Below are 57671 nucleotides of genomic sequence, written 5' to 3'. Positions count from 1 at the left end.
TATAAAAAACGGCAGTTTTTTCGTGATGAAATTGCCCAATTAGGCATTGGGCTTGAGACATATATTCATAATCCTATGGATAGTTTGTCAGGGGGACAACGGCAAGCCGTTTGTCTTGTGATGGCCACTTTAGCCCATGCAGATGTTTTATTGCTTGATGAACATACTTCAGCATTAGATCCTGGAATGGCTGATTTTGTCATGCGGTTGACCGAAAAAATTGTTGAAGAGAAAAAATTAACAACTATTATGGTAACACATTCTATGCGCCAGGCCCTTGATCATGGAGATCGTACATTGATGTTGCATGGGGGAAAAGTGATTTTGGATGTGCGTCAAGAGGAACGTAAGGGGTTGGATGTAAGCGATCTTATCGGTATGTTTCAAAAAGTTCGTGGTGAAGCTCTCGATGATGATGAACTTTTAATGGATTAATATTTTGGCTCAGAAAAAAGCGCATGAAGTCGATCATTTTCTAACGCGTTTTTCACGCTCTTTTCCTATTGTTCTCATTTATGGACCAGATCGAGGTCTTGTTTGTGAACGTGCGCAGCGTTTTGCTAAGCTTACAAAGATAGCTATAGAAGATCCATTTTCAACGATTCGTTTGGATGCAACTGAAATTGATAAAGACCCTCCCCGTTTGGAAAATGAAGCACGTACTTTATCACTTTTTGGAGGAGATCGTTTAATATGGATCTCTAACGGTGCTAATCAAAAAGGTTTTCTGACAGCTTTGAAGCGTTTAATTGACGAACCACCAGAGAAAAGTTTTATTCTCATTGAGGCAGGGGATTTGAAAAAAGGAACAGGATTGCGTAATGCCGTTGAAACGGCAGAAAAAGCAATGGCTTTGCCCTGTTTTGCAGATGATGTTCGCGCTCTTGATGGACTGATTGATGAGGTTTTGGGCCATTTTAAGAAGACCCTTTCTTTGGATGCACGTAAGTGGTTGCACGAAAGTTTGGGAGGTGATCGTCTTGTATCACGAAGTGAGTTAGAAAAGCTTTGTCTTTACGCTTCGAATATTCATATCACTCTCGAGGATGTCAAAGCTGTTGTGAGTGATGTCAGTGCTCTTTCTCTTGATGACGTGATTGATGCTCTTTTATTGGGTGATATAACAGGTTTTGAGACTCATTTTAGCAGACATGCAACAGTGCAGAGCACAGTTTTTCTTATTTTAAGTACGGCACAAAGGCATTTTCAACAATTGCAATTGTTACGTTATCAAGTTGAGGTTGAAGGAAAATCTCCTTCTATAGCGATTTCTCAAGCTCGCCCTCCCATTTTTTTTCAACGGAAAAAAATTGTTGAACAGGCTTTAAGATATTGGAAATTAGAACATATTTCCTATGCAATGGAAAGAATTCAAAGTGCTGTTTTAGAAAGTCGTAAAAATCCGCTTTTGAGCGAAGCGATCGTTCGTCAAATTTTACTGGGACTTACAATTACTGCGCGGCGTCAAAAAGCTGCTTAAAACATATAAGATATTGATTTATAATAATTTACTGTTTTATATATTGAATGAGAGTCTCGAAAGGTTTTCTCATTTCCATCCTACTTATATTGAAACAATCAAAACCATTTTTTTTTGCATATCACAAGTGGGTTGGCATGTGGGTAAAAACACGAGAAGAAAGGAATAAAAATGTTTCAATCGTCTTCACGCAAGGATTGTTGCAACATTGGGAGCCGGCAAAGAGTATAAGGGGAACCGACTTATACCTTCATAAGCGTGAAGAATGGTGGTGCTCAGAGGCTTTTACGCTATGCCATTCACGGGCGATAGCGTGAAATGGGCTTGAGTGTGCTTTAAGAGATGTTTCTATTAAAGCAAGCGCGTGAATTGACGGCACAGCATCCCTCTTATAATGCAGAGAAAAGAGTAAAAAGAACAATAATAGTTTCTGTAGAAATATCGAAAACAATCTATACATTACCTCACGCGTAATTCTTCATTTTTTGGAAAAATTTTGGCAAATGACCATAGAAGAAGCAAAATTTTGTTTTTTAGAGGTTTACTTTTTTAATTTTTCTTGCATGAAAACACATTTTTCATGAAACTACTCTCAACCAATTGATGCATCAACATATTTTATCTTTATAAGGAAAAAAATGGACCATTATACCCTTTTAATCATTGAAGATGATGATGATTTGCGCCCTATTTTGGTAGAACAATTACAAATGCATCAAGAATTTGAAGTACTGCCAACAAAAACAGCTGAAGCAGGAATAACAATAACCCAAGAGAAAAATATTGATCTCGTTATTTTAGGAATTGAATTGTCTGATTTTGATGGCTGCAAAGCTGTTAAAAAATTACGTGCCCAAGGCTTTCGTGCGCCCATTATTATGATCACAAATCATGATACAAATTGCGATACTCTTTTAGATCTTGAAACAGGCGCCAATGACTATGTAACAAAACCCTTTCGTTTTGCGGTGTTATTGGCACGAATCCGTGCCCAATTGCGTCAATATGAGCAAAATAATGATGCAGTTTTTTCCATTGGTCCCTATAGCTTTAAACCTAGACAAAGACTTCTTATTGATCAATGCAATAAAAAAATGCACCTCACAGAAAAAGAAGCGGCAATTCTTCAATACCTCTATTCCACCAATGATAAAATTGTCAGTCGTGAAACACTGTTAGAACAAATTTGGGGTTACAATAAAGATGTTGTCACTCATACCTTAGAAACCCACATCTATCGTTTGCGACAAAAAATTGAAAAAGACCCTTCTCATGCAAAAATTCTTATTACCGATCAAAATGGCTATCGCTTAAATCTTTAAATCTTCTCTAACATTGATTGCTTCAAAAGCAATTTTTCTTCTCTTCCCTTTCTCTGAAACACAACAACACGAAAAAAATACACTATGCTGATTTATAAAGATCATTCATGATTTATAACTTTAACGACAGTCTGAAATAGAGTAAAATTCCCTCTTTCCAATCCATCTGATTATGAATGAGTAAAATCAGTTACTTATAAAAAATAAGAATAATCGTGAGATGCGTCCTGAAAAAGGTATATAATGAACAGTTGCTTTCACGTACCCAGAAATAAAATTTGTTTTTTCAAACAAACGAACGATTTGTTGCCACCTATAAGATATTGTCCATAACCAAAAGCAGTACAAGCATTGTGTGCCCAAGAACAGGGCGATTTTTCTTACCCATCACAAAGAGGATTCGTGGAGGGATAACCATTTAGCAAAAGCGCACTTATGCCTCCCAAAAACTCTCTCAATATAAGATAATAACAATCGTGATATTAAGCGAACGGAGAAAATGGGAGTGCCGGTTCTCTATCAGTTTGCGTAATCTCTGAAACCGGTAAACAGCCTAATTTAGGGAGAATATGAAGTTTTAAAGACGAAAACCACTCACCATTTTTATCATCTCCTTTTAATTCAGCTTTACGAGTTTCAAAAGTATAGAGAGCAATATCTTTTAAATAATGGAGATTACATATTGCCTCACGCTTTTGTTTCTCACGTTCTTTAATGGGATTACGACCCTCATATAAAGCAGAATGCTATTGGGTTGCACAATCGCGAGCTTGCTTTAAAGAAACATTTCTTAAAGTATAGAAGTCTATTTCACGACGGCACCCATGGATGGTATAGCGTAAAAGCCATTGAGCATCACCATCTTTATGCTTGTGAAGGTGCAAGCCGGCACCATCATACTCTTTACCGGCCCCCAATGGTGCGACAGCCCTTGGTATTGAGACGATTGATGAGAGGCATTTTTCGCCTTTCTTGAGAGTTTTTTACCCACATACCAGCTCTGCTTATAACGCGCAAATAAATGATTATGATTGGTTCAATATAAGAGGATTTGAGATGAGAAAATCTTACAATATTCGTGGGGGGTATTCAGCGTGCAAAATGATAAATTATCATTATAAATCAATAAGTTATAGTTTATCTTATAAGCAAAGGTTATGCCCAATGGATCTTGAATCTCTTCACAGATGCGATTGTGAGAGGGAATTGGCAACAACGTGAGAAGAACTCTCATAGGCTTGTGGTGATAACGCAGGAATAAAAACCCGCCGCGATTGACGGCGCTTTACAAGCAGTCCTTGATAAACACGTTTTTGTGCCTGACACATCAAGAGACCTCCGAAATAAGGCAAAAGATAACGTGCAAAGGGCTCATAAAAAAATGAGAACAATCGTGAGGTACGTCCTAAAGAAGGCATATAATGGACAACTTCTTGCACTGGTCCAGAAATAAAATTTGTTTTTTCAAACAAACGAGCGATTTGTTGCCGACTATAGGGTTCACCATAACCAAAAGGTGTGGAAGCATTGCGTGCCCAAAAACCAGGGCGATGAGGAACAATAACAATCAGACTACCATTGGGAACTAAAACGCGCCATATTTCATTCAACGTTTCAAGTGAATTCTCTGTATATTCCAGAGCATGTACCAATAAAACACAATCCACCGAAGCATCAGGAAGCGGTAAATCTTCTTCAAAAACAAGTGCTGTAGCGACCTTATCAGCACAAGGCCAAGGTGAAACACCCTGAGCAGCCGGCATAAAGGCAAAACATTGCTGGGCGCGTGAACACAATACGGAAAGATAAGGAAGCGCATAGCCTAAACCCATCACCCGTTTATCAATAAGATCAGGCCACCATAAATTTAATTGCTCACACAACGTCCTTTGTACACGCAGTCCAAGGGCAGAATCGTAAAAATCTCTCAGTGTGATTATATCCAACTTAACATACCGTATAGAAAAACTTTAAACCTAACAGGCGCTTACATATACCCCACTTATATGGACTTTTGCCTTTTCTCCGCAATGGTAAAAATTTTAATATTTCATATTTTAAACCCAAATAATAACAACAGCACAGAATATTTCTCATAATCACTTCACGAAAAAGTGCTCTTATTATATTCTTTCTTCAAACTTTAGATTCTAAAAAGCTTCCAATACGCTTTTTCACATTGGTCCTTTGACATCCATGAGAAGGGGAATCATTAATTAAAATGAAGAAGCCTTTCAAGATAGCTTTTCTCTGCTTCTAGAATATGCTCTTTACTCAGACGTTTGCGAATTTCCTCTAAAATCTGCCGTGCACGCATTTGATCATTTTCTTGTGGTAGTCTTGCGCCTTCTTGCCCTTCTTGGTCTGTGTCTGTTTCTGAAGAAATTGAACGCCCTAATGGATCTTCACGACCACGAACAGCATTTTGACTTCCCCCAGTTTCTTTAAGCTTTTCACGCATTTTTTCCAAAACACTTTGTGCACCTTGCCGCAAAGCTTCTAAAGCATCTGATTGATTTTGCATAGACATTTGATTGTTACCATGATCAAGAGCATCTTCTGCGAAGTTCATTTTTTCTTCTGCTTTTTTGAATGCATCATTCGACGCAAACCCTTGTGTTGATAATTCTTTTTCTAACATTGATAATTCAGATTGCAATTCAGCTTGACGTTTTTTTAAAGATTGTCTTTGTTGTTCAGGAACAGTTTCTCCACGTTGTTGTTGCTTTTCTAATTGATGTGTTTCATTGAGGATTTCTTGCTGACGACGCATCAAATCTCCCAATTGATCCATTTTTTCTTTCATCCTTGCAGATTGGTTCTGATCTTGTCCTCCACTTTGATTGCCTTTTTGCACTTGCAAATGATCAAGCGTTTGTTCGACTTCTGCCAACAACTGTTCAGCTGCTAAAGAAGAGCCCATCTTGGCCATTTCCTCAATTAAATTCAGCTTTTTTTCTAATGAATCTTCTGAAAGAGTGGGAGGACTAAGATTGTTATTGTCAGACTTACTCTTATCTTGTGCATTTTCGGCTAAAGCGTGAATATAATTATCCATAGCTTGTCGTAAATCTGCCATCAGCCGTTCAATTTCTGCCGCTGGAGCACCATAACGAAGAGCATCACGCAAAGCCGCTTGCGCTTGTTTGAGATTTTTTTGCACAGAGTCGAGCTGATTTCCTTCAATTCCCGAAGCAATCTGCCATAAATACGCGATAACATCACGCAAATCATCTTCTGTTTCTGCCATAGAAAGCCTTGTCCACGCACTCTGTAGAACAAGAAAATGTGTGAGATTTTGCAATCCCTCTTTTGGACGCACCAGCAAAGCAGCAAGCATATCAAGAACACGCTCTTTTTTAGCAGCATCCAAAACCAACATACGACGCAATTCAATCACTGCACGCGCAACAGGACTCGAAAAAACACGCTGTGGGAGTGTCATCACAAAAGTTTTACTGCGCCCTTTCTGCCCCGCCCCATCTTCTGCTACCAAAGTAATTTTAACTTCTAAACCAGCCCAAGGATGCCCTGATACATCTTGCACTGTGCGCATTTTACCCTTTCCCCCACGGGGCAGGAGGAGTTTTATTTCAGGTGCCTTATAAAGAGAAGACGTCCTTTTATGCGGATTTAAAAAAGGTTCTATTTCAACAAAAGCTTTTGTCACGCCATAATCATCATTGACTTCATAGAGAAGTTCCAACGAACCCGTTAAAATTCGCCCTGGTTTTTCCACCCAACAAATTGTTGGAGGCTGATTTTTAATCACTTGCAAATCCCATTGTTGTTTTTTATGCCGCGATGACACCACGAGATTGATTGAACGCTCTAACCGTGTTTCAAAATGAACGATTGGATCATGCGAAGCACCCTTTTCATTTTTCTTCGTAAACGAAATTTCTCGTGCATTTTCTTTAGAACTTGCTTTTACTGTAACGCCAGCACCATTGACAACACGGACAACCAAACCACTCCCTTCAGGAACAGCAAACTGTGTCTTGTTATCTTTTGTCAAATAAAGAGGGGGAACATTGGTATAAGCAGGGGGTGTTATCCAAGCATCAATCCGCATTGATGTTTCATCGATCACAGGACGTAAATCGAATGCATCTGCCAAACGCCCTCCTAATGAACCAAAAGAAAAACTAAAAGCACACACACAAAGGAGAATACATATAGTCCTCAAAGCCAAAGGATCATAAACCCCACTTTTGAGGTCGATAAATCCGGTTTTTAAATGGTATAACTGTTTTGCCATGCGGCGTTGATGTTCACGCCAAACAAGTACAGTCAAATCTTCATCATTCTCAGAACATAAACGATCTGTTTGGGCGCTTAAAGGTTGATTTATGAGGTCGTTTATGCGTTCAAGATGCTGATCAACGTCCCGCATTGTAGGAAAGCGAAAACGAATAAGAAAAAATAAACTCCCCACAGCCAAAAACAACATAAGCCCAAGTAAGAGCACATGTGGCCAATAACCTAGAATGGCAAAAATACCCAACCAACTAAGCGAACAAAAGAGACTAAGAACGAGAAAAAACGGCAACAACCGCACCCATATTCGTTCAAAGAAGAGGATAAACCACATAAAAATGCGCACACACAAAAGCTTTATTCTTGCAAAACTTTTGATGTTTTCATTTCTCATAGACAAGTATTGTCCCCTTTTGCAGCGGTGAATTGAGATCTTGATCTCTTCTTCGTCTTAAAAGGCGAAGATTCCCATCCCCCATTCATTCGTAACCAGATTATTTCCTCTCAAATAGGCTTTACTCTCTGACCATTTATGTGACTCATTTCATAGGATAACCCAGCAAATCTTACCCTGAATACCCCATTCAACTTTATAGTTTTACACTTAGCTGATGCAAAAGAAAACTAAAATCCATGAGAAACGACATTACAGAGAAATTCTCCATAAAACAATTTCCAGACAATCAATTTTTTCATTAAAGTTTAGTAAAAATAAGACCAATAATCCTTAACAAGCTTCAATCCAATCTGGAATATGATCACAACCTATCAATTGGGCATAATCAAGACGTGGACGAATAATTGCATACCGCATATCCTGGACAAGAACTTCTGGCACCAAAAGTCGACTATTATAGGTACTTGCCATCACCGCACCATAAGCACCCGCTCCAGTAATCGCTAAAACATCACCCGCTGCGAAAGCCGGTATAGAGCGATTTAATGCTAAATAATCACCAGTTTCACAAACAGGACCAACAATATCTGCATTGATCAACGGAGCATCCCTTGGTGCTTTTTGCACTGGTATAACATTCTGCCATGCATCATAAAGTGTTGGGCGCATAAAATCATTCATAGCCGCATCAACAATAACAAAATTCCGTCCTTCGCCCTTTTTTAAATACACAACAGATGTCACCAAGAGACCGGCATTACCAACGATACTGCGCCCCGGCTCTAGGATAATATTGATTCCTAAAGGTGCGATATGTTTCTTTACCAGTTGTGCATAATCAACAGGAGTTGGTACTGACTGCTGCTCGCAACCATAAGAAATACCAAGCCCCCCACCAATATCAACATGGGTTATTGCATAACCCTCATTCCATAATTGACGTACAAAATCTGCGGCAATTATAAATGCATCTTCAAAGGGCTTTAAGTCACAAATTTGGCTACCAATATGAAGATCAACACCACAAACATGAAGACCAGGCAATTGTGCAGCCCTTTTATAGGCATCCCATGCCAACGATAGAGGAATACCAAACTTATTCTCAGATTTTCCTGTTGTAATTTTCTTATGAGTCTTAGCATCCACATCTGGATTAATACGCAAAGAAATACGTGCTTTCTTTGCAAGGGCTACAGCCCGTGCCGATAATTGTTCAAGTTCTGGCTCTGATTCAACGTTAAAACAATAAATATCCTGCGCAAGAGCAAAATCTATCTCTTCAACTTTTTTACCAACACCAGAATAGACAATGCGATGAGCAGGAATACCAACAGCAAGCACACGCCGTAATTCTCCCTCTGAGACGACATCAGCTCCCGCTCCATTATTCGCCAAGAGTTGTAAAACCGCTTGATTAGAATTTGCTTTAACCGCATAAGCAATCAAACTTGGCATATCCCGAAATGCATCCTGATAGTCTCTAAAATGTGTCATGAGTGCATTTGCTGAATAACAATAAAAAGGTGTTCCAACCTCCTGTGCAAGTTGCAAAAGCGAAACACCTTCAGCATGCAGCACATCGTGCTGATAAGAAAAAAAATGCATAAAAACCTCTATTGTATCAATCGGTCGAGAATAAAAGGCTCATTTGCTTTGTTTTGCGGAACGGATGCTCCTTGCGAAGAATCCACCACTTCTGAAGGAGGCAACTCTAACGCCCCTTTACGCCCACATCCAACAATAACAACACTCCCCAACAGAACAATTGTTAAATTCTTCAAAACGGTTTTCATACGCCTTTTTCTCTCCCTCTCGTTATTTTTTGGATTTACAAACCAACCATTCAGGCAGTTACAAGGCGTTTTTTCCAATAAGAAATCTGATCAAGCACTTCTGAAGGCGCGGTACCACCAAAACTTTTACGGCTTTTCACTGATTTTTCAACTGTTAAAACCTCAAAAAGCGTTGCATGAATCTCTGGACAAATCGTTTGGAGTTCACTCAACGATAACTCATTCAAATCACATTGTTTTTTTTCCGCCAAAGCTACAGCACACCCGGTAATATGGTGTGCTTCACGAAAAGGAAGCCCTAACTCACGCACCAGCCAATCAGCAAAATCAGTTGCGGTAGCATAACCAGCACCAGCAGCTTGTTTCATAGCTTCTTTATTGACTTGCAAATCACCAACAATCCCTATCATTGCTAGCAATGATAATTCTAAGCTCAAAGCTCCATCAAACACATATTCCTTGTCTTCTTGCATATCTTTTGAATAAGCAAGCGGCAACCCTTTCATCACTGTTAAGAGCCCCATCAATGCACCATTCAACCGCCCACTTTTAGCACGCACAAGTTCCGCAGCATCGGGATTTCTCTTTTGTGGCATAATAGACGAACCCGTTGAAAAAGCATCCGATAAACGAATAAAATGAAATTGTGCACTGGACCACAGAACTATTTCTTCCGCTAAGCGGGAAAGATGCATTGCACAAAGCGCACCAACGCTTAAAAATTCCAGTGCAAAATCACGATCCGAAACACTATCAATCGAATTGCGCGTTGGTTCTCGAAAGCCCAATGTTTCTGCTGTCATAAAACGATCAATTGGAAAGCTTGTTCCCGCCAAAGCCGCAGCTCCTAAAGGCGATTCATTCATTCGTTCAACTGCATCACGCATTCGTGACAAATCTCGACCAAACATTTCAACATACGCCATCATATAATGACCAAATGTTACAGGCTGCGCTGATTGTAAATGCGTAAAACCTGGCATAAAGGTTTCAACATGTTGTTCTGCTCGAACAAGCAATTGCTCTATCAATCTTTTTAAAGCTTGCATGATTCTCTGTGAGGCATCACGCACCCACAAACGAAAATCAACAGCCACTTGATCATTGCGGGAACGCGCCGTATGCAAACGTCCTGCCACAGAGCCAATCAATTCTCCCAATCGCGCTTCAATATTCATATGAATATCTTCCAGCTTTCGTGAAAAAAGAAATTTTCCTTCCTCGATTTCTTGACGAATAAGTTTTAAACCATGAACAATTTTTTCATAATCCGCTTGTGAAATAATCTTTGTTTGCGCTAACATTGCAGCATGAGCAAGTGAACCTTCAATATCTTGCCGATAAAGTTTTTGATCAAAATCAATAGAGGCATTAATTTCTTCCATAATTGCAGCCGGTCCTGCTATAAAACGGCCACCCCACATCTGGTTCGTTAATTTTTCATCTGCCATATTCTAAAACACCCATAAAAAGGATAAAGATCATGATTCCTCAAAATTTTACCAACCAAAACAAAAAGAATAAAAAGAGGCTTTTCATCACATCCTTTTTTGCTGTCATAATCTTAGCTGCTATCAGTTTATACGCACTAAAAAGCCCCTCTGACAAGAGAGAGTTCTCTTTTACCAATTTTATATCAGGAGAAAAGACCGCAAAATTCCAAAAAGAACAAGAAGAAAAAATGAGAGCGATCCAAAAAGCAGCAAAAGGATTTTTTACGCACATACGATTTGCTGATACGCCATTAGATATGACACAACTCTCTTTCAAAGATATTCAAGGAAACAACCATAAACTCAGTGAATTTACCGGAAAACCAATATTGGTCAATCTATGGGCAAGTTGGTGTGCACCTTGCCGCACAGAAATGCCAGAATTGGCACAATTAAAACGTGAATTGGCTGGAGAAAATTTTGATGTCATGGCTATTAATATCGATAAAACGACTTCTCCTGAAAAAATTCAACAATTTTTACAAGATGTTCATGCTGAGAATTTGTTATACTATCGTGATGAAACAATGGATATTTTCAACAATGTTAGAAAACAAGGGCTCGCTTTAGGATTACCCATTACATTTCTCATTGATAAAAAGGGGCATCTTATTGCTTCCTTCAATGGCGCAGCTCCATGGGCAAATAACGATGCCAAAACCCTTATAAAAGCTGTCATAAAAGAAGCATTATAAACTAATAACCACGCCTTTTTAAACGCTGTATAAGGAGATCCAGTGCGGATAAAAAAGCAGAACGATCTTTGCGACAAAAAGGACGCGGCCCCCCTATCATATTGCCCTGTCCTCGCAAATCTTCCATCAAGTTGCGCATTGCCAAAGCCTGACCAATTGAACTTACATCAAAAATACGCCCCGTTGGCGAAAGACAAGCACCTCCAGCTTGTACAACCCGAGCGGCTAAAGGAATATCACTGGTAATAACAATACTCGCCTCATGCACGTGTTCTACAATCCAATCATCGGCACCATCGAGTTCACCAGCAACAACCACTCTTTCAACAAGTGCTTCATCCGGAAGGGATAAGAAACGATTTGCCACCACAAAGGTTTTAAGCTGATAACGATTCATCACACGATAAACTTCGTCTTTTACAGGACAAGCATCGGCATCAATTAACAAAGTAATAGCAGGCTTTACCAAGCTATTGATATCTTGATTTTCACGCAATAATAAGTTCTTTCATTCATCTAAATGTTGCAAATTTCTGCGATAAAACATGACCGCCGCATTTATTTCAGCGCCTAAAATAAAAATTGCGCTTAATATATAAAGGAAAATAATAGCAACCATAATAGATGCTAACCCAGCATAGGTAGAAATATAATCAAACATTGTCAAATATTGTGCAAAAGCAATAGAAGCGACAAACCACACAAACATTGTCACCACGATTCCTGGGAGAATATCTGTAAATTTGCGTCGTTCTGCTGGTAGCCATTTATGAACAATCAAAAGACTTGCGAATAAAACAACTGCTGCGATTATGTAACGCCATAAACGAATAGCCCCAATATATTCAGTCATAAAAAAAGGATGATTGTGCATAATCTTGATCAACAGAGGTGTTAAAATCAACAAAAAGCTGATCACAACCAAGCCAACAGCTCCAAGGATCACAAAAAACAAACTCTGAAAACGACAAAACAACAAACTACGCCGATCAACAACACGATAAGCTTTATTCAAAGCAGTACGTAATGCCTCTATCCCATTCGAAGCAAAATAAGCCGCCCCCATGACAGAAATCGTCAAGACTCCTCCCCGCTGAACAGTTAAAACATTGATAATTTCCTTAGATAAAGGCTCTGCAATAACATCTGGTAATAACTGCACCAAAGCTTTGATTTTTTGTGGTGTATAGGTAAAAGCTCCGATAAAACTCGCAAGAGATGTTCCAAAAATGAAAAAAGGAAAAAATGCTAAAAGCCCTGAAAGCGCGATATGACTAGCGAAAGCACTCCCATTATCACGCCAATAATGGCTTACTGCATTAACAAGAATACGATAACTATACCAAAAGATATTTTTTAACAAATCTCGATACTTTCGGGTAACACTCTCTTCTTCATCGTCCTAAGTTTTACAAAAATCATCAAGATTTAAAAAACCCCTTTCACTATAAATGGTAATGATTAATGCCGTCAAGCCTCACTACGTACTAAAACTCAAAAACACAAACGAGCAAATTTTACGCATGAAGAACTGAAAATGCCTATACACTAATATATTGATTTATAATAATTTATCACTTTGCATATTGGATTAAACGCTCGAATATTGTAAGATTCTTTCATGTTCAATTCTCCCATTTGAAACAAGTAACATCACCCACCTACATGTTGTAAGCAAAGTTGGAATATGGGTAAAAACGCTAAAGAAAGGCGTAAAAATGCGCTATGAATCGTCTTTAATGCAAGGGTTGATAACATAGGGATTAGCAAAAAGAATGATGTTGCCGATTGTTACTACAATCCTTGAGATTATCGATAAAACAAATGATATATCCCAATAGACAAGAAATCTGAGATACAAATTTAAAGAAGAGACCCAATAATCTTTTTATTTCAAAATAGACCAACGACAGCCAGAAAGCAAACAAATGCAAACACAAGATTATCGAGAAATAACCTTTTAAATGAGTGTAAAAACATTAATTTTCCAAAACACACCAATCACCCAATGTGAGGAATTTCTCTGAAGTTTCGTGAGTTTTTTACATCTACAAATGCTCCAAAGAATAATCTTACCTTCATAAAACTTTTTGAACACTGATCATCTCTATCCCCAAATTCCCTTTGTTCTTTATGGTAATTCACACCTTCAGAGAACAGAGATTTCTAAAAGAAACCTACAAATTTAATAAAAATTTCTTTACGCATCTTTTTTAGAAACGCTTTGGCGTCCAAAATCAGGAGCATCAATTTCCTGTCCCGCTTCAATAATATTACGGCGCACGGCACGGGTACGTGTAAAAAAGTTAAACAGCGTCTCACCATCTCCCAAATGGATTGCCCGTTCCAAAGAAGCAAGCCCTTCACTAAAACGGCTCAACATTTCTAAAATAGCATCCTTATTATGCAAACAAATATCGCGCCACATAACCGGATCAGAAGAAGCCAAACGCGTAAAATCACGAAAACCCGAAGCAGAATAAGCAATCACTTCAGAATTTGTCACTTTTTCTAAATCACTCGCTGTCCCAACCGTATTATAAGCAATTAAATGCGGTAAATGCGAAACAATAGCCAAAACAAGATCATGATGTTTAGCATCCATTGTTTCAACACGCGCACCACAAGCTTCCCAAAACGCTGTCAATTGCGCAACAGCCACAGCATCACTGTCAGCAAAAGGCGTTAAAATACACCATCGATTCATAAACAAGTCAGCAAAACCAGCATCTGGTCCTGAATATTCTGTTCCCGCAATTGGATGACCAGGAATAAAATGAACGGATTTTGGTAATAAAGGTGCCATTTCTGCAATGACCAACGCTTTTGTAGAACCAACATCACTCACAATCGCCCCAGTTTTTAAATGATCACGAATGTTTTTTGCTACCTCCGCACTTGCACCAACGGGTACAGAAACAATCACTAAATCTGCTCCTTCAACAGCTTTGGCATTATCCGTTGTATAAAAATCTCCAAGTTCTAATTCACGCGCTCTATTCAGGGTTTCTTGACGACGTGTTGCAATAGAAATACAATCTGCAAGATTTTTCTTTTTAATCACCCTTGCTAAAGAAGAGCCAATAAGACCAATCCCAATAAGTGCTATTTTTTCAAATTGACTTTGGAGCATCTTTTTCCTTTAAAAATTCTTTAAAAACAGCAACAAAACAAAAATTTGTCTCTACTGTTTATTCAAGATTTATGTATCAAACATTAAAAAAACACAAGCTACGAGAAAATAGATAATAAAAGTCACGCATCTCCAATAATGACCCACATCAACCACCAACAGATTATTTTTTACCTAGGAAATATGAAAAAGAGAGATAAAACACGTAACATCAAGCCCTAAAGCTTGTCAATTCACCGCTTACAAATAAGAAATAACCGGTGCATGTCATTTTTTTCTCTCAAAAAGCGCTATTTTATTTAAAAAAAATAAATTTTATAAACAAAGAATTTACTTTATAGAACTTCCAAGGTCTTCAAATCAACCACCATCAATCCAAACTTCCTATTCTCAGCAGGGATGTTCCATAGATCATCTTCAATCTGATCTTTATGGATATGACGCAAAGGATTTGTGTGAACATCTATAAGAATAAACAAACGCTAGGTCAGTTGTGAAATCGTTGTTGTTTTACAAAGTGTTTAAGAAAAATCCGATATTTTTTTCCAAGCCATTGCCGCTCTATTTATAGTTTTATAATTATAGTTTTATAACGTTGTTTATCTAATAATAACATATTGATTTATAAAGATAAATTATATTTTTCAACTTGTATCATAACCCCAAATATTGTAAGATTTTCTCATCTTAAATCATTTCATTTTGAATCAATTAAAATCATTTATTTGATAGTCATAAGCTGAGTTTGCGTGCGGGTAAAGACACGAAAAGAAAAGGGTAAAAATGCTTCAATCGTTTCCACACAAGAATTGTTGAAACATTGGGAACTGGTAAAGAGTATGATGATGTCGGTTTTCTTCTTTATACACGTAAAGATGGTGGTACTCAATGAATTTACTAGTATACCATCCACGGGCGCCATCGCGAAAAGGGCTTGCGTGCTCTTTAAGAAATATTTTTTTAAAGAGCACGCGTGCTTTTTCTGTTACCTTTAAATCAACACCCAATTCCAATGCAACAACATATTGAAGATAATAATTGAAACGAGTGTGTGCTTTATAGACTATCCTAGCTTTCTATACCAAATAGCAGCAATAACTTTGTTTGAGTAATCTCTGAAAGAGACATACAGCCTAATTTAGGAAGAATATGAAGTTATAAAAGAGAAAACCAAAATCCATTTTTACCACTATCCCTTAATTCAGCTTTGCTGCTTTCAAAAACATTAAAGCAATATTTTTGAAACAATGGAGATTACGCGTTGCTTAGCGCTTTTGTTTGTTACGTTCTTTAATGAAATCACACCCTTCATGCAAAACACAATACCATTGTGTTGCACATTCACGGGCTTGTTTTAAAAGACATCTTTTAAAGAGCACCCAAGCTCATTTCACACCACCGCTCGTGAATAGTATACTGGTAAATCCATTGAGTACTACCATCTTTACGCTTATCAAAGAAGAAAGCCGGCACCATTATTCTCTTTACCGTCTCCCAATGTTGCGACAGCTCTTGGTATTGAGACGATTCATAAGAAGCGTTTTATTCCTTTTTTTAGAGTTTTTTACCCACATACCAGCCCCACTTGTGACGTGTAGGAACATGGTTCTGATTGATTCAATATAAGAGGATTTGAGATGAGAAAATCTTACAATATTCGGGGAGGTATTCAACATGCAAAACGATAAATTATCACTATAAATCAACGCGTTGATAATTGTAGCTGTTTTGTGTGTTTTGCTCATGATAACAATGGGGAAATGATGTATTGTAAAGATGAATTTTATGAAATTGTTTTGGTTGTGAAACAGAATATTATAGAGTGAAAAATAAAGAGAGAGTGCCCTTATTCTTTATTGAGCAGGCAAAACTTACATGCCTAGAGTAAAGATATATTGTGCCTATCGGCTGTGATAGGGGTTATCTTTGACCGGCATGTTTGTTCACAGACAGAAATGATAGTCTTAAGATGAAAGCCTTTCTTAAAAAGTCATTCTCGTGGTTTTTCATTCTATCTCACGGTGACTTTTGTGAAGAATGTAATATAAAATTCATCGGGTACAACCCTTGTTCCTTCTGTAATGTATAAGTGATCACCATCATTCATTTTGCTGAATTTTAACGTTGCTTATATTGTTCTTGTGGTGAAATGGTTCATGAAAACAGTGGGCGTTTTTATTTAAACGGTCATCCACTATTAATCTTGCTTGTGATGAAAAACAAGCAATCGTTATTAATTCATTATAAGATGGGATGAGAATAAAGAATACTATTCTGTTTAGGGCTCTCATTTAAGTTACAAAAGTATAATTATCATTATAAATCAATTTATTGTTTAAGATTGCCCATCAAACAGACTTCTTTCCATTCATCTTCTGTCACGGGTTGTACTGATAAGCGAGAGACGTTGACGAGTACCATATTGTTCAGTTTTGGATTCGCTTTAATTTGTTTTAATGAAACAGGTGTTGGCATATCGCAGAGTGCACGAATATCTACACATTCCCAGCGTGGATCAGAGGTGGTGGAATCAGGATGTGCTTCAGCACATATTTCTACAATACCTACAATTTCTAGTCCTTTATTAGAATGATAAAAAAAGCCTTTATCGCCCAATTTCATGGCGCGCATATTGTTGCGGGCTTGATAATTACGCACGCCATCCCATTGTTCACCATGCGTGCCTTTTTGCTTCTGCATCTCCCATGACCATTTATGAGGTTCAGATTTAAAAAGCCAATAAGCCATGAAATCTCCTTTTTTAGATTATTGATATTGCACAAGATAGTATTTTACCATGCATTTATAAATGTACCATTCTGTATGATTTTTAAAATGAGGTAAAGAATGTACAATATTGGCTTCTTTCTTCTTTTTTGAGAGAGAATATAATTGCGGTGACGTGATATGTCATACAGCCTGCCTGTTTGCATAGATTGCATGGGATGTTTTGTCTTTGGTTTACTGTTATAAGACAAGATGTGTGTGTCAAAGAATAAATTTAAAGTGAAACGGTGAACATAAAAGATTTTGTCATTTTTTACTTGGATCTAAAAAACAAGACTATGATTGTATTGCATCTCAAAGTCATGTTTAAAAATGGTATAAGAAAACAGCTTCTAGGAAGAGAAAAGTCTATAGGAATCATGAATAATAAGCTGTTCTACTATGGTGCTTCATCGTGCGTTTTTTAGATAGCATAAGCATTCATTTTGTTATGCTTTTGTTCCACGACGTCCCATTCCAATGAGGGGGGTGGATTTTTCATCCAATGGCCAGCGTGAGCGGGGGGCAAGATCAAGGGGGCTTGTTTCGCCCCGTGCGAGTTTTTGTGCACCAACAAAAGCAATCATTGCTGCATTATCGGTACACAAGGAAAGAGGTGGAGCTATAAATTCAAATCCATGTTGATAAGCGAGCTCTTGCAATGTCAATCGAATGGCTTGATTAGCAGCAACTCCGCCTGCGACCACTAAAGCAGGAGGATGATGCCCTTTATTACGAGAGAGGGGATATTGGTGGGTAAAATGTTGCAAAGCTAAATGAACGCGATCATGCACGGTATCAGTTACTGCGGCTTGAAAGCTTGCTGCAATGTCAGCTACATCACTTTCTGTCAGGGGAGCCATGGCTGTTGCTGCTTGGCGAACAGCCGTTTTGAGACCTGAAAAGGAAAAATCTAGCCGTTTTTCACCTTTTAAAGGGCGTGGAAGAGGAATACGATTTTTATCACCCAATAAAGCAGCTTTTTCAAGTGCTGGACCACCAGGGTAAGGAAGACCTAAGAGTTTTGCTGTTTTATCAAAAGCTTCCCCTAAGGCATCATCAATGGTGGTTCCTAAACGTTGGTAATTGCCTACTTCGTGGACAAGAATTGTTTGTGTATGACCACCGGAGACCAGCAACAATAAATAGGGAAAAGAGACATTATGTGTGAGTACGGCTGTTAAGGCATGACCTTCCAGATGATTTACGGCAATAAAAGGTTTTCCTGTAGCAAGAGAAAGCGCTTTTGCCGTCGTAACGCCTACTAAAAGTCCTCCTATTAAACCCGGTCCACTGGTGGCGGCAATAGCGTCGATATCACTTAATGTTATGTTTGCTTCTGTTAGCGCTCGTAGAATTAAACTATCGAGAATTTCAACATGAGCGCGGGCGGCAATTTCAGGAACAACACCCCCGTAAGGGGCATGATGATCAATTTGACTCCAAACAATATTGGAAAGAATTTTGCTGTTTCCTTCATTGTCTTGTTCAACAACAGCAGCGGCAGTTTCATCACAACTTGTTTCTATTCCTAACAGACGCATTTTAGACAAAACCTTGTGTTGAAGATTCTTTATTGTGTGCCTACCACGGATAAGCAAAGATGCAAAGAATTTCTCTTGATGTTAAGAGTTCTCATGAAAAATGCTTTGGAATGTTTTCTTTGAATATAGGAGTTCATGTTCATTAAAAATGAGGTTCTATTGTTGAGTATAAAATGATGATGTTTTTTAACGCTGTTTATTAAAGTATATCATTGGAGATGTTTATGATAAAGATACGGTATTAAAAATTTCTATAAAGTTATATTTGTTGTAAAAATGTTATGAAACAAGCTATGATATTTGAGAAAAGCTTTATTTTTAAAACTTTTTTCATTTTATTCTTTTACAATTGTAAAAAAATGTGCACAAAAAGTAAATAAGATGGTAGATTCTTCAAAACCAAAAGCGAAAACACATTATACTGCTACGCGTCGTAAAAAACCGGTGGTTGAACATGAAGCTGTAAGCCATGATGAAGAAAAGAGAACACAAAATTCTGTAGAATTTGACGCACAAGAGAAACAGAACATAAAAAACATGCCGTCTCAATCCATATCTCATCTCTCTTGGCTGTGTTTGTTCCTTTCAGGAATTTTAGGTGGTTTTATTGCTTTAGGTCTTTTCATAGGGCTTCAATGGGCACGTGTGCTGCCTCTTTCTTTTGTAGAAAATGATGCTGGAGACAAAAAGGCTTTGCAAATTGCTGAAATCGCAAAAAGTCAAGGGGAAGAAACGATAGAACGATTGGGGCGTGTGGTTCAAGAAATTGATACTTTAAAAACAGATTTTTCTTCTTTTTCATCGCAACAGGTTGAAACAATTCAAGGTGATGAAGACTTGCAACAAGAAAGCAAAAAAGCTTTCATTGGTTTAGAAGAAAAAGTGAGAGGTCTAGAAGAGTCTGTACAGACTTTAGTTGATATATCAAAAAATATGGACAAGGCTTTGTCCGTTGGGCAAAGCAATGCAACCGCTCTTGCTCTCTTAAAGCAACAGTTAGAAACTGTGCAGGAAGGGATTGCTGCTCAAGATAGTGAAAAACAAGAGGTGAGTACTGCGCTGTTTATTGCAATCAGTTCGCTAAAAAATGCTATAGAGCGCGGAGGATCTTATATCAACGAACTGAAAACATTACAGCAATTAGCGCCTTCAATGGATGGATTTGATTTGTTGCAAAAAACAGCAGAGAGAGGACTTCCAAATTCAGCGCAACTTTCAGATGAATTTGCTAGAGTTGCCGATGCAATCGTTCGTATGCAGAATAGTGTTGCATCAGATGCTGCTTTTTCTAAACGGATTTGGGCATGGATAAAAGGTTTGGTTGTTGCACGGCCAATTGGGAATATCGAAGGTATGACGCTAGAGGCGATTGCGGCACGAATGGAAGTTGCTATTCAAGCGGGTGATTACGAAAAGGCTTTGAGCGAATGGCAAACATTGCCTCAAAATGCAAAAGATGTTTCTATGGATTTTGTTCATCAACTTGAAAGGCATATTGCTATTCATCAGCTGCTTCAGAAGTTGCTATTCTCTGCACAGCAGGGATCTGTCAAGGCAACGAAGAGGTAAATAGGCGCAAGATGATACGTGTTTTTATTTACAGTTTTGTTGTCTGTTTGATCGGTCTAGCTTTTGGATGGGTTGCTAATCACAATAGTGTTTTGGTTATAACATTTTTGCACTTTCGGTTTTCTGTCTCATTGTTAACGCTTTTGTGCGCATTTATTTTATTGCTTGGGGTTTTAGCGCTTTTATGGTGGCTTTTATCTGCCCTTTTTTCTGTACCTCATGCTCTCTCTCATTATTTTTATCAACGTCGTAAAAAGCGTGGTTATCAAGCTCTTTCACAGGGAATCCTTGCTGTTTTTGCTGGCGATGGTGTTTTGGCACAACAAATGGAGGCACGTGTTAGCAAATATTTTGCTGATAAACAGGAACCGCTGGTAAAACTCTTACAAGCTCAAATTCTCTCTTTGCAAAATGACTCTGTTCCTGCCATCAATCTTTATGAGGAGATGAGAAAAGAAGCACCAACACAATTGGCGGGGCTTTACGGTTTGTTTCGTGAAGCTCTAAAAAGCAAAGCTTATGAAGCAGCACAACAATATGCAGAAGAAGCATTGGCTTTATCACCAACACTTTTATGGGCAAATCAGGCTGTGCTTGAGCGGTTGAGTGTTGAGGGCAAATGGGATAAGGCACTTACTGTTTTTGAACGTGCACAAAAAGCCTTGCCACGCGCGATTCGTTCAACTGCGGAACGTCAACATACACAAGCTTTGTTGTTATGTGGGAAAGCGCTTCATCTGTTTGAAACACATCCTGCGCAAGCACGGGGAGCTATTTTAAAAGCGCATAAATTATTGCCTGATTTTGTGCCTATAACGGTTGTTGCTGCTGATATTCTTTATAAACTCAATGAAACACGTAAAGCGGATAAAATGATTATTACAGCTTGGCAGAAAGAACCTCATCCTGATTTGGCAGTGCTTTATCTTGAAAAAGAAGAAGGGGCTGTTGGGCGATTGAAGAGGGCTAAAGCACTTGCTTCTTATAATAAAGAGACATTCGAAGCGGCTTTCCTTATTGCTAAAGCTGCGTTGGATGCTGGTGAGACAGTATTAGCAAGAGAGCAGGCTGAAAAAGCACTACGCTATCATCCGCGCGAAAGTGTTTATTTATTGTTGGCGGATATCGAAGAGGCTCAGGGAAATAATCAGGGTGCCGTGCGTCAATGGCTTTCTTTGGCACTTCGTGCGGAACGTGATCCGGTATGGATGTGTGATGGAGCTATTTTCCCTTCTTGGTCGGTTGTTTCTCCAATTAGTGGGCGTCTTGGCTGCTTTGAATGGAAAGCGCCTCCTCGTATGGTTCCCTACACATTGGAGGCGACCAAAAGTGTGTTGGAAAAGCAGGATCAAGATAAAGCAGATATGATGGGAATAAGTGCTGAAGTGGAAAATAATATGCTTGAAGAGTCATCTCCCGTAGAGAGCTCTCCTGTATATCATGCACCGCTACAGAAACAAGATACAAAAGATCAAGATCTTACGGCATTGAGTCAAACCCACTTAAATGTTGATGATCCAGGAGTTAAAACAGAGGAAGAGGAGGCATTTTTGTCAAGAAAGAAATTTCGTTTATTTTAAATAAAGAAAGTTGGAGTGCGGATTGTTCGCAAAAATTATTTTCTTGTTTTTAAAAAATGAAAAGTGACTTGGTTGCGGAAATGATTGATTAAAAAATGTTTTTACATCAAAGGTGTTTTAGTGAAAAGCAAAAAAAATGCAGACCAAGAATTGCGGTGGTGACGCATCGTCGGTCTACATATACTGGTCGTTTGGGAAAATTTTTGCAACAAAATGGTTTTGTTCTTGATATTTATCGCCCTATTTTAGGACAAAAACTTCCCGATACATTGAAGCATTATGCTGGTGTGGTTATTTTGGGGGGACCGATGAGTGTCAATGACGAGGAAGCTTATATTGGCAAGGAAATTGATTGGATTTCCTTATCTTTGAAAGAAAATAAGCCTTTTTTGGGAATTTGCCTTGGAGCACAAATGTTAGCGCGAAATCTAGGGGGACGTGTTGGCACAAGAAGTGATGGAGTTGTGGAAGTTGGCTGGTACCCGCTGGAAGCAACCTCACAAGGCAAGGCGTTAATGAATTGGCCAGAAATGGTCTACCATTTTCATGATGAAGGTATTTATGACTTACCTAAAGAGGCTGCACTGTTGGCAACAGGTCATACATATCCTACACAGGCTTTTCGTTATGGAGATAATGCATGGGGTTTGCAATTCCATGCCGAATTCACCCGTGCTATGATGCGACGCTTGGTGGTGCGTTCAGCACATAAATTGACCGAAAAAGGTGCCCAACCTGCTTCTGCGCATTTGAAAGGTCGTTTAATTTATGATCAGGCTTTGAGTAAATGGTTTGAAAATGCGTTACAACAGATTTTTTGTGTACCCAGCGTTTGTGCGTGAACGTTAAAGAATTTTGTTCATCGAAGATAAGGAAAGTTATCATTGTGTCTATAATCTCTCAATTGACATCAATACGAAAAAGCCTTTCTTTGCGTTATTTGCTTTGTGGGCTGTTTTGTCTTGTTGTGATATGCGTTTATAGTGCACTTTGGTTTTTTTTTCACGTAAAATAGAAGACCGTGTTTCTGATCTCCTCGCAAGAGCTTCTGCTCGTGATATAACGATTGTATGCAAACATCTCAGTAAGAATGGTTATCCGTTACGTATTGGTGTTTCTTGTGATCAATTCCAGTTTTCTTGGCCTTTGCACAAGCTTTCCTTATCAACTGCGCGTTTGATGGTTGGTGCACCAATTTATACATCTCGTTTTGTAGAGTTTCATGTTTCTTCTCCGGCATCCCTTGTTTTCTCTGGAAAAATGCCTATTGCGTTGCAATGGCGCAATTTAATGATTGAAACAGAACCTTATTGGAAAACAGCGAAGACATTTAAACTGATGGCTGAAGGGCTTGAGGTTTCTACCATTGCTTCTTCTTTTAAGGATCAGAAATTTCCAGAAAAATTTGGATCACAAACAAAAAACAAAAAGGAAGCACAAGAAAATATTAGGGATAAAGCATTCTTGAAAGATGCTGTGGATGTGATTGCACCTTCGTTAGATCAAGAGAATAGGTCGCAAAAAATAACGGCAGAATTTTTGCGACTTGATCTGAAAAACGAGAAGAATCATTTATCAGGGCACCTTATTGTCGATGATTTTGACTCTTCTCTGTTTTTTGCACCTTACTTTGTTGATTTCCCAAAAATTGATGGCAATTTAAAATGGACTTTCAATGATGTCTCTCATTCGTTTGAAAATGGGGCAAACAGTTGGAAACAGTATTTGTATGGGAAAAGTGGTGTTTTAAAGCGTGGTGAATTGGTTTTTCATACAGGTGGTCTCCTGCGTATCAGTGGACCTTTCTCTTTTGATGATGAAGGCTATTTGACAGCAAAATTTGATCTTGTTTTTGTGAAGCATATGGAGCTTCTTACCACTCTGCAACGCTTGTTTCCTGAGCAAGCTAATAATCTGCAAGCTTTATTTTTTGTTTTGAGCGTGATGCCTAAAAGTCCCGATGGCTACCCCATTCTGCCCTTGAAGATTACCCATGGATGGGCAAAATTAGGTTTTTTAAAACTCGGTCGTCTTGCACCACTTTAAATCTAAGGTACGCTCTTTTTGTGTTGCACAATCAATCTTACCATAAGGACAAAGTTATTTTAAGTTTCTTTAAAGTAGATTTTCAATGATGTCTCTCATTTGTTTGAAAATGAGAGAGGTAGTTAGAAGCGGTGTTTGTATGGGAAAAGTGGTGTTTTAAAGCATGGTGAATTGGTTTTTCATACAGGTGGTTTCCTGCGTATCAGTGGACCTTTTTCCTTTGATGATGAAGGCTATTTGACCGCAAAATTTGATCTTGTTTTTGTGAAGCATATGGAGCTTCTTACCACTCTGCAACGCTTGTTTCCTGAGCAAGCTAATAATCTGCAAGCTTTATTTTTTGTTTTGAGCGTGATGCCTAAAAGTCCCGATGGCTACCCCATTTTGCCCTTGAAGATTACCCATGGATGGGCAAAATTAGGTTTTTTAAAACTCGGTCGTCTTGCACCACTTTAAGTCTAAACTCTACTCTTTTTATGTTGCACAATCGATTCTACCATAGGGCAATTTTATGATAGTACAACATATTGATTTATAAAGATAATAATCGTTTTGCATGTCGAATGAGGTCCTCGAATATTGTAAGATTCTCTTATTCCAAACATGCTTATGTTGAATCAATCAAAACCATTTCCTTGCACATCACAAGTGGAATTATCGTGTGGATAAAAAAACTCTCAAGAAAGGAGTAAAAATGCCTCTTATGAATCGTCTCAATACCAAGGGTTGTCGCAACATTGGGGGACGGTAAAGAGTATGATGGGGGCAGCTTGTACTTTCATAAGTGTAAAGATGGTGGTGATCAATGGCTTTTACACTATACCATTCACGGGCGCCGTTGTGAGATAAACTTATGGGCTTTAAGAAATGTTTCTTAAAAAAAGCGCGTGAATTGGCAAGACAATAGTGTTCTGTTTTGCATGAGGGTTGTGACTCGATTAAAGAGTATGAGAAACAAAAGCGTGAGGCAATGCGTAATCTGCATTATTTAAAGATATTGCTTTGGATGCTTTTGAAAGCCGTAAAGCTGAATTAAAAGGAGATGGAAAGGCTGGAGATTGGTTTTCACCTTTATGTCTTTGTATTCTTCCCAAAATTAGGATGTCTACTCATTTTAGAGATTACCCAAACTGATATACGCAATACGCTTGCACCGATTTGGCATACAAAAGTTGGGACAGCTAAAAAGCACTGAACCGCCTTAATATTTGTTTCAAACATGCTGCAGCATTGGGGTAATTTTGCTATGGGGATAAGGTATGTTTTAAGTGCTTTGTTTAACGATAAAGCCATTGAGCACTACCATCTTTACCCTTATGAAAGTACAAGCTGCCCCCATCATATTTTTTACCGTCCCCCAATGTTGCGACAACCCTTGGTATTGAGACGATTCATAAGAGGCATTTTTACTCCTTTCTTGAGAGTTTTTTTATCCACACGATAATTCCACTTGTGATGTGTAAGGGGATGGTTTTGATTGATTCAAAATGAGATTATTTAAGATGAGAGAATCTTACAATATGCGGGGGCATGCGGGGAGCTCTTTCAACATGCAAAACGATGAATTATCTTTATAAATCAATGCATTGTTTAAATTAAAAGCGCAGATGGCAAACTCTCTCTCTCCTTTTACTTCTTATGGACAAGACAATAACAAGACAACAAAGTGAAAATTTTTAAAACTTTGATGTCTTGCATTGCTTTAAATCTGACCGGTATGCTTTAAAGTTGTGCAATCATACCTGCTGCGAAGGTAAAACGAGAAATGTTGAGATCATTTTCAATGAGGGCACCAATGCGGTTTGTGACGTTATGAATTTGATCTTCTTTTGTTTTACTCCAAGCTGCAAAAGGATTCTCTTTTGTTCCATAATTTTTTAGGATTTTCAGAACAATTTTGCGTAAACTTTCGGCAATATTTTCTTTAGTTTGGCTTAAGACCATACTATCATAATAATCAACGACAGGAATTGTTCGACTTGCTTCATTAATGCGATTTATACGAATGATTTGCGCAAGTGAGAAATAGATCTCTGCTGTTTTAATAAGGTCGCTATTGCTTTGTTTGGCAATCAAAGAAATGTCGCAAATTATGGGAGCTGCATCCAAGAGAGCTAATTGCTTTGCTAAAGTCTTTGGTGCACCTTCTTCACTATAATGTGTTGTTTTTTCTTTGATTTTTTGATTGATATCTTTATCATTGGAATGTGTTAGCAGTTCTTCAAGAACAGTACGCGCTTGTTTTATCGTTTTTACAAGTTCTTCTAATGGGGTCGAGAGATCCATATTGCGCAAGCCCCAATTCGTTGTTTCAAAAAGCATTGATGAAATGGCTGCATAAAATTTGTTTTGGACAAGACCTGGTATTTTATTGTCAAGCTTATCAATTTGATCAGACAATTGGGGTATTGCAAAGCCATCACACAATGCGACGAAAACACGAATGATATTTTCAATTTTTTGTTCAGTGGCATCTTGGAGTCGACTCACAAAAGTAGGTCCTCCACGATTCACAATATCGTTGGCAATGAGGGTTGCAATAATATGACGACGCAATTGGTGATTAATGATTTCTTTTTCAAAACTTGTCTGAATTTGTGTTGGGAAATAGTGCAATAAGATTTTGTCAAAATAACTTTCCTCAACAATGGCACTATGAGCGATTTCTTCTTTAAGAGTTAGTTTCGCATATGCTAAAATGACCGCAAGTTCTGGACGGATTAGTCCTTGACCTTGTGTTATTCTTTGCCGCAAAATTTGTTCATCAGGGAGAATTTCAACTTTGCGATCGAGAAGTTTCTTCTGTTCCAAATCATGCATAAAACGTATTTGATAAGGCAAATCCGCAACGCTTTGGCTTTCAGCTAGAGAAAGAGCAAGTGATTGTAAATAATTGTTGCGTAAGACTAATTGTTCAACTTGGGGGGTCATTTTTTTCAAGAGTTCATTGCGTGCTTCACGGGTCAGCGTTTTTGCACGAAGGGCTGATGCTAGAACAATTTTGATATTGACTTCAACATCTGAACAATTAACACCTGCGGAGTTATCAATAGCGTCTGTATTACACCGTCCGCCATTTAAGACATATTCAATACGGCCGCGTTGTGTGACACCAAGATTAGCGCCCTCGCCAATAACTTTTGCACGAACTTGTTCACCAGTAATGCGGAGTGCATCATTTGCACGATCGCCTACTTGTGCATCCGGTTCTGTTGTTGCACGGATGTAAGTCCCAATGCCGCCAAACCATAAAAGATCAACAGGTGCTTTGAGAAGAGCAGAGATAATTTCAAAAGGGGTGCCTGTTTGTTTTTCAAAACCGATTGCTTGTGCGGCTTCGGGTGAGAGAGTAATGGTTTTCATTGTTCGTGAGAAAATACCACCACCCTTCGATAATTTTGTTTGATCGTAATCTTGCCAACTTGAGCGAGGAAGTTGAAAGAGGCGCATCCGTTCTGCATAGCTTTCAGCTATATTGGGGTCTGGATCTATAAAAATATCGCGGTGGTCGAAGGCAGCAATGAGTTTTGTTTGTTTGGAAAGAAGCATTCCATTGCCAAAAACATCACCAGACATATCACCAACACCGACACAGGTGAAAGGTGTTGTTTGGATATCGTGGTTAAAGGATTCACGAAAATGTCTTTTAACGGCTTCCCACGCACCTTTCGCTGTAATCCCAATGGCTTTGTGGTCATAACCTGCTGAACCTCCAGAAGCAAACGCATCATCGAGCCAAAAGTGATTTGCTTGGCTAATGGTGTTGGCTGTATCAGAAAATGTTGCTGTCCCTTTATCGGCTGCAACAACAAAATAAGGATCATGACCATCATGGCAGATAACATTGTGAGGAGCGCTTATTTGGTTGTTCACCAAATTGTCGGTAATGGAAAGTAAAGCTGTAATAAAATCAATGTAAGCTTGTCGTGCGGCTTCGATTATGACAGCACGATCATTTGTTTGGGGAAGGCGATGAGGATAAAATCCACCTTTGGCTCCAACAGGAACAATAACAGCATTTTTAACCTGTTGTGCTTTGACTAAGCTAAGCACTTCAGTGCGATAGTCGAGGGCACGATCAGACCAACGGATTCCGCCGCGGGCAATAGGGCCAAAGCGCAAATGAACCCCTTCAACTTCTGGTCCATAAACGAAAATCTCTCTATAGGGACGCGGTTCAGGTAAGCCCTCAATTTGGCGAGGGTCTAGCTTGGTTGCTAAAATACGTCGTGGATCGCCATTTTCTAGAGGAGTAAAGGCGTTGCTTCGTAAACTCGCGTCAATGAGATTACGATAACGGCGTAGGATGAGATCATCATCTAAACCAGATACTTTCTGTAATTTTTCTTCAATGCGTTGTTGAATAATCTGTTGATTCTTTTCCCGCTCTTTTTCTGTATGGCTTTGATGAAACTTTAAATGAAATAAAGTATAAAGATCTTGGGTAATGTCAGGGTAAGCGTTTAAAGTTTGGGCAACACGATCTTGTGAATAAGGAATTCCAGCTTGTTGGAGATAGCGTCCATAATGGCGCAAAATGACAATTTCATGCCAATTCAATCCAGCTGTTTGGGTTAAGGCATTAAAGGCATCATTATCAGCGTTTTGCGACCAAACTGCTTCGAATGTTTCGGCGTGTTTTTGACCGTTTTTTTCAAAATCAAGACAGAGTTGGAAAGCACTCTCCAATTGCATATCATGAAGGTAGACAGAGCCTCCGTTGCCATCTGGTAATTCAAGTGTTTGTTCAGCAATGACGCGAAATCCCATATTTTCAAGAAGGGGGACGCGTTTAGAAAGAGCAAGTGCTTGATGGCGGTGAAAAAGCCGGAGAGAAAAGGTTTGCTTTTCTTTGTTGTGTGCATGATAAAAAGTAACGAAAAGAGGCCTTTTCTCATTAAGACTGAGAATGTGACCGGCATCTTCAATTGCATCTTCAGCTGAAAATAAGTCACGATAACTATTGGGAAATCGGCTAGCCAAATGCATTTGTTGGTCTGTTGCTTTGCAGGTAAGGGCGATGGCTTGAACATTGTCTTCCCAACTTCTTGCTATCAAACGAACCTTTTGCTCAAGTGCCATACGCTCAATAATAGGGGCAGTTTCGTTTCCTTTACGATGGATAACATAATAAACGCGAATGAGTGTACTTTCTAAAAAGAGCGGATAGGATTCAAAAAAATCACCTTGGTAGAGTTCGACGAAATATTCGCCAATTTTTTCACGAATGTTGCTGCTATATTGGTCACGGGGGACATAAACAAGTATAGACACAAAGCGGCCAAAAGAATCCGTATGGGCAAGTACCCGTAAACGGGGGCGTTCATCTAATTGCAGGATAAGCTTAGCATTTTCTGTTAATGTATCAACGTCGGAACGAAACATTTCATCTCTTGGATAGGTTTCTAAAACACTGATAAGCGCTTTTCCAGAATAGTCAGTTCGATTGTGTCCAAGGCGTTGAATGATGGTTTTGGCTTTTTCTTTTAAGAAAGGGATTTGCGAAATAGAGTGTGTATAAGCTGAGGAGGTGAACAATCCTACAATGCGCAATTCTCCACAGAGCTTGTCTTCTTTATCAAAGATTTTAAGACCAATATAATCAAGCCAAACAGGACGGTGAATTTTTGAACGACTGTTTGCTTTTGTGACAATAAGCAGGTTGTCACTTTCCATAAAGGATAAAATTTCTTGTGGAGGTTCTTCCACACACGCGTCACCAATAATGCGAATAGAGGCATCTGTGAGAATACCAAGTTCAACATCGCTGGCTATAAAAGCTTTTGTAGGTTCTTGGTTTTTTCTGAAATGATAAGTCCGCATGCCAAGGAAGATGAAATTGTTGTCCATCAACCAGTGAAGAAACTCTATGGCTTTTTCACCTTCTTGTTTATAGTGTTGTGGGAGATTTGTTTGATAAATATGAATATGCTTTTCAACCTCTTTAAGCATAGGTTTCCAGTCTTGTACAGCTGCATTAACCTGTTCAAGAACGAGGGTAAGTTCCTCTTTGAGTTTTTGTACTTGCTGTTCGTTTAAGGACTCAATGTGAATTTGCATCAGGCTGATGCGTTGTCCAGAGGCACAATCAAGTACGGGATGTGCAATCAAATAAATATGATATTTATTCTGATTGAAAACATTCAAAATAGAATCGAGTAGAAATGGTTTGTTATCATTTACAAGCGTGATAACGGTGATAGGTTTGTTGTTACGGGTCAAGTTTTGTTCAAAGCAGATGATGGTTTTTCCTGCTTGGTGGCGATTGAAAGCTTCAATAGCGGTGTTTGCGGCTTTTTGGAGTTCCTTGCTTTCATAACAGACAATATCTTCTTTATCGGTATGAGCAAAAAGGATTTGTTCTATTTCATTTTGATTGTTTTTTGTTTTTGATGCTTTTTGTTGTAACACGATAATATTCCCTTTAAACTTCCCTTTTTTGCTCTTAGAGGTCTTTAAGTAGACCATTATATCATTTCCCGCAGTGTAACACTTTCTTCTCGAAGAGAATAGTTATTATTTTGAGAAAGGATTTACTTGTTTCTTTCATTTTAAAGTAATAATCTGCTTCTTTTGGCAAAGAGATTGTATTGATGGCAGAATATTTTGAGTATTTTTGTATTCATTATCTGTTCGTAAAATATATAAATGGAAAGTAAGAGGGGAAAGTAAGAAGAGAATGACGTGTTTACCAGAAAGGCTTTTAAGCGGTTACAGGTCTTTTATAAAACATCACTTTTCTTATGAAACAGCACATTATCAACAATTGGCGCTTGAAGGGCAGAAACCTGAGGTTTTTGTGATTGCTTGTTGTGATTCACGAGCAGTACCAGAAACGATTTTTGATGCTAAGCCTGGTGAAATTTTTACGTTGCGTAATGTGGCAAATTTGGTCCCTCCCTTTTCCCCTGATAATCAATATCATGCAACATCAGCGGCTCTTGAATATGCTGTACAATTGCTTGAAGTTAAGCATATTGTTGTGTTCGGTCATGCGCACTGTGGAGGGGTGAGTACGGCTCTTCAAGGGACCTATAAATCTTTATCGTCAAAAGATTTTATTGGGCAATGGATTGATCTTTTGACACCAGCCGCGCAAGATGTTGTTGGCAATAAATCACTGTCTAGGCAAGAGCAGCAGATCGCATTAGAGCAGCTTTCTATTCGTCATTCGTTGAGAAATTTAGAGACATTTCCGTGGATAAAAGCGCGTAAAGAGCAGGGCGTTTTGACGCTACATGGGGTGTGGTTTGATATCTCAAGCGGTGAATTGTGGAGTATAGAACAAGAAACAGGTGATTTTGTGCGTGTTGAGGTTGAGAAATCTTGAAGTGTAATGTTTGCTCTTTTTTAAAATAACTTTTAAAATGAAAGCTATTACATGATAAATCTTGACAAATGTGGGGTTTTATTGTTTGAAAGAATAAGCTTTCAGTGACAAAATAAACTTGGAGCCACCGACTGAGACCCCAGTTGAAGGGTATAAAGAGATCTCAGAGGTCAACATTCGACGGCGCGGTGCGTCCTCGGGTGCCTTTTTGATTTGTTTGTTATGTAGCAATGAGGTAAATAATGTTTGAATCCTTACAAGAACGGCTTGGTTCCATACTGTCTCATTTGACAGGGCGGGGTGCTTTGTCGGATCAGGATGTGACGGAGGCACTGCGCGAAATTCGTCGTGCTTTGCTGGAAGCCGATGTTGCTCTTGATGTCGCACGTTCTTTTACCGATAGGGTTCGTGAAAAAGCTGTTGGGTCTGCAATTGTTAAATCAATTAAACCTGGACAGATGGTTGTTAAAATCGTTCATGATGAATTGGTTAAAGTTCTGGGTAGTGAAGGCGTTTTGAGCGATTTAAATGCTCCAGCACCTGTTGTTATCATGATGATTGGTTTGCAAGGTTCCGGAAAAACAACGACAACAGCAAAACTTGCAAAGCGTTTTACGGATAAAAATAATAAAAAAGTTCTCATGGCGTCATTAGATACACGCCGTCCTGCAGCACAGGAACAGCTCCGCCAATTAGGAGAACAGGCACAACTGGCAAGCTTACCTATTATTGCCGGACAGTCTCCCGTTGATATCGCATCCCGTGCGGTACAGGCAGCAAAATTGGGCGGTTATGATGTGCTGATTCTTGATACAGCAGGACGGAACCATATTGATGAAGCTTTGATGTTGGAGTTAGCCGAAATTAAAGCATGTTCCCTTCCCCATGAAATTATGTTGGTTGCCGATAGTCTTACGGGGCAGGATGCTGTTCATCTGGCACGCTCTTTTGATGAACGGGTGGGAATTACAGGAATTATTTTAACACGTATGGATAGTGATGGTCGCGGTGGTGCTGCTCTTTCAATGCGTGCCGTGACCGGAAAGCCTATTAAAGCAATTGGAATTGGCGAAAAAATAGATGCTTTGGAAGAGTTCCATCCTAGTCGTATTGCTGATCGTATCCTTGGAATGGGCGATATTGTTTCTTTGGTTGAAAAAGCTGCGGAAACAATGGATCATGAAAAAGCAACCGCTTTGGCAAAAAAAATGCAGGCGGGAAAATTTGATCTCAATGACTTGGCAGAGCAATTGCAAAAAATGAAAAAACTTGGCGGAATGGGTGGCATTATGGGGATGTTACCGGGTTTTAGTAAAGTTAAAGATCAGATTGCTGCTGCGGGGCTTGATGACCGTTTGTTTAATCGTCAATTGGCTATCATTTCGTCAATGACACCCTTGGAGAGAGCCAATCCTGAAATTTTGAAACATAGCCGTAAACAACGGATTGCTAAGGGGTCTGGTACAAGTGCTGCTGATATTAATAAGCTTTTAAAAATGCATCGACAAATGGCTGATATGGTCAAAGCCATAGGCGGCAAAGGAAAAAGCGGCTTGATGGGAAAAATGTTAGGGGGGCTTGGTGCTAAGATGGGGTTGGGGAGTATGGGAGCTGTTGGTGGAGATTCTGGGGCGCTTCCCGATTTATCAGGGTTTGATCCAAAGCAGTTTTCAACACTTCAAAAGCAAATTGAGAACGGTAATGGAGGGAAGGGCTTACCCGGTCTTCCAGGGCATGGATTTACATTTCCGGGGCTTGCCAATGACATTGCAGAGAGGGGAAAATTTCCTCAGCATCCCAAGAAAAAATAAGATGTAAAGAGGGAAAGAAATATAATGCAGGAAAAGATATTGGATGAATTGGCGCATTTACGAGCGTCCATTGATAATTTTGATGCAGCGTTGGTTCATATTTTGGCAGAGCGTTTTCGTTGTACAAAGGCTGTTGGACACTTAAAAGCCCAGTATGATTTGCCTGCGGTGGATTCTGCGCGTGAAAAAAACCAAGTTGCGCGGTTGCGACAATTGGCTATAGAGAGCCATCTCGATTCCGATTTTGCTGAGAAATTTTTGAATTTTGTCATTAAAGAGGTGGTGCGTCAGCATGAAATTATTGCTGAAGAGCACAAACAAAATAAATCAATTTAAACGAAAGCCAAAACTGATAATAGGAGATGAAATATGGCATTAAAAATTCGTTTGTCCCGTGGAGGTTCAAAAAAACGTCCTTACTATCATATCGTTGTTGCGGATGTTCGTAGTCCGCGTGATGGGCGGTTTCTTGAACGTGTTGGTGCATGGGATCCAATGTTGCCTAAAGAGGCACCACGTGTAAAACTGAATGAGGAACGTATTCAGTATTGGCTTGGTCATGGAGCACAACCAACAGACCGTGTTTTACGGTTTTTGGATGCTGCTGGCTTGAAAAAGCGCCCAACCCGCAATAATCCACAAAAAGGTGAACCTGGCAAAAAAGCACAAGAACGTATTGCTGCGGCAAAGCAAGCTGCTGAAGAAGCTGCTGCTTCAACAGCAGAAGAAGTATAATGTTTCTGAAAACATCATTCCTTCTACACGTTTTTTGAAGAACAACGATAATTCTCCGTTTTTGATAAACAAAAACGGGTTTTTTCTAAAGGGGCATTTGATTTTTAAAATCAAAATTGGTTCTTCTAGAAGTCAATGGCGCGACCTTTGATTTCCCAGTCTCCATAGCGTGAGGGATCTTTTCCGCCGCGTCCACCCTTTTCTAAAGGCTTTTCTTTATCTGTTTCATGCTTGCGCCTTTCTTCAGCTTCATGGAGGGCACGCTGTGCTGCGGGAGAGAGGGGCTGCTGTTGATTCGTTGTTTTTTGTTTGCTTATTTTCTGGTCTTTGTTATCCATTTTACACCTATTCCATTGAAGAAGCAGAAAGAAAACCCCATCATATAACATTGATTGTATTTTATTATGGAGTTTTTTGAGTAATGAACATAATGCGTACAGCCATGCTTTTGGCTTTTATGACGGCTCTTTTTATGGGAGTTGGTTATCTTGTTGGCGGCGGCGGGGGTATGATCATTGCGCTCGTGATGGCAAGTGGTCTCAATTTTTTTTCTTATTGGAATTCGGATAAAATTGTTCTCCGAATGTACAATGCACGTGAAGTTGATCAAAATTCCTCGCCGGTTTATTATAAAATTGTTAGCGATTTAGCTAGGAGAGCTTCTCTTCCTCAACCAAAAATTTACGTTATTGAGAGTGCACAGCCAAATGCTTTTGCGACAGGACGCAATCCTCAAAATGCTGCTGTTGCTGCGAGTACTGGATTGTTGAAGATGTTGAGTCCAGAGGAAATTGCTGGCGTTATGGCGCATGAGCTAGCACATATTGAACATCGTGATACATTAACAATGACGTTGACGGCAACGATTGCTGGAGCGATTTCGATGCTTGGTAATTTTGCTTTTTTTATGGGTGGGCAGCGTCATTCTTCAGAACATTCTCATGGTGGAGGGCTTGGCAGTCTTATAACTCTGCTCGTGGCGCCTTTTGCAGCAATGCTGGTGCAAATGGCGATTAGTCGCACACGTGAATATGCTGCTGATCGTCGCGGGGCTGAAATATGTGGTAATCCCTTATGGTTGGCTTCTGCGTTGCGTAAAATTGCCGATGGTGGACGGGGGATCTATAATGAAGAAGCAGAGCATAATCCAGCAACAGCGCATATGTTTATTATTAATCCCTTGAGTGGGGAAGGCGCTGATAGCCTTTTTTCTACCCATCCGGCGACGGCAAATCGTATTGCTGCTCTTTATCGGCAGGCGGAAGAAATGAAAGGATTAATCGTCAAAGACATGGAGTGGAATGGAGAAGGTGGTTTGCAGGAAAAAAGCACGGGATTAGATTATGGAAATGTGAATCTTGGTGCTCAAACCCATCTATCAAGTGATCGTGAAAATAATGGCTTTCAACGTGTTACAAAGCGTCCTTCTTGGCTTCGTTATGAAAAGACAAAGAAATCTTGATTATTGAGTTTTGAGGGGGAATAAAGGTGTAAGGGTATTGATTTGAAAGACAAGAAAGCGGGGCATGTGTCCGAAAGAAATGTTCCAGGACTAGCTGTTCGACAGGTGTGTGTTCGTCTTTTGGGAGCGGTGCTTGATAAGAAGGCGTCTCTTGCTGGTTTAACGGATAATGAACATGGGCATCCGCAATATTTAGGGCTTTCACAACGCGATCGCTCGTTGTGTCGTGCTATTTTGACAGCAGCATTGCGTCATCGGGGGCAAATTACCGCTGCTTTATCACGCTTTTTGGTGCGTCCTTTGCCCGCGCAAGCGCTTGCACTACAGCATCTTTTGCATGTCAGTGTGGCGCAAATCCTTTACCTTGATATCCCTGATCATGCTGCTCTCGATTTGGCTGTGCGTGTGGCCAAAATTGATCCGCGTATGCGCCGTTTTTCAGGCGTGGTGAATGCTCTTTTGCGCAATGTTGCGCGTGAGGCGGTGTTATTGCGCCAACAGGTTTCGACCATGGAGGGGATTCCTGCGTGGTTTTCGCAGCTTTTGGTTTCAACATACGGAAAAGAAAAAGCAGATCAAATTTTGGCTGTTCAAAGTACGCCGCCGCCCCTCGATTTAACTGTTAAATCCGATAGTGTTGGGTGGGCTAAACGGCTTGAGGGTGTTGTTTTGCCGAATGGTTCCGTTCGATTGAGTCGTTTGGATTGTTCTGTGACTGATTTACCAGGTTATACAGAGGGCGCTTGGTGGGTTCAGGATTTTGCTGCGGCGTTGCCTGCTTATTTGCTTGGGGATATTCAGGGGAAAAATGTTGCTGATCTTTGTGCAAGCCCTGGTGGAAAAACAGCACAATTGGCTTTGCAAGGGGCTAAGGTGACAGCAGTTGATCTGTCTGCTCATCGGTTAAAACGTTTAAAAGCAAATATGGAGCGCTTGCATTTTACAGTTCATACGTGGTTGGGGGATATGAGAGATTTTCATCCTCAACAGCTTTTTGATGCTGTCCTTCTTGATGCTCCTTGTTCTTCTACAGGGACAATACGCCGTCATCCGGATATTTTATGGACGAAATCAATGGACGATATCGTCAAATTAGCGGCGTTGCAATATGATTTGCTTGTTGTGGCGATTGCTTTGGTGAAGATAGGCGGGTGTCTTGTTTTTTCTAATTGTTCCTTAGCAAGGGAAGAGGGTGAAGATCTTATTGAGAAAATTTTATCGACACGTAATGACATTGTTTTGGAACCTATTGGTGCAGAAGAAATGGGCGCAATGGCGCATTTGCTCTCTGTGAGAGGGACTTTACGAACGACTCCTGCTGATTTTTGTCAGCAAAATTTTGACGCTGAGAAAAACCTGTTATTAGGAATGGATGGTTTTTTTGCGGCACGCCTGCGAAAAGTGGCTTAATTAACGGTTCATTTACTAAAATGGCTGAAATTGTACGTGATTTGGTACGTACGGAGTTGAAATTGTGGCGGTCGCAGTAAAAGGTTATCAGGTAAAGGCGTCGGATTTTGGATATAGGATATACCAATTGATACGGCGTTTATCCGTTGGTCCTCTGTTTCGTTGGCGGTTCTCGGGATTTCGTCCCCATAAAATTTTAGCGCATCCCATTGATTTGCATTTAGCTGATCCGGTGATGGCGCACGAATTTTATCATGGTCGTTTTGCTTTTGCTGGTCATATTGTTGATGCTGGTGCTGTTTCACCTTTTGCCTTAGTCCCACCAGCACCAGAATGGGAAGCCGCTTTGCATGATTTTCATTGGCTGCGACATATGGCGGCAGCAGAGAGTGATTTGGCTGTAGCACATGCGCGTTCTCTGTTAGAAGATTGGCTTGATCATGGTGGTAAAACAGTAAAAGGGCTTGCTTGGAGTGGACCGGTTGTGGCTCGACGTTTGATTTCGTGGATTTGCCATTCGAAAATATTGTTGCAAGGGGCAAGTGAACGGTTTGAAAAACGCTTTTTACGTGCACTTGGCTTTCAGTTTCGTTATTTGCGCACAGTGATTTGTAGCATGGAAAGCGATGATCAACGTTTACAAGCCGCTGCCGCTTTGACATTTGCCTCTCTTGCTTTGCCGGTTTCTGCGGCAATCAAAAAAAAGGTGCAAAACTTTCTTATAGAGGAGCTTTCCCGCCAGATTTTGGTTGATGGTGGTCATATTTCACGTAGTCCTGCCATTTTGCTCAATTTGTTATCAGATTTATTGTCGCTCCGTCATCTGTTTGTGAAGAGTCATGAAACAGCACCACAGATCCTCATTGATTCTGTTGAACGTATGTTGCCAGCTTTACGGTTTTTTATTCATGAAGATCAAACGTTGGCGCATTTTAATGGAGTTGGACCACTTGTCTCTAAGCACTTATCAACCGTTTTAGAGCTTGATGAGACAGCTGGGCATCCTTTTAGCTATGCACGTTATTCAGGGTTTCAACGTTTACAAGCGCATCAAACGACAGTGCTTGCCGATACAGGAAAATTTCCGCCACGTTCTGTTGCACAACATGCGAGTTCTGGATGTTTGTCGTTTGAGATGTCTTCACAAGGAAGCCGCTTTATTATCAATACAGGTGTCCCTTATGGACGTGAGGAATATCGACATTTAGGACGTGTTACCGCAGCCCATTCAACCGCAACGGTTAATGATTGTTCAGTGGGCATTTTTCGTGAAAAAAAGAGGAAAGGCGTTTCACTTTTGCTTGAAGGGCCAACGGATGTTAAAGTACGCCGTATAGAGGATTCAGAAAAAACGGGCTTTATTGCGAGCCATGATGGCTATGTGCGGCCTTTTAATCTTATCCATGAGCGTGGTCTTATTTTAGCAACAAATGGAACAATGATTGAAGGTTTTGACCGCTTTTTCGCGCCACCTAAGGGGCTTGTAAAAAGACATAAGGCAGAGCAAAATGAACAGCATAATGTTGCTGTTCGGTTTCATCTTCATCCCCAAGTTGAGGTTAACTATGATGGCAATGGTGTGCGTTTAGCCGTTCAAGGTGGGCAAGAGTGGTATTTTATGTCACCTGACGCTGATATTTTTCTTGAAGATTCGATTGATTTTGCTGAATCTAAAGGTCCGCAACGCACACAGCAGATCGTTTTATATTTCCGTCCTGCATTCCAAGAGAAAGTGTGTTGGCGTTTTACGTGCCATCCGTGAAAATAATGATCAGATCATCAGGCCACACCATCATTTGAAACCGTTGCAATAAACCATCATACTCTTTGCTAGCCCGCAATGTTGCGACAGCCCTTGTTATTGAGACGATTCATTAAAGACATTTTTGCTCCTTTCTTTAGAGTTTTTTATCCACACAATAATCCCACTTGTGATGTGCAAAGGGATAATTGTGATTGATTCAACATAAGCAGGTTTGAAATGAGAGAATCTTAGGATATTCGGGTCTCTCATTCAACAGGCAAAACGATTAATTATCATTATAAATCAATGTCTTGTCTTCTTTGCACTGGTAAAGATAAGATCTTTCTTTGTGCGTTAAAAAAGATATTTTCTCCTTTCAGTGTATTTTGAGAATGGCATATGCTATAGATATGTGAGTGCGTTTTTCTTAAATGGTCATTATTTTTAGGATTCTTCTTATGGGTGTTGTTGCAAAAAGTTTTCCCATACCTGATCTTCATCGGGTTCGTCGTGTTCTTCTGTCTGTGTCGGATAAGACCGGTTTGGTCCCGTTTGCGCAAGCGCTTCATAATTATGGTATTGAATTGATTTCGACAGGAGGGACAGCCAAAGCTTTGATGGCTGCGGGGTTAGCTGTCAAAGATGTCGCTGAAATTACAGGATTTCCAGAAATAATGGATGGACGTGTTAAAACTCTTCATCCTTTGATTCATGGTGCTCTGTTAGGTGTAAGACAGGACCCTAGCCATAGGGAAGCTATGGAAAAGCATGGTATTTGTGAAATCGATCTTCTGGTGGTTAATCTTTATTCTTTTGAAGAGACTGCTCAATCTGGTGCTGAGAGACAAATGATTATTGAAAATATTGATATTGGTGGACCGGCAATGATTCGTGCGGCAGCAAAGAATCATGCCTATACTGGTGTTATCACGGCGGTGAGTGATTATGATGCTGTTCTTGCGGAATTAAAAAAACATGATGGGTGTCTCAGTTTGTCTATGCGCCGTCAGTTAGCACTACGTGCCTATGCACACACTGCGGCTTATGATGCCGCTATAGCGGCTTGGTTCGCACAGGATTTAAAAATCGAAACGCCATCATGGCAAAGTTTTTCTGGTCATCTTGAAAGTGTCATGCGTTATGGAGAAAATCCGCATCAACAGGCGGCATTTTATCGTAATAATGAGAAACGTTTTGGTGTTGCAACAGCTAAACTTTTACAAGGTAAAGCACTCTCTTATAACAATATGAATGATACAGATGCGGCATTTGAACTTGTGGCAGAATTTGATCCTCAAAGGACTGCTGCTGTTGCGCTTATTAAGCATGCCAACCCTTGTGGTGTTGCAGAAGGACAGAGTTTGAAAGAAGCTTATTTGAAAGCACTCATGTGTGATAATGTCTCCGCATTTGGTGGAATTGTTGCGTTAAATCAAACTCTTGATGAAGAATGTGCAGCAGAAATTGTCAAGATTTTCACGGAAGTGATTATCGCTCCTGATGCAACAATGGCAGCACGTGAAATTATTGCCAAGAAAAAGAATCTTCGTTTGTTGATAACAGGTGGTGTTCCTGATCCACGATGTGGAGGGCTTGTTACCAAAACACTTGCTGGTGGAATGTTAGTGCAGTCGCGTGATAATATGGTGGTGGATGATCTTAATCTGCAAGTGGTGACAAAGCGGGCCCCAAGCCAAGATGAAATGCGTGATCTTCAATTCGCTTTTCGGGTGGTGAAGCACGTCAAATCAAATGCTATTGTGTATGCAAAAAAGTGTGCAACTGTTGGTATTGGTGCCGGCCAAATGAGCCGTATTGATTCGGCTCAAATTGCTGCGCGTAAAGCTGAAGAAAGTGCGCAAAGAGCGGGCTTAACAGAATCTCTTGCCAAAGGGTCGGTGGTTGCATCGGATGCATTTTTTCCTTTTGCCGATGGCTTATTGGCAGCTGTTGACGCTGGTGCAACAGCTGTTATTCAACCAGGTGGTTCCATGCGTGATGAGGAAGTGATTGCTGCTGCTGATGCCCATGGTTTAGCTATGGTTTTTACAGGTGTACGGCATTTTCGCCATTGATACTCAGGATTATTGCTTCCTAATAATAAAGCTTTTGCTTTTTCTTTTGCCTGTAAATCAACATCCAAACCCATTGCAGCAGCGTGTTTCAGACAAAGATTAAGACGGATGAGAGCTCTACGAGCTGTTCCAGCTTTTGTATGTCAAATCGGTGCAAGTGTATTGCGTATAATCTGTTTGGGGAATCTCTGAAAACCGGTATACAACCTAATTTAGGGAGAATATGAAGGCGTAGAGGTGAAAACCAATCTCCATTCTTACCGTCATTTTGAGTTTAGTTTTACAGTTTTCAAAAGCATTGAGAGCGATATTTTCTAAATAATGCAGATTACGCATTGCCTTATGCTTTTGTTTTTCACGTTCTTTAATGGGGTCGCGACCCTCATGTAAAACAGAACACCATTGTCTTGCACATTTACGCGCTTTTTTTAGAGACATTTCTTAAAGCACCCAAGCCCATTTAACGGCGGCATCCGTGAATGGTATAGCGTAAAAGCCATTGAGCACCACCACCTTTACGCTTATGAAGGTACAAGCCGGCTCCATCATACTATTTATCGGCCTCTAATGTTGCGACAGTTCTTGGTATTTAGACGATTCATAAGAGACATTTTTACTTCTTTCTAAACGGTTTTTTACTCACACGATAACCCCGCTTATGACGTGCAAGTAAAAAACTTTAATTGATTCAAAATGAAATGATTTGATATGAGAGAATCTTAGGATATTCTGGGACCTCATTCAACATGCAAAACAGTAAATTATCGTTATAAATCAATATCTTGTTTAATAAACAAGGTTAACTTCTCATGTCATAAGTGCATATCTATTATGAAGTTATCGCACAACTCTTTTTTGTAATTTACTTTATCTTATAACTTGGTAATGATTCAAATGAGGTTTGGGGGGGGTAAAAATATGAATATTCTACGTTCTTATAGTAATTGGCGCCGGTATCAGCGAACAGTTAATGCGTTAGACCGTCTTTCAACACATGAATTGAATGATCTTGGTATTTATCGCGGTAATATTCATTCAATTGCGCGCTATTATTCGCATCAATCCTTCTAATTGTTTTTGTGATAATATTTAAAAGAGTATGGGAATGAGCGGCACCTGTTCGTGTGTGCTGGTTGTTCCTGTATGCTTTTTTTGCAAAAGAAAATAAAGGACATAAAGCCATGTATGAAACTCTCAGCACAATAGGGCGAGGGGTGTTTTGTTGTGAAATATTTTCTTATCAAAGTAAGATCGTTTAACAGCCCTTTTTCACGAGTTTGTTGCAATAGAAAAAGAGAACCACTGAGAACACCAGCAGCTAAAATAAACCACGTGATAGCATAGACAAGATGATTATTGCGAAAATGCATAACCGTTATGCTAGCAATGAGAGGCTTTTTTGTGGAGCTGTTTTTTTCTTTTTGCAGATGGTTTGTTGGCAGCTTTTGGCGCTGGTGCAACAGCTGTTATTCAACTAGGTGGTTTCATGCGTGATGAGGAAGTGATTGCTGTTGCTGATGCCCATGGTTTAGCCATGGTTTTACAAGATATATGGCATTTTCGCCATTGATGCTCAGGATTATTGCTTTTTGCTAATGGGATAAGCTTTTCATGTCATAAGTGCATATCTGTTATGAAGTTATAACACAACTCTTTTGTGTAATTTGCTTTATCTTACAATCTATTACTGATTCAAATAAGGTTTGGGGGTAAAAATATGAATATCCTACGTTCTTATAGTAATTGGCGTCGTTATCGGCGGACAGTTAATGCGTTGGGTTGTCTTTCAACACACGAATTGAATGATCTTGGCATTTATCGTGGCAATATTCGTTCAATTGCACGCTATTATTCGCATAAATCCTTCTAATTTTTTTAGTAGCATTGACAAAGAGTATGGGGATGGGCTGCACTTATTTGGGTGTAGTGGCTGTTTCTGTATGCTGTTTTTTGAAAAAGCACATATAAGTTATGTGTGAAATTCTCAACACAATACGCTGAGGGGGGTGTTTTGTTGTGAAATATTTGCTTATCAAAATAAAATTGTTTAGCAGTCCCTTTTCACGAGGTGAATGCTTTGTTTCTTGTCTTTTTTTAACGTTTTTGTTGCAATAGAAAAAGAGAACCACCGAGAACACCAGCAGCTAAGATAAACCACGTGATAGCATAGACAAGGTGATTATTGCGAAAATGCACAACCGTTAAGCCAGCAATGGGAAGCTTTTTTTGTGGAGCTGTTTTTTTCCCAGCGTCAATAAAATAGGGGGCAACGGTGGATAAACCAAGTTTTTGTGCCATAGCGGGAAGATCACGTGTATACCACAAATCGTTATCAGGATTATTTTTACGTGGGAAAAATCCATTTTTTTCGCTCATGCGTAATAAACCTATGATGGTGGTTTGCTCTGGATTTTGTGTAGAATCTTGCTGGCTGGATTGCTCCATGTCTGCTTGCTCTGCTCTTTGAAAGTTTTGACGTGCATCCATGGGGATAAAACCGCGATTCACGAAGGTTAGGGTGTTATCGGCTGTTTGTAAGGGGGTTAAAACCCAGTAACCCGTAGTATTTTGAGCAACAGCAGTAACAAAAATATTTTTGTCTGTCAGAAACTTTCCTGTAATGACGACAGGGCGATACTCATCTTTCTCAAAAGTAACGTGCCCCCATTGATTTTGCGGTGGTGCTTTGATGGGAGGCAAGTGAACACGTTGATTGGCACTGATGATAAGATTTGTTTTCCAGTTTAAGCGTTGTATTTGCCATACACCTAGTGCACTAAAGAGAAAGAAAAAACACGTCAATAAAATGCCAAAGAGAAGTGAAGAAAAGCGAATATGTTTTCCTTTAAGTTCTGTCATGGAAGAAACTGTTTTGTTCATGATTAACACTTCCCCTTTTAGAATGATAAGCATCCTTTTAGCACTATTGGGCGTTAAAAAAAACATTTTGTACGTCTTTTCTGGAAAATCATGCAAAAATTCGCTTACGAGGGATGCAAAAGACTCTATAAAAGACTTGACCTTTTGTTGTTGACACCCTATTAGAAACATACTTTCTCAATAATGCCCGTTTGAGGGAACTTTTTGCGTTGTTCTTTTTTCGGGTATTGAGATTTTACAGTTTCTTAGAGTTTAAAGGTGAAGTTTATGTCTCGTGCCTGCGAATTGACAGGAAAAACAGTTCTTTATGGTAACAATGTTAGCCATGCGAACAATAAAACACGTCGTCGTTTTTTACCAAATCTTTGCAATGTGACATTGATTTCAGAAGTGTTACAGCAAAGTTATCGCTTGCGTGTTTCAGCAAGTGCCTTGCGTTCTGTTGAGCACCGCGGTGGTCTTGATGGCTTTTTGGTCAAAGCTGATGATAAAGAATTGTCGCAACGTGCCCGTTTGTTAAAACGCCAAATCATTAAGAAAAAAGCTGAAAATAAGGCTGAACAAGCAGCATAGTTGTTTTTCGTTTTGAAGCTTTTGTTTTGGCTTTTTACTCTTTGATTGCTGTCTTTTATTGGTTCCATAACCCAAGTAAAAAAAATGTCTTCAGTACAGAATCTTTTATTCGCGCAGCAAAAGGGAAAGTATATTGCTTTCTCTATCCTTGCGATGTGCTTTACTGTAACTGCTTCTAATGTTTTGGTACAGTATCCTGTCTATTGGTTTGATTTAAACGAACTCCTAACCTATGGTGCTTTCACCTATCCGATTGCTTTTCTGATCAATGATTTGACCAATCGCTTTTGTGGTCCAGCCGCAGCGCGGCGTGTGGTTTATGCTGGTTTTGTTTCTGGTGTTTTTGTTTCTTGGATCTTGGCTACACCACGGCTTGCAATTGCTTCTAGTTTAGCATTCTTATTTGGGCAACTGCTTGATATTATGGTTTTTACGCCTTTACGACGTAAAACATGGTGGAAAGCGCCTTTAGCTGCGGCGTTGGTTGGTTCTGCTTTGGATACGGTTCTGTTTTTTTCTCTTGCTTTCGCTAGCTGTTTTTCCTTTATCGATCAGGTGACAGGCTATGCTGATAGTTCAATCTTGGGGGCGACTTTTTGGGGGGGGATGGAGATTCCTATTTGGCTCTCGCTTGCTTTTGGCGATTTCTCAATAAAAATTATTATGAGTCTGTTCATGTTGATTCCTTATGGAGCAATCCTTAAAGCTGTAAAAATCCCTCTTTATAACAATTATTCAAAGGATAAATCACCTTTTGTTGGTAATGAGTAGTATTGATTTATCCTCTTCTCATTTTTGAAAAGAGAAGAGGGAGGGCTTTGTCGTTTTATATGATAAGATATTGATTTGTAGTGATAATTTATCATTTTGCATTTTGAATGAGAGCTTCAAATACAATAAGATTTTTTCATTGCAAATGTTCTCATCACAAACCAATAAAGAGTGTTTATTTTTACGCTACAGGTAGGGATGTGGTGGTAAAATCGTTTAAAAACTGAAAAGACTTCATGAGAAGCGCTTAAATATAAGAGCCTTTGACACTATTGAGAGCGGATAAATATAAAGCGGACAAATATAATGATGCGTATAATCGTCGTGCTGGTTTGTAGAGCATCTCTTTCAATGTCACACTATGCTATCATGGGACTGATTTAAAAAGTTTTTAATCTTTTATGGCGATAGAATGTTTTATTGCTAAAGAGCTCTTCTAATTGCTTTGTTATAGCGCTGGCGAGTTCTTCAGCATTCATAATTGTGACAGCACGTTGATAATAGCGTGTGACATCATGACCAATGCCAATGGCAATGAGTTCTATAGGAGAATGGGTTTGGATTTCTTGAATGACAGCGCGTAAATGTTTTTCCAGATAATTACCGGTATTAACCGATAGTGTTGAATCATCGACAGGGGCTCCATCAGAAATAACCATGAGAATGCGTCGTTGTTCACGCCGTGATAAAAGGCGTTGATGCGCCCAGATTAATGCTTCACCATCGATATTTTCTTTCAGTATGCCCTCTTGCATCATTAAACCTAAATTACGTCGTGCTCGACGCCATGGGGTATCCGCACTTTTATAGATAATATGACACAAATCATTGAGGCGTCCTGGATTAGCCGGTTTGTTTTGGCTAAGCCACTGTTCGCGTGATTTCCCACCTTTCCAAGCTTTTGTGGTAAAGCCTAAAATTTCAACTTTAACACCGCAACGTTCAAGGGTTTGTGCTAAAATATCTGCACAACTGGCTGCAACAGTCATTGGTCGTCCGCGCATTGAGCCTGAATTATCAATGAGCAGTGAAACAACGGTATCACGAAAGGGGGTATTGCTTTCCATTTTGAAAGAAAGAGGTTGCATGGGGTCAATGATCAGACGGGGAAGCCGCGCTGTATCGAGGTATCCTTCCTCAAGATCAAAATTCCAATTGCGATTTTGTTGTGCCATAAGACGGCGCTGTAGGCGATTGGCTAAACGCCCAACAATGTTTTGCAGATGATTGATTTGTTTATCAAGAGAGTGGCGTAACTGATCTAATTCGCTTTCAGGACAACAATCTATCGCTTCCAGAATTTCATCAAACTGTCGGGTGAAAACTTTATAATTGCCAAGTTTTTCCATTTGTTCTGAATCAGTGAAAAGGTGTTTGGCTTGGCTCGATTTTTTTTGCCAAGAACTTCTCTCTTGCTCTTCTTCGGCTTTATCGCTGTCATTGGCTTGTGTCGCTTGTGTTTTTCCCTTGTTTTGCGCATCACTTTCTTGTTCTGCTGTTGTTTGTTCTTCACTTTGGGTTTTTTTTTCGTTGGTGCTCTCTTCCTCTGCTTGATTTTGGGGTTCACACTGGTTTTCTAATTTTTTATTATTTTCACTGTCAGAAGTTTCTTCTAGTTGGACTGCCATTTTTAATGTCACAAGCATTTGACGAACAACGCGTGCAAAAGCAGGTTGGTTGTAAATATGGTGTGTGAGTTCGTTTAGTTCTTTTGCAGCTTTTTGTTCGATTTCTTGACGCCATAACTCTAAGACCGGTCCAGATTCTTTTGGGGGAGGGCGTTTGGTTATTTTTTCACGCAATAAAAGTGCAATGGCTTCTTGGATGGGAGCTTCACTTTGCGTGTTAATCTTTTGGTAATCGGCCCTTTGATATTTATCGGCAAGCATAGCATCGATATTTTGCGCAATTCCCTCCATGGCTAAGGTGCCGATAGCTTCAACACGTGTTTGTTCAAGAGCTTCAAAGATGGCACGGGCTTCTGATTCTTGTGGAACAAATTGTGTGTGAATGCGGTTATCATGCCATGCTGTGCGCAGAGCCATGGAATCGCCTAATCCACGCGTAATCGTGATATCTTTGTTTGTTGCGTGTTGTGGCAATTCCGGTAAACGTGCATAATGTTCATGCAAAGATGGTCTGTTATGGCTAAAGGAAACTTCAAGCTTTGCTGTACCAGAAAGAGCACGGATACAGGTGGAAAGTGCTTTTTTAAAAGCTATAGCATTAAAAGTTGTGTTGGGAGAATTATTGGTTAAATTTTTGCTGTTATCACCAGTACCGGTCGTCATGATTGACCTATTCCTTAAGGCGAAACACCATGAATGTGTGATTCAGGAAGTTCCTCCCCAAAGGCACGTTGATAGAATTCTGCAACAGTAGCACGTTCTAGTTCATCACATTTATTGAGAAAAGTGAGTCGAAAGGCAAAGCCAACATTTTGAAAAATTTCCGTATTTTCTGCCCAAGTGATGACAGTGCGTGGGCTCATGACGGTTGAAAGATCTCCATTGATAAAAGACTGACGCACCATATCAGCAACATGGACCATTTGTGAAATGGTTTTTTTCCCCTCTGCTGTTTGAAAAGCTTTAACCTTGGAACAAACAATATCAACCTCTTTATCATGAGGTAAATAATTGAGGATTGTCACAAGGGACCAGCGGTCCATTTGGGCTTGGTTGATTTGTTGTGTGCCGTGATAAAGTCCTGTTGTATCACCAAGGCCAATGGTGTTTGCTGTGGCAAAAAGACGAAAAGCCAAATGAGGCGTTATAACACGGCTTTGGTCAAGCAAGCTTAGTCGTCCAGAAGCTTCAAGAACGCGTTGGATAACAAACATAACATCAGGACGTCCCGCATCATATTCATCAAAAACAAGAGCAATATTGTTTTGATAAGCCCATGGCAAAATGCCTTCTTTAAATTCAGTGATTTGTAAGCCATCTTTTAAAACAATGGCATCTTTTCCTACAAGATCAATACGGCTCACATGACTGTCGAGATTAATGCGTATACAAGGCCAGTTAAGACGGGCGGCAACTTGTTCAATATGTGTCGATTTACCAGTGCCGTGATAACCGGAAATCATGACACGGCGATTAAAGGCAAAGCCTGCTAAAATTGCTAAAGTTGTTTGTTGATCAAAAAGATAATCGGGATCTATATCGGGAACGTGAGCGCTTTTTGTGCTAAAAGCAGGGACTTTCATATCCGTATCAACATGAAACAAATCACGAGCACAAACTGTGATATCGGGCATATTTTCAACTGTAAGTTTTTTTTCTGTCATTGTTTTTCCGGAAGGGAAAGGATGCTCTTTTTATTCGTTAGAAAACGATACAAGAGTTAGAGTACTTATGCAATGCCCTATCATGAGAGTTTTAGATCTCAAAGCAGCCTTTAATCAGATGTTTCCTCATCTCTTGCATTAAGCCGGCATCACCATACTGTTTTTCAGGCTCCAATGTTGCAATCGCTCTTGCGTTTAGACGTTCCATTGCTTCATTAAAGGTCTTTTACTCCTTTTTGCTCGTTTTTATCCACATGATAGTCTTATTTGTGATGTGCAAAGGAATGGTTTTGATTGCTTCAACATCAGCAGGGTTGAAATGAGAAAATCTGAGGATATTCAAGTCTCTCATTTAACAGGAAAAATTATAAATTATCCTTATAAATCAATATATTGTCTATAAATATGCTTCGTAACATTGCTAAAGCTGCGCTTTGTAAAAGCATATCGCAGGAGGATGCATTATTCTAGCACAAACCAGATTTTTTGAGCAAATTATAAGCGTGCAAAACATCACGAAAACGTTCTTCTGAAGAACGATTACCGCCATTGGAATCAGGATGGTGTTTCTTTACAAGCTCTTTATATTTTGTTTTGATCTCTTCAGATGAAGCATTTGCTGCTAATCCCAATGTCTCAAAAGCTTTCGCTTCTAAGGGCTTTAATTTTCTTGAGGAATGTCTGCTTGAATGACGTTGGGTAAAGAGCGTGAAGGGATCACGCATACGGTTTTGGTAAGCAGCTGTTCCAGAACGGATTTGTGCATAATTCGCAGCGGTTTTCTTTGAGGTGCCATTGCTAAAATCGGTAGGCCATGTCGGACGATGCCCTGTAAGGGCATCCTTTTGGAACTTTGCAATATCTTTATCGCTAAGACCAGAGAAGTAATTAAAATTTTTATTATAAGCACGCACGTGATCAATACAAAAATGGAGATATTGACCTTCGTGATTGCGACCTGCTGGTGCCTTATGCGTGCCTGCTTGCTCACAACCTTCCCATTGACATTGTTGTGTTTGCGATTCAGGCCGTTCCTTTCTATTGGAACTGATTCGAATTGAGTCGAATAATTTAGATGTTGTTACCATGTCTCTAGATTTATGCAAAATTGATCGGTTTGACAAGAATTGACTTTTGAAAAATTTGTTCCCACACTCTCTTTGTTGATTAAAAAAGCTTATTCCAGAAATTCATTTCGTTAAGGAACAAACATGTCTACTCCGATTCAATCAATCATTACGATGAAACTCCAAGAGGCTTTTCATCCACAGAAACTTGAAGTCATTAATGAGAGTCACCTTCATGAAGGGCATCCCCATGAAGAGCATGCTTTTGATGGGAAAGGAGAAACGCACTTTCGGGTAAAAATTCTCTCTTCTTCTTTTGTTGGTATGACGCGTGTGGAGATACATCGAGCAATTTACCAAGTTTTACAAAAAGAACTCGCAACTTGTGTTCATGCTTTGGCACTTGAAGTTGAGTCTGTTTAATTGCTCTTTCCTTTTAAATTTTTCAAGAACGGGGATGCGCTTTTTGATAAATTTCCAATAAACGGTCTGTATCAACTTGAGTATAGACTTGGGTGGTGGAGAGGCTGCTATGGCCAAGAAGTTCTTGAATGGTACGTAAATCCCCTCCGCGTGATAAAAGATGGGTGGCAAAAGAATGACGCAAGGTATGGGGGGTGGCAGTCTCTGGTAAACCAAGACTTGCGCGTAAATTGCGAACAGCACGTTGAATAATGGCGGGCTGCAAAGGACCACCACGCGCACCGCGAAACATTGGTTGGTTACTTGCTAGAGGATACGGGCAGCATTTGAGATAACTGTTTACCGCTTCGTGGACAATTTTTATGAGCGGAACAAGGCGTGTTTTTTGACCTTTTCCCGTGACAAATAAGCTTGTTTTTTCAGGATCAGAAAATTGCTCCGGTGTGAGTGCTAGAGCTTCTGATATCCGCATGCCACAGCCATAAAGAAGCATCAAAACAGCAGCATTGCGGGCAGTAATCCATGGTTCATTTTCCTGTTGATTTTCTTGTTTAACAAGATGAAGTGCGGATTTTATAGCCAAGGGTTTTGGAAGCGATTTTGGTTGTTTTGGGGTTCGGATAAGCTTAGCAGCAGGGACATTGACGATGCCTTCTCGCGATAAATATCTGAAAAAAGAGCGTAAACCCGCCATCCCACGGCTTAAAGAGCGGGCGCTTACGTCATGTGTACGACGATAAGCCAAATAAGCACGCAAGTCGATAACGCGCAAATTGGCAAGATCCTCAAAGGTTGGTTCGTACCCTAAATGTTGACAGAGAAAAAACAAAAATTGCCGTGTATCACGTTCATAAGCTTGTGCTGTTTTTGTTGCCATACGCCGTGTTTGGACAAGATCCTCTAACCAATTTTTCCTTGCCGTTAAAACGGCGTGGTTGGCTGGAATAAGAAAAATATTTTTGTCTTTTCTACTGTCTTTCGTTATCGGCATTTCTTAATTGAGGGTTTCTTTCTTTTTCTGCTTTTCGCTTCCAGAGTTACCGCTGTTTTTTTGTTGTGCTTCTTCGTGATTCATGATGCGTTTTTCACCTTTTAAAGAGAGTATTTTTAAAAGATTATGTGTTGACATCAAATGCGCGAAAATTAATCCTAAAAAGCCATTTTTATGAAGTTTGGCAAGTTGACTTGCAGAGAGTTTATTCAGTTTTTCTTCATCAACAACCCAAAAATGTTCCAATTGTGCTGAAAGACCTTGGTCATTTTTGACATTGATAGATTTTTGACTGAGAAGATCCATTTCTACAAGAGCATTGATGAACTCAGTGGTTTTTTCCATAGCAATTTTAAAGCTTTCAAGAAAATGAATACGCTCTTCCATAAAAGGGGAAATAGATCCATCGGAATTAAAGAGCTCTGTTCCCGCAACTTCATTGAACATACCTGATTGCTGATCAAAACAAACGGAAAGTTCTTTTTCATTTTGCAGTTGGGCAAGAACAAAAGGATAGCGACGGACAAAAGCGGGAACATAAGTGTTTCGTTCCCAATTTTTATCGGAGGTGATGTAATCATTTTCGTCGTTAGAAAGACCCACAAGAGCAGCCGATGTATAATGTTTTTTCTTATTCTCGTCTTCTGCGCACATAAACAAAATAGGGTAGTCTAGGGCAGCTTGAAAATATTCACTGCTTGCTAAAGGAACCCAATGCGTATCTTTAGCAAAGGACATGTCACTTGGGGGAGAAAATTTGAGGTTTTTATGAGTAACTTTATTAATTGGGGTAATATCTTTGTAAAACAGCATAATATTTGCCATAAGACTTCTCCTTTTATTCATTTGTTTTTGTTACCAAGAAAGGTCTTTTTGTGAAGATTTCGATATGGCAACAAGGTTTAATAGCAAAGTGACAAAATTTAAGGAATCATTTTGAAGAGATGGTATTTCATATGGAACATAATAAAAAAAAGCCTAAAAAGAAAGTCTATCTTGCCATTATTGGTTTGCCTCATGGCATAAAAGGAGACATTCTGGTCAAAGTTTTAAATGGTGAGCCACAGAGTTTAAAGACTTATGCTACTCTTTACGATGATATGGGGCGGACTTATGAAATTATAAGGCTTCGCGTGCAAAAAAAGAATGCAATTGTGCGTTTTAAAGGGATTGAAGATCGCAGTGCTGCTGAAAACTTAAAAGGAATTCGCCTGTATGTTACTCGAGAGCAATTGGTCAATGATTTGGATGAGGATGAATTTTATCAGTTTGATCTCATTGGACTTTGTGTTCAAGATTGTGTTGGGCAAGTGTTGGGTGAGGTGCATGGTTTTTTTAATTTTGGCGCTGGTGATTTGCTTGAAATACGATTGAATACGCGTAAAACTGTGCTTATTCCGTTTAGCAAGGCAGCTGTGCCAAAAATTTGTATTGATTCTGGTTTTCTTGTTGTTGATCCCGTTGCCGCTGGTTTAAGCTCTGAGAAAGAATGATGATGTGAGGTAAAAAGAAAAGTGAAGGAAATAAAACAAAAGTGGAAAGTAAAGAACACAAAAATAGCTGATAAACATATATGTTAGCGCTCTCTGTTGAGATGTTTTTGGATTTTTAGCGTATTTTAACGGAAAAAAACTTTAAAATGGGGGGGATCGTCGTTGGAGACAGGGCAAGACAGTGCAAATGAGGGATTTTGTTTTGGATAAATACCATAGTGTTGGCGATACACGGGTTGGTGCTGATTGAGTACTCATTGGGTTGAAGGTGAAATGAAAGAGTGAAAATGAAGTTTCAAGCGCGCATTTTAACACTTTATCCTGAAATGTTTCCTGGTTTTTTAGGTTATTCATTAGCAGGGCAGGCTTTAAAGCAGGGGATATGGTCATTGGAGACAGTGCAAATTAGGGATTTTGCGTTCGATAAACACCATAGCGTTGATGATACACCAGCTGGTGGTGGGGCTGGTATGGTGATGCGGGCGGATGTGTTAGCGGCTGCACTTGATAGTTGCCCAAATGATTCGCCAAGATTGTTGATGAGTCCGCGGGGGCGGACTTTTAACCAAACTTATGCACGCTCTTTGGCACGTGAATCGAGAGTAACATTGGTTTGTGGGCGCTTTGAAGGTGTTGATGAGCGGGTGATAGAAGCACGGGGATTGGAAGAAGTCTCCATTGGTGACTATATCCTTTCAGGAGGGGAAACGGCAGCATTCGTTCTTCTGGATGCCATTATTCGTCTTCTTCCTGGCGTTATGGGGAATGCGCTTTCTGGAAAGTGTGAAAGTTTTGAAAACGGTTTGTTGGAACATCCTCACTATACACGTCCTGCCCTTTTTGAAGGACGAAGCATTCCACCAGTGTTGACATCGGGTCATCACAAAGCGATTGCGGATTGGCGTCAAAGCCAAGCCGAACTGGTAACGCGTCAACGTCGTCCTGATCTTTATGCGCGTTATCATAAAAATCATAAGAAAACTTGATTCATGTTGTAAGGTGGTGTATTGCATGGCTCTCTCTTGAGAGCGTTTTTCTGTGAAGGTGTTCTATCGTTCCAAGATAATGAAGAGATGGTGTATTCGCTCCTGCATAAAGCATAGCCTAAAGAACTTCTTTTCCTTTTATGAAAAGGTTTTTGCGGCAAGAGTTGAGCGCTCTGACTGTTCGATAAAAACTATGAAGGATAAAAGAAATGAATATTATCGCGCAGCTTGAAGCTGAACAATGTGCAAAAATTGAAGCAAAACGCCAATTGCCTGCTTTTCAACCAGGGGATACAGTTCGTGTTATGGTGCGCGTGACTGAAGGAACACGTACTCGTGTTCAGGCTTATGAAGGCGTTTGTATCGCACGTTCAGGTGGTGGGTTGAATGAGACCTTTACTGTGCGCAAGATTTCTTATGGTGAAGGTGTTGAACGCGTCTTTCCAATTTATTCTCCTTTGATTGAGGCTGTTGAACTTGTGCGTCGGGGTAGAGTGCGTCGTGCAAAACTTTATTATCTTCGTGGTTTGAGAGGTAAAGCTGCGCGTATCGCTGAAAAAAGAGATTACCGGAAGAAAGCTGAAAAAGTTGCTGAACTTGCAAAAGAAACAGCTATTGATTCCGATGCTGCAACACAAGTTGCTGAGTAAATACTGTATCTGCTGGGATTTATGCAAAAGTAATTTTTATCGCTTCTTTTGTGTCTACAGTGGTTCGTGTTTATAACTTAAAGAAGTAACTTTGAGTGAATAGAGATTGAAATGAATACAAAAATGTCGAATTTCTCGAAGTTTCAGTATCTTATTCCCCTTATAATGATGGATAGATTTTAAATTTTCATTCTCATGAGCTGTGTCATTGATATTCAGAAAAAGGTGCGTACGCTTGAAAAAATGTATGTTTCTCTTTGAGAAAAGATGTTAGACCTTTGACGTGAAGATAAAATTGTATTAGATTAAGATGCGTTTTACAGATTGGATCTGTGGAACAATCGGTTTTTTTTAAGCGTGACCTTTAATCCGTTATTTGAGATAACCGACCTGTAATATTGGTATGTTTGAGACGCCAAATTAAATGGAAATGATAATGCAGTTTGTTGTTTTGTGCGTTTTGTCGCTCATAACGCAGTTGTAAAAAAAAACAGGTCAGGATGTTTATGACAGAGACAATTAGGATGAAAGAGCGCCCGCGTTCTCCCCATATAAGCATTTATCGCTGGAGCATCACAATGGCGATGTCAATTGCACATCGTATTACCGGTATGGCTCTTTATTTCGGAATAGTCTTTCTCGCTCTTTGGTTATTTGCCATTAGCTGTGGGGATGAAGCATTTAAAACCGTAAACGAGATTTATAGTTCTTGGTTTGGGCTTTGTATCCTGTTTCTTTATACTCTTGCCGGAGTCCACCACATGGTTGGTGGTATTCGTCACATTGTTTGGGACCTAAAACCTTGCCTTTTGGCTAAAGAAAAGGCAACAACGACTGCTTGGGCAACAGTGTTTATTTCTCTTAGTGTTACTCTTGCCATTTGGGTTATCGGATATAGTATTGTTTAGCTTGGGGGTGGAGAGGCTATGAAAAAAGATTTTCGAACAGAACTTGCAAAAGTCCGTGGACGCGGGAGTGCGCATGAAGGGACACAGCATTTTTGGTTGCAGCGTTTGACAGGTTTTATCAATCTACCGCTTTTGATCTTTTTCATTGTGCTTATTCTTTCATTGGTTGGAAAGGACTATAGCATTATCCGTGCGCGGCTTGCGCATCCTATTGTTGCTGTTTTAATGGGATTGATGACGCTTTCTGTCCTTTATCATATGAAACTTGGAATGCAGGTGGTTATTGAAGATTATATTCCTCGTGAGGGTTTTCGAATATTCTTCTTGGCATTGAATATTCTCTTTTGTTTTATTTTGGGTGGTGTCATCATTTTTGCTCTTTTGAAAATTGCATTAGGGGGTTAAATCATATGGCAAGTACAAAAACTCCTCTTAGCGCTAGAGCAGGTAATGCTTCTTATCGCACTGTAGATCACAAATTTGATGTTGTTGTTGTTGGTGCTGGGGGAGCCGGTTTGCGTGCTACGCTTGGTATGGCAGAGCAGGGGTTAAAAACAGCATGTATCACAAAGGTTTTTCCAACCAGATCACATACGGTTGCAGCACAGGGCGGTATTGCTGCTTCACTTTCCAATATGGGGCCTGATAATTGGCAATGGCATTTGTATGATACGGTAAAAGGATCTGATTGGTTGGGTGATACGGATGCAATGGAATATTTGGTGCGTAATGCACCTGCCGCTGTATACGAATTAGAACATTATGGAGTGCCTTTTTCGCGAACGGAAGAAGGAAAAATTTATCAACGTCCCTTTGGCGGGCATACAACACAGTTTGGTGAAGGTCCACCTGTGCAACGCACTTGTGCTGCTGCTGATCGCACGGGGCATGCTATCTTGCATACCCTCTATGGGCAGAGTTTAAAACATAATGCGCAGTTTTTTATTGAGTATTTTGCGCTTGATTTGATTATGACTGATGGTGTCTGTACCGGTGTGGTGGCGTGGAATCTTGATGATGGTACAATCCATCGTTTTTCAGCAAAGATGGTTGTGCTAGCAACAGGCGGTTATGGGCGTGCTTATTTTTCAGCAACATCGGCGCATACCTGTACCGGTGATGGCGGGGGAATGATTGCACGTGCAGGGTTGCCGCTTCAGGATATGGAATTCGTTCAATTCCATCCTACAGGGATTTATGGTTCGGGTTGCCTTATTACAGAAGGGGCACGTGGTGAAGGAGGCTATTTGATTAATTCTGAAGGTGAGCGCTTTATGGAGCGATATGCGCCTTCCTTTAAGGATTTGGCTTCACGTGATCTTGTTTCACGCTGTATCACACTTGAAATTCGTGAAGGACGCGGTGTTGGTCCCAAAAAAGATCATATCCATTTGGTTCTCAACCATATTGATCCCGCGATATTGCATGAGCGTTTACCAGGAATTTCTGAATCAGCACGAATCTTTGCAGGGGTTGATGTGACAAAAGAACCTATCCCCATTCTGCCAACGGTTCATTACAATATGGGCGGTATTCCTACCAATTATTATGGAGAAGTGCTTAATCCAACAGCTGATTCACCCGATCGTGTTCAACCAGGTTTGATGGCTGTGGGGGAGGCTGGATGTGCTTCTGTCCATGGGGCGAATCGTTTGGGGTCAAATTCATTGATTGATCTTGTCGTATTTGGGCGTGCCGCTGCAATTCGTGCCGGTGAGGTTATTGATCGAGATGCGGAAATTCCACCCATTAATGAGGAAGCTGTTGACCAGATTATGGCGCGTTTTGATCGTTTGCGTTTTGCCCAGGGGGGAACACCAACTGCTGTGTTGCGTGAAAAAATGCAACGGACTATGCAAGAAGATGCTGCGGTATTCCGTACCGAAGAGTCGTTGCAACAAGGATGTCGGAGAATAAGCCAAATTTGGGATGAATTGTCTGATCTCAAAGTGACAGATCGTTCATTAATATGGAATTCCGATTTGGTTGAAACATTAGAGCTTGAAAATCTGATGGCTAATGCAATTACAACTGTTTATTCTGCAGAAGCACGTTTAGAAAGTCGTGGTGCGCATGCACGTGAAGATTATCCAGAGCGTGACGACAAAAATTGGCGTAAACATACCCTTTCACATTTGTCGAAAGAAGGGAAGGTAACTTTGTCCTATCGGCCTGTCCATGTTGATCCATTAACGTCTGAAGCAGATGGTGGTATCGATTTAAAACGTATCGCGCCTAAAAAACGTGTTTATTAAGGGGAGAATGAACGATGGTCCAGATTAAGCTTCCCAAAAATTCTCAAGTAAAACCAGGGAAAGTTTGGCCTAAGCCTGAAGGCGCTACTAAACTAACAGAATTTCATGTGTATCGTTGGTCGCCTGATGATGAGGAAAATCCTCATCTCGATACTTATTATGTAGATCGTTCAGCCTGCGGTCCGATGATTCTCGATGGACTTTTGTTTATCAAGAATCATATTGATCCAACTTTGACACTGCGCCGTTCATGCCGTGAGGGAATTTGTGGTTCATGTGCCATGAATATTGATGGAACCAATACATTGGCTTGTACCAAAGGAATGGATGATGTGAAGCATCCCATTAAGGTGTATCCTCTGCCTTCCATGCCCGTTGTCAAAGATTTGGTGCCTGATTTGAAGCGCTTTTATGCGCAACACCGTGTGATTGAACCTTGGTTGCAAACCGTTTCTCCAGAACCTGCAAAAGAGTGGTTACAAAGCCACTCTGATCGCCAAAAAATCGATGGGCTTTATGAGTGTATTTTATGTGCATGTTGTCAAACATCTTGTCCGAGTTATTGGTGGAACGGTGATCGTTATTTAGGACCAGCAATTTTGCTTCAGGCTTATCGCTGGATTGCTGATTCACGTGATGAGATGTGTGGTGAGCGTCTTGATAATTTAGAAGATCCTTTCCGCCTTTATCGCTGTCATACGATTATGAATTGTGCACAGACTTGTCCAAAGGGGCTA

The 57671-nt window shown here is 39.9% G+C and carries 47 protein-coding genes and 8 pseudogenes (2 of these 55 only partly in view); 31 read left to right on the top strand and 24 right to left on the bottom strand.

Going from position 1 to position 57671, the window contains the following annotated elements; genetic code table 11:
- The 3 genes from LNM86_RS11620 to LNM86_RS11610 all read left to right on the top strand — a co-directional run.
- Nucleotides 1-435: the 3' portion of an ABC transporter ATP-binding protein gene (locus LNM86_RS11620; RefSeq protein WP_241437801.1), read on the top strand. The gene continues 360 nt to the left of window position 1, outside the view; the window shows 435 of its 795 coding nt (coding positions 361-795); the start codon falls outside the window, past its left edge; its stop codon occupies nucleotides 433-435.
- Nucleotides 436-439: 4 nt separating this feature from the next.
- A complete protein-coding gene (gene holA, locus LNM86_RS11615; RefSeq protein WP_241437800.1) occupies nucleotides 440-1480 on the top strand; it encodes a DNA polymerase III subunit delta in 1041 nt (346 codons plus the stop codon).
- A 638-nt stretch (nucleotides 1481-2118) separates the two neighbouring features.
- Nucleotides 2119-2802: a response regulator transcription factor gene (locus tag LNM86_RS11610; RefSeq protein ID WP_241437799.1), complete on the top strand. Its 684-nt coding sequence runs from the start codon at nucleotides 2119-2121 to the stop codon at nucleotides 2800-2802.
- A gap of 198 nt (nucleotides 2803-3000) precedes the next feature.
- On the opposite strand, the pseudogene LNM86_RS11605 reads toward LNM86_RS11610, so the two are convergent.
- The 7 genes and pseudogenes from LNM86_RS11605 to argH form a co-directional block, all read right to left on the bottom strand.
- Nucleotides 3001-3173: pseudogene (locus LNM86_RS11605) on the bottom strand (SAM-dependent methyltransferase); the annotation flags it as partial.
- Nucleotides 3174-3320: 147 nt separating this feature from the next.
- Nucleotides 3321-3762, bottom strand: a pseudogene (locus LNM86_RS11600) (integrase arm-type DNA-binding domain-containing protein); the annotation flags it as partial.
- A 221-nt stretch (nucleotides 3763-3983) separates the two neighbouring features.
- On the bottom strand, nucleotides 3984-4748 hold the full coding sequence (locus tag LNM86_RS11595; protein WP_241437798.1) for a class I SAM-dependent methyltransferase: 765 nt from the start codon (nucleotides 4746-4748) through the stop codon (nucleotides 3984-3986).
- A gap of 266 nt (nucleotides 4749-5014) precedes the next feature.
- Nucleotides 5015-7456: a TIGR02302 family protein gene (locus LNM86_RS11590; RefSeq protein ID WP_241439017.1), complete on the bottom strand. Its 2442-nt coding sequence runs from the start codon at nucleotides 7454-7456 to the stop codon at nucleotides 5015-5017.
- A gap of 333 nt (nucleotides 7457-7789) precedes the next feature.
- Nucleotides 7790-9064 carry a diaminopimelate decarboxylase gene (lysA, locus tag LNM86_RS11585; protein WP_241437797.1) on the bottom strand — a complete coding sequence of 425 codons (1275 nt, stop codon included), beginning with the start codon at nucleotides 9062-9064 and terminating at the stop codon, nucleotides 7790-7792.
- A gap of 8 nt (nucleotides 9065-9072) precedes the next feature.
- Entirely contained in the window at nucleotides 9073-9252 is a 180-nt protein-coding gene (lptM, locus tag LNM86_RS11580; protein WP_241437796.1) for an LPS translocon maturation chaperone LptM, read from the bottom strand.
- Nucleotides 9253-9302: 50 nt separating this feature from the next.
- Nucleotides 9303-10703, bottom strand: coding sequence for an argininosuccinate lyase (gene argH, locus LNM86_RS11575; protein WP_241437795.1), 1401 nt, complete (start codon nucleotides 10701-10703; stop codon nucleotides 9303-9305).
- A 32-nt stretch (nucleotides 10704-10735) separates the two neighbouring features.
- Between argH and LNM86_RS11570 the strand changes: the two genes are divergently transcribed.
- The gene (locus LNM86_RS11570) at nucleotides 10736-11440 is read left to right on the top strand and encodes a TlpA disulfide reductase family protein (RefSeq protein ID WP_241437794.1); all 705 of its coding nucleotides are present in this window, start codon (nucleotides 10736-10738) and stop codon (nucleotides 11438-11440) included.
- Nucleotide 11441: 1 nt separating this feature from the next.
- Here LNM86_RS11570 and LNM86_RS11565 read toward each other — a convergent pair whose 3' ends face one another.
- The 7 genes and pseudogenes from LNM86_RS11565 to tsaD all read right to left on the bottom strand — a co-directional run bounded on the left by LNM86_RS11565 (nucleotide 11442) and on the right by tsaD (nucleotide 18883).
- Nucleotides 11442-11936 (bottom strand): YaiI/YqxD family protein, encoded by a 495-nt coding sequence (locus LNM86_RS11565; RefSeq protein ID WP_241437793.1) that lies wholly within the window; start codon nucleotides 11934-11936, stop codon nucleotides 11442-11444.
- A gap of 12 nt (nucleotides 11937-11948) precedes the next feature.
- On the bottom strand, nucleotides 11949-12803 hold the full coding sequence (locus tag LNM86_RS11560) for a YihY/virulence factor BrkB family protein (protein WP_241437792.1): 855 nt from the start codon (nucleotides 12801-12803) through the stop codon (nucleotides 11949-11951).
- An 837-nt stretch (nucleotides 12804-13640) separates the two neighbouring features.
- Nucleotides 13641-14573 (bottom strand): prephenate/arogenate dehydrogenase family protein, encoded by a 933-nt coding sequence (locus LNM86_RS11555; RefSeq protein WP_241437791.1) that lies wholly within the window; start codon nucleotides 14571-14573, stop codon nucleotides 13641-13643.
- Nucleotides 14574-14908: 335 nt separating this feature from the next.
- Nucleotides 14909-15052, bottom strand: a complete 144-nt coding sequence (locus tag LNM86_RS11550) for a hypothetical protein (RefSeq protein ID WP_241437790.1) — start codon at nucleotides 15050-15052, stop codon at nucleotides 14909-14911.
- A 477-nt stretch (nucleotides 15053-15529) separates the two neighbouring features.
- Nucleotides 15530-16147: pseudogene (locus LNM86_RS11545) on the bottom strand (integrase arm-type DNA-binding domain-containing protein); the annotation flags it as partial.
- 754 nt (nucleotides 16148-16901) lie between these two features.
- A complete protein-coding gene (locus tag LNM86_RS11540; protein ID WP_241437789.1) occupies nucleotides 16902-17321 on the bottom strand; it encodes an EVE domain-containing protein in 420 nt (139 codons plus the stop codon).
- A 467-nt stretch (nucleotides 17322-17788) separates the two neighbouring features.
- A complete protein-coding gene (tsaD, locus tag LNM86_RS11535) occupies nucleotides 17789-18883 on the bottom strand; it encodes a tRNA (adenosine(37)-N6)-threonylcarbamoyltransferase complex transferase subunit TsaD (RefSeq protein WP_241439016.1) in 1095 nt (364 codons plus the stop codon).
- Between the two features lie 381 nt (nucleotides 18884-19264).
- Here tsaD and LNM86_RS11530 point away from each other — a divergent pair, with 381 nt between their 5' ends.
- The 6 genes and pseudogenes from LNM86_RS11530 to LNM86_RS11505 all read left to right on the top strand — a co-directional run.
- Entirely contained in the window at nucleotides 19265-20452 is a 1188-nt protein-coding gene (locus LNM86_RS11530; RefSeq protein WP_241437788.1) for a COG4223 family protein, read from the top strand.
- Between the two features lie 11 nt (nucleotides 20453-20463).
- Nucleotides 20464-22032: a heme biosynthesis protein HemY gene (locus LNM86_RS11525; protein WP_241437787.1), complete on the top strand. Its 1569-nt coding sequence runs from the start codon at nucleotides 20464-20466 to the stop codon at nucleotides 22030-22032.
- A gap of 95 nt (nucleotides 22033-22127) precedes the next feature.
- On the top strand, nucleotides 22128-22874 hold the full coding sequence (locus LNM86_RS11520; protein WP_241437786.1) for a glutamine amidotransferase: 747 nt from the start codon (nucleotides 22128-22130) through the stop codon (nucleotides 22872-22874).
- Between the two features lie 148 nt (nucleotides 22875-23022).
- Complete coding sequence (locus LNM86_RS11515; RefSeq protein ID WP_241437785.1) at nucleotides 23023-24078, top strand: DUF2125 domain-containing protein; 1056 nt, start codon at nucleotides 23023-23025, stop codon at nucleotides 24076-24078.
- A 78-nt stretch (nucleotides 24079-24156) separates the two neighbouring features.
- Nucleotides 24157-24534: pseudogene (locus LNM86_RS11510) on the top strand (DUF2125 domain-containing protein); the annotation flags it as partial.
- 238 nt (nucleotides 24535-24772) lie between these two features.
- Nucleotides 24773-25314: pseudogene (locus LNM86_RS11505) on the top strand (phage integrase central domain-containing protein); the annotation flags it as partial.
- Between the two features lie 486 nt (nucleotides 25315-25800).
- On the opposite strand, the gene LNM86_RS11500 reads toward LNM86_RS11505, so the two are convergent.
- Nucleotides 25801-30489 carry an NAD-glutamate dehydrogenase gene (locus LNM86_RS11500; protein WP_241437784.1) on the bottom strand — a complete coding sequence of 1563 codons (4689 nt, stop codon included), beginning with the start codon at nucleotides 30487-30489 and terminating at the stop codon, nucleotides 25801-25803.
- A gap of 268 nt (nucleotides 30490-30757) precedes the next feature.
- Between LNM86_RS11500 and LNM86_RS11495 the strand changes: the two genes are divergently transcribed.
- From LNM86_RS11495 to rpsP, 4 genes are all read left to right on the top strand, one after another.
- Entirely contained in the window at nucleotides 30758-31408 is a 651-nt protein-coding gene (locus LNM86_RS11495; RefSeq protein WP_241437783.1) for a carbonic anhydrase, read from the top strand.
- A gap of 242 nt (nucleotides 31409-31650) precedes the next feature.
- Nucleotides 31651-33219 (top strand): signal recognition particle protein, encoded by a 1569-nt coding sequence (ffh, locus tag LNM86_RS11490; protein WP_241437782.1) that lies wholly within the window; start codon nucleotides 31651-31653, stop codon nucleotides 33217-33219.
- A 24-nt stretch (nucleotides 33220-33243) separates the two neighbouring features.
- On the top strand, nucleotides 33244-33555 hold the full coding sequence (locus LNM86_RS11485) for a chorismate mutase (RefSeq protein ID WP_241437781.1): 312 nt from the start codon (nucleotides 33244-33246) through the stop codon (nucleotides 33553-33555).
- A 33-nt stretch (nucleotides 33556-33588) separates the two neighbouring features.
- Nucleotides 33589-33954 carry a 30S ribosomal protein S16 gene (gene rpsP / locus LNM86_RS11480; RefSeq protein ID WP_241437780.1) on the top strand — a complete coding sequence of 122 codons (366 nt, stop codon included), beginning with the start codon at nucleotides 33589-33591 and terminating at the stop codon, nucleotides 33952-33954.
- Nucleotides 33955-34079: 125 nt separating this feature from the next.
- On the opposite strand, the gene LNM86_RS11475 is transcribed toward rpsP, so the two are convergent.
- Nucleotides 34080-34292: a DUF1674 domain-containing protein gene (locus LNM86_RS11475; protein WP_241437779.1), complete on the bottom strand. Its 213-nt coding sequence runs from the start codon at nucleotides 34290-34292 to the stop codon at nucleotides 34080-34082.
- Nucleotides 34293-34375: 83 nt separating this feature from the next.
- On the opposite strand from LNM86_RS11475, the gene htpX reads away from it, so the two are divergent.
- From htpX to purH (LNM86_RS11455), 4 genes are all read left to right on the top strand, one after another.
- On the top strand, nucleotides 34376-35416 hold the full coding sequence (htpX, locus tag LNM86_RS11470; RefSeq protein WP_241437778.1) for a zinc metalloprotease HtpX: 1041 nt from the start codon (nucleotides 34376-34378) through the stop codon (nucleotides 35414-35416).
- A 42-nt stretch (nucleotides 35417-35458) separates the two neighbouring features.
- A complete protein-coding gene (locus tag LNM86_RS11465) occupies nucleotides 35459-36826 on the top strand; it encodes an RsmB/NOP family class I SAM-dependent RNA methyltransferase (protein ID WP_241437777.1) in 1368 nt (455 codons plus the stop codon).
- Between the two features lie 64 nt (nucleotides 36827-36890).
- Nucleotides 36891-38588: a heparinase II/III family protein gene (locus LNM86_RS11460; RefSeq protein WP_241437776.1), complete on the top strand. Its 1698-nt coding sequence runs from the start codon at nucleotides 36891-36893 to the stop codon at nucleotides 38586-38588.
- A gap of 440 nt (nucleotides 38589-39028) precedes the next feature.
- Nucleotides 39029-40645: a bifunctional phosphoribosylaminoimidazolecarboxamide formyltransferase/IMP cyclohydrolase gene (purH, locus tag LNM86_RS11455; protein ID WP_241437775.1), complete on the top strand. Its 1617-nt coding sequence runs from the start codon at nucleotides 39029-39031 to the stop codon at nucleotides 40643-40645.
- Here the strand turns inward: purH (LNM86_RS11455) and LNM86_RS11450 are convergent.
- Nucleotides 40603-41256, bottom strand: a pseudogene (locus tag LNM86_RS11450) (integrase arm-type DNA-binding domain-containing protein); the annotation flags it as partial. The gene purH (LNM86_RS11455) and the pseudogene LNM86_RS11450 sit on opposite strands and share 43 nt — an antisense overlap.
- Nucleotides 41257-41563: 307 nt before the next feature.
- On the opposite strand from LNM86_RS11450, the gene LNM86_RS11445 reads away from it, so the two are divergent.
- Nucleotides 41564-41716 (top strand): DUF1127 domain-containing protein, encoded by a 153-nt coding sequence (locus tag LNM86_RS11445; RefSeq protein WP_241437774.1) that lies wholly within the window; start codon nucleotides 41564-41566, stop codon nucleotides 41714-41716.
- Between the two features lie 206 nt (nucleotides 41717-41922).
- Here the strand turns inward: LNM86_RS11445 and LNM86_RS11440 are convergent.
- Nucleotides 41923-42062, bottom strand: a pseudogene (locus LNM86_RS11440) (SURF1 family cytochrome oxidase biogenesis protein); the annotation flags it as partial.
- Between LNM86_RS11440 and purH (LNM86_RS11435) the strand changes: the two are divergent.
- Nucleotides 42057-42215, top strand: a pseudogene (gene purH, locus LNM86_RS11435) (bifunctional phosphoribosylaminoimidazolecarboxamide formyltransferase/IMP cyclohydrolase); the annotation flags it as partial. The pseudogenes LNM86_RS11440 and purH (LNM86_RS11435) overlap by 6 nt on opposite strands.
- Nucleotides 42216-42362: 147 nt before the next feature.
- Entirely contained in the window at nucleotides 42363-42515 is a 153-nt protein-coding gene (locus tag LNM86_RS11430) for a DUF1127 domain-containing protein (protein WP_241437773.1), read from the top strand.
- A gap of 224 nt (nucleotides 42516-42739) precedes the next feature.
- Here LNM86_RS11430 and LNM86_RS11425 read toward each other — a convergent pair whose 3' ends face one another.
- A complete protein-coding gene (locus tag LNM86_RS11425) occupies nucleotides 42740-43525 on the bottom strand; it encodes an SURF1 family protein (RefSeq protein ID WP_241437772.1) in 786 nt (261 codons plus the stop codon).
- 267 nt (nucleotides 43526-43792) lie between these two features.
- Between LNM86_RS11425 and rpmB the strand changes: the two genes are divergently transcribed.
- Complete coding sequence (rpmB, locus tag LNM86_RS11420) at nucleotides 43793-44098, top strand: 50S ribosomal protein L28 (RefSeq protein WP_241437771.1); 306 nt, start codon at nucleotides 43793-43795, stop codon at nucleotides 44096-44098.
- Between the two features lie 84 nt (nucleotides 44099-44182).
- Nucleotides 44183-44869, top strand: a complete 687-nt coding sequence (locus LNM86_RS11415) for a VUT family protein (RefSeq protein ID WP_241437770.1) — start codon at nucleotides 44183-44185, stop codon at nucleotides 44867-44869.
- A gap of 380 nt (nucleotides 44870-45249) precedes the next feature.
- Here the strand turns inward: LNM86_RS11415 and cobT are convergent, their stop codons facing one another.
- From cobT to LNM86_RS11400, 3 genes are all read right to left on the bottom strand, one after another.
- Nucleotides 45250-47160: a cobaltochelatase subunit CobT gene (cobT, locus tag LNM86_RS11410; RefSeq protein ID WP_241437769.1), complete on the bottom strand. Its 1911-nt coding sequence runs from the start codon at nucleotides 47158-47160 to the stop codon at nucleotides 45250-45252.
- A 14-nt stretch (nucleotides 47161-47174) separates the two neighbouring features.
- The gene (gene cobS, locus LNM86_RS11405; protein ID WP_241437768.1) at nucleotides 47175-48161 is read right to left on the bottom strand and encodes a cobaltochelatase subunit CobS; all 987 of its coding nucleotides are present in this window, start codon (nucleotides 48159-48161) and stop codon (nucleotides 47175-47177) included.
- A gap of 467 nt (nucleotides 48162-48628) precedes the next feature.
- Nucleotides 48629-49249, bottom strand: a complete 621-nt coding sequence (locus LNM86_RS11400) for a J domain-containing protein (RefSeq protein ID WP_241437767.1) — start codon at nucleotides 49247-49249, stop codon at nucleotides 48629-48631.
- A gap of 123 nt (nucleotides 49250-49372) precedes the next feature.
- Between LNM86_RS11400 and LNM86_RS11395 the strand changes: the two genes are divergently transcribed.
- A complete protein-coding gene (locus tag LNM86_RS11395; RefSeq protein ID WP_241437766.1) occupies nucleotides 49373-49651 on the top strand; it encodes a BolA family protein in 279 nt (92 codons plus the stop codon).
- A gap of 22 nt (nucleotides 49652-49673) precedes the next feature.
- Here the strand turns inward: LNM86_RS11395 and LNM86_RS11390 are convergent, their stop codons facing one another.
- Together LNM86_RS11390 and LNM86_RS11385 are read right to left on the bottom strand one after the other, a co-directional pair.
- Nucleotides 49674-50642, bottom strand: a complete 969-nt coding sequence (locus LNM86_RS11390) for a tyrosine recombinase XerC (RefSeq protein ID WP_241437765.1) — start codon at nucleotides 50640-50642, stop codon at nucleotides 49674-49676.
- 3 nt (nucleotides 50643-50645) lie between these two features.
- Nucleotides 50646-51467, bottom strand: a complete 822-nt coding sequence (locus LNM86_RS11385) for a SapC family protein (protein ID WP_241437764.1) — start codon at nucleotides 51465-51467, stop codon at nucleotides 50646-50648.
- A 131-nt stretch (nucleotides 51468-51598) separates the two neighbouring features.
- Here LNM86_RS11385 and rimM point away from each other — a divergent pair, with 131 nt between their 5' ends.
- From rimM to LNM86_RS11350, 7 genes are all read left to right on the top strand, one after another.
- The gene (rimM, locus tag LNM86_RS11380) at nucleotides 51599-52135 is read left to right on the top strand and encodes a ribosome maturation factor RimM (RefSeq protein ID WP_241439015.1); all 537 of its coding nucleotides are present in this window, start codon (nucleotides 51599-51601) and stop codon (nucleotides 52133-52135) included.
- 287 nt (nucleotides 52136-52422) lie between these two features.
- Nucleotides 52423-53121: a tRNA (guanosine(37)-N1)-methyltransferase TrmD gene (trmD, locus tag LNM86_RS11375; protein WP_241439014.1), complete on the top strand. Its 699-nt coding sequence runs from the start codon at nucleotides 52423-52425 to the stop codon at nucleotides 53119-53121.
- Nucleotides 53122-53330: 209 nt separating this feature from the next.
- A complete protein-coding gene (rplS, locus tag LNM86_RS11370) occupies nucleotides 53331-53771 on the top strand; it encodes a 50S ribosomal protein L19 (RefSeq protein WP_241437763.1) in 441 nt (146 codons plus the stop codon).
- Nucleotides 53772-54277: 506 nt separating this feature from the next.
- On the top strand, nucleotides 54278-54679 hold the full coding sequence (gene sdhC / locus LNM86_RS11365) for a succinate dehydrogenase, cytochrome b556 subunit (protein WP_241437762.1): 402 nt from the start codon (nucleotides 54278-54280) through the stop codon (nucleotides 54677-54679).
- A gap of 18 nt (nucleotides 54680-54697) precedes the next feature.
- Nucleotides 54698-55084 (top strand): succinate dehydrogenase, hydrophobic membrane anchor protein, encoded by a 387-nt coding sequence (gene sdhD, locus LNM86_RS11360; RefSeq protein ID WP_241437761.1) that lies wholly within the window; start codon nucleotides 54698-54700, stop codon nucleotides 55082-55084.
- A gap of 5 nt (nucleotides 55085-55089) precedes the next feature.
- Nucleotides 55090-56934, top strand: a complete 1845-nt coding sequence (sdhA, locus tag LNM86_RS11355) for a succinate dehydrogenase flavoprotein subunit (RefSeq protein WP_241437760.1) — start codon at nucleotides 55090-55092, stop codon at nucleotides 56932-56934.
- A 14-nt stretch (nucleotides 56935-56948) separates the two neighbouring features.
- Nucleotides 56949-57671, top strand: the 5' portion of a protein-coding gene (locus tag LNM86_RS11350; protein ID WP_241437759.1) for a succinate dehydrogenase iron-sulfur subunit. 57 nt of this gene lie beyond the right edge of the window; only the first 723 of its 780 coding nucleotides appear in the window; it begins with the start codon at nucleotides 56949-56951; its stop codon lies beyond the right edge, outside the window.

Origin of the sequence: Bartonella machadoae (assembly GCF_022559585.1) — a bacterium.
Taxonomy (GTDB): domain Bacteria; phylum Pseudomonadota; class Alphaproteobacteria; order Rhizobiales; family Rhizobiaceae; genus Bartonella; species Bartonella machadoae.
Note: the sequence above shows the minus strand (reverse complement) of the source record. Positions and strands in the feature narration are given on the sequence as shown.

Excerpts from the sequence above, each read along its gene's own strand:
- LNM86_RS11610 (WP_241437799.1), top strand. The coding sequence starts at position 2,119 with ATGGACCATTATACCCTTTTAATCATTGAAGATGATGATGATTTGCGC.
- LNM86_RS11590 (WP_241439017.1), bottom strand. The coding sequence starts at position 7,456 with ATGAGAAATGAAAACATCAAAAGTTTTGCAAGAATAAAGCTTTTGTGT.
- lysA (WP_241437797.1), bottom strand. The coding sequence starts at position 9,064 with ATGCATTTTTTTTCTTATCAGCACGATGTGCTGCATGCTGAAGGTGTT.
- lptM (WP_241437796.1), bottom strand. The coding sequence starts at position 9,252 with ATGAAAACCGTTTTGAAGAATTTAACAATTGTTCTGTTGGGGAGTGTT.
- argH (WP_241437795.1), bottom strand. The coding sequence starts at position 10,703 with ATGGCAGATGAAAAATTAACGAACCAGATGTGGGGTGGCCGTTTTATA.
- LNM86_RS11570 (WP_241437794.1), top strand. The coding sequence starts at position 10,736 with ATGATTCCTCAAAATTTTACCAACCAAAACAAAAAGAATAAAAAGAGG.
- LNM86_RS11555 (WP_241437791.1), bottom strand. The coding sequence starts at position 14,573 with ATGCTCCAAAGTCAATTTGAAAAAATAGCACTTATTGGGATTGGTCTT.
- LNM86_RS11540 (WP_241437789.1), bottom strand. The coding sequence starts at position 17,321 with ATGGCTTATTGGCTTTTTAAATCTGAACCTCATAAATGGTCATGGGAG.
- tsaD (WP_241439016.1), bottom strand. The coding sequence starts at position 18,883 with ATGCGTCTGTTAGGAATAGAAACAAGTTGTGATGAAACTGCCGCTGCT.
- LNM86_RS11530 (WP_241437788.1), top strand. The coding sequence starts at position 19,265 with ATGGTAGATTCTTCAAAACCAAAAGCGAAAACACATTATACTGCTACG.
- LNM86_RS11525 (WP_241437787.1), top strand. The coding sequence starts at position 20,464 with ATGATACGTGTTTTTATTTACAGTTTTGTTGTCTGTTTGATCGGTCTA.
- LNM86_RS11520 (WP_241437786.1), top strand. The coding sequence starts at position 22,128 with ATGTTTTTACATCAAAGGTGTTTTAGTGAAAAGCAAAAAAAATGCAGA.
- LNM86_RS11495 (WP_241437783.1), top strand. The coding sequence starts at position 30,758 with ATGACGTGTTTACCAGAAAGGCTTTTAAGCGGTTACAGGTCTTTTATA.
- ffh (WP_241437782.1), top strand. The coding sequence starts at position 31,651 with ATGTTTGAATCCTTACAAGAACGGCTTGGTTCCATACTGTCTCATTTG.
- LNM86_RS11485 (WP_241437781.1), top strand. The coding sequence starts at position 33,244 with ATGCAGGAAAAGATATTGGATGAATTGGCGCATTTACGAGCGTCCATT.
- rpsP (WP_241437780.1), top strand. The coding sequence starts at position 33,589 with ATGGCATTAAAAATTCGTTTGTCCCGTGGAGGTTCAAAAAAACGTCCT.
- LNM86_RS11475 (WP_241437779.1), bottom strand. The coding sequence starts at position 34,292 with ATGGATAACAAAGACCAGAAAATAAGCAAACAAAAAACAACGAATCAA.
- htpX (WP_241437778.1), top strand. The coding sequence starts at position 34,376 with ATGAACATAATGCGTACAGCCATGCTTTTGGCTTTTATGACGGCTCTT.
- purH (WP_241437775.1), top strand. The coding sequence starts at position 39,029 with ATGGGTGTTGTTGCAAAAAGTTTTCCCATACCTGATCTTCATCGGGTT.
- LNM86_RS11445 (WP_241437774.1), top strand. The coding sequence starts at position 41,564 with ATGAATATTCTACGTTCTTATAGTAATTGGCGCCGGTATCAGCGAACA.
- LNM86_RS11430 (WP_241437773.1), top strand. The coding sequence starts at position 42,363 with ATGAATATCCTACGTTCTTATAGTAATTGGCGTCGTTATCGGCGGACA.
- LNM86_RS11425 (WP_241437772.1), bottom strand. The coding sequence starts at position 43,525 with ATGAACAAAACAGTTTCTTCCATGACAGAACTTAAAGGAAAACATATT.
- rpmB (WP_241437771.1), top strand. The coding sequence starts at position 43,793 with ATGTCTCGTGCCTGCGAATTGACAGGAAAAACAGTTCTTTATGGTAAC.
- LNM86_RS11415 (WP_241437770.1), top strand. The coding sequence starts at position 44,183 with ATGTCTTCAGTACAGAATCTTTTATTCGCGCAGCAAAAGGGAAAGTAT.
- cobT (WP_241437769.1), bottom strand. The coding sequence starts at position 47,160 with ATGACGACCGGTACTGGTGATAACAGCAAAAATTTAACCAATAATTCT.
- cobS (WP_241437768.1), bottom strand. The coding sequence starts at position 48,161 with ATGACAGAAAAAAAACTTACAGTTGAAAATATGCCCGATATCACAGTT.
- LNM86_RS11400 (WP_241437767.1), bottom strand. The coding sequence starts at position 49,249 with ATGGTAACAACATCTAAATTATTCGACTCAATTCGAATCAGTTCCAAT.
- LNM86_RS11395 (WP_241437766.1), top strand. The coding sequence starts at position 49,373 with ATGTCTACTCCGATTCAATCAATCATTACGATGAAACTCCAAGAGGCT.
- LNM86_RS11390 (WP_241437765.1), bottom strand. The coding sequence starts at position 50,642 with ATGCCGATAACGAAAGACAGTAGAAAAGACAAAAATATTTTTCTTATT.
- LNM86_RS11385 (WP_241437764.1), bottom strand. The coding sequence starts at position 51,467 with ATGGCAAATATTATGCTGTTTTACAAAGATATTACCCCAATTAATAAA.
- rimM (WP_241439015.1), top strand. The coding sequence starts at position 51,599 with ATGGAACATAATAAAAAAAAGCCTAAAAAGAAAGTCTATCTTGCCATT.
- trmD (WP_241439014.1), top strand. The coding sequence starts at position 52,423 with ATGAAGTTTCAAGCGCGCATTTTAACACTTTATCCTGAAATGTTTCCT.
- rplS (WP_241437763.1), top strand. The coding sequence starts at position 53,331 with ATGAATATTATCGCGCAGCTTGAAGCTGAACAATGTGCAAAAATTGAA.
- sdhC (WP_241437762.1), top strand. The coding sequence starts at position 54,278 with ATGACAGAGACAATTAGGATGAAAGAGCGCCCGCGTTCTCCCCATATA.
- sdhD (WP_241437761.1), top strand. The coding sequence starts at position 54,698 with ATGAAAAAAGATTTTCGAACAGAACTTGCAAAAGTCCGTGGACGCGGG.
- sdhA (WP_241437760.1), top strand. The coding sequence starts at position 55,090 with ATGGCAAGTACAAAAACTCCTCTTAGCGCTAGAGCAGGTAATGCTTCT.